A 57,671-nucleotide genomic window follows, 5' to 3' on the forward strand; every position below is an offset into this window, starting at 1 on the left:
GGATATAATGGCAGGGCAGCCGCAAATGCAAAATATCGATCAGGTTTCTAATGGTGAAATTCAGCAACTAATAATAGATATCACCAACTTACCTATTCTCACCTTGATAATCTCATTTCTAGTATATTTTATAGGTGGTTACTTTCTTTATAGTGCAATTTATGCCGCTATTGGTGCAGCAGTAGATTCTGAAACGGATACACAACAATTTATGTTTCCTATTATTTTACCATTAATGTTGGGTATTTATGTAGGCTTTTTCTCTGTAATAGAAAATCCTCATGGTACGGTTTCCACTATATTTTCTATGATTCCGTTAACCTCACCAATTGTTATGCTTATGCGAATTCCCTTTGGAGTGCCGTGGTATGAAATAGCGATTTCTTTAGTTATCTTAATTGTATCCAATGCAGGAGTGGTATGGTTGGCTGCTAAGATCTATAGAGTAGGAATTTTAATGTATGGTAAAAAACCTACTTATAAAGAATTGTACAAATGGATTAAATATTAATGGATGCAAGGGAATGTAGACAAAGTTAAAGAAGTGATAGAACAGGATATTTGGGGATTGATCCAGGATTTCTTGAATATTAGACTATATCCTTTAACAGGCGAAGATACAACTGGAATGCATCTAACTGTTGGAGTTGTTCTATTAGTAATTTTTGCTTTTGTTGTCACTACCATTGCGCTAAGGCTAATTCGGGTTTTCTTAACTAGGAAACTTGAAGAGAATGACAAGCTTAAATTTATTAGTGTATTTAAATTTATAAAATACTTAGTATACCTAATTGTTATTATTGTGACCTTAAGTTCCGCAGGGATCAATATAACAGTGCTGTTAACTGCTTCTGCAGCTTTATTTGTTGGTCTTGGTTTAGCTTTGCAAGAACTGTTTCAAGATATTATTGGAGGCCTGTTTATTATCGTAGATAAATCGCTTTTAGTTGGAGATATTATAGAGATGGATGGAAGAGTAGGAAGAGTGATAAACATTAAATTACGTACTACCCGGGTACTCACCAGAGATGATAAAGTGATGATCATTCCTAACCATAAATTTATAAGTGAGATTCTTTTTAATTATACCCAAAACCACAAATCTACAAGAGAATTTGTAAAGGTTGGTGTGGCTTATGGAAGCGATACAGAGAGAGTAGAAGCTATTTTACTAGAATGTGCTAGAGAGCAAACGGGAATTGTTAAAAAGCCAGAACCTTTTGTTCTTTTTGAAGATTTTGGAGATTCGGCATTGGTTTTTTCCCTACATTTCTTCGTTACAGATAGTTTTGTAGATCCTAAAATTAAGAGTCAGTTGAGGTTTAAAATAGATCATAAATTTAGATTGAATGGTATTTCTATTCCTTTCCCTCAGAGAGACGTACACATGTTTTATCCAAAAAATTCAAGCGCTCCAATAACTCCCCCAAATGAAGAAAATACTTAACGCAGTTTTATTTTTGTGTTTTATTGGAAATTCTGCTTTAATGAATGCTCAGGCGGCCGATTTAGCTAGGGTAGAATACACGTATTTTCCACAGTCTAATTCAGATAATTCATTAAGTCGTTTTAAGTCTTTCCTTAAATTCCCTATTAAACTGAATGATAGCGGGGCTTATCTTATACCTGGAATTCAATATGAAAATGTAAATTTTCAATATAAAGATGTAGCTCCCTTTCCTGTAGATAAGCTTGAACATTTACAATCTTATGCTTTTAGTTTAGGCTACACTTTTAAAATGACTGAAGAATGGCGGTTTGGAGTTGAAGTCGAGGCTAATGCAACTTCTAATTTTGAAACAGAAGAATTACAAGGTGAGGATGTTGAATATACAGGATCTATATATTTTATTAAATCTAAAAAGGACGAGCAATTAATTCATCCTTGGAGATTAATTCTAGGTTTACGATATTCGACATCTACAAGTGTAAATTTTCCGTTGCCAATCGTTAATTATTATAAAAAATTTCATCCGGATTGGACCTATACTTTGGGAGTACCAAAAACTAATATAAGATATTATCTAGGTGAGAATAGTTCTTTCCAAGCATTTGTAACTGTGGATGGATTTTATGCAAATATTCAGGAGAGAATTAATATTAATGTAAAAACATCCTTAGACAATAAACTAGCTCAGAATATATCAATGACCACAGTTTTATCTGGGATTGGTTATGAATTGCAGTTCTCGAAGTATTTTTCTTTTTATATTTACACTGGTCATAGCCTTATTAATAATATTCGGTTGAGAGATGAAAATCAGGATAGGGTTTATACCATAAACGATAAAAATTCTTTATATGGCCGTACAGGTCTTAAATTAAGTATATTATAATGGCAAAGATTTTAGTAATAGAAGATGAAGCATCAATCCGTAGGGTTTTGGTTAAAATTCTTTCTGAAGAAAACAAAACGTATCAGTTAGAGGAAGCTGAGGATGGATTGATAGGGATAGAGAAGATAAAAGATGAGGAATATGATCTTGTTTTGTGTGATATTAAGATGCCAAAAATGGATGGGATCGAGGTTCTTGAAGCCATAAAGAAGATAAAACCAGAAGTTCCAGTGGTTATGATTTCTGGCCACGGAGATCTAGATACAGCCGTAAACACCATGAAAATGGGTGCTTTCGACTATATTTCTAAACCACCAGATCTTAATAGATTATTAAATACTGTTCGCAATGCTTTAGACAGAAAAGAATTGGTAGTAGAAAATACGCTACTCAAGAAGAAAGTAGGTAAGAAATATCAAATGATTGGGGAATCTTCCGCGATCACTTCTATTAAAGAAATTATAGAAAAGGTTGCACAAACCGATGCCAGAGTGCTTATTACTGGACCAAACGGTACTGGTAAAGAACTTGTAGCGCATTGGATTCATGAGAAAAGTGAACGTTCAAGTGGTCCTATGATCGAAGTGAATTGTGCTGCAATCCCTTCAGAACTAATAGAAAGTGAACTTTTTGGGCATGTAAAAGGAGCATTTACTTCAGCAAATAAAGATAGAGCAGGGAAATTTGAAGCTGCAAATGGGGGAACTATTTTTCTAGATGAAGTTGGAGATATGAGCCTTTCTGCGCAGGCCAAAGTATTACGTGCTTTGCAAGAAAATAAGATCTCACGCGTTGGGAGCGATAAGGATATTAAAGTAGATGTAAGAATAGTAGCTGCTACTAATAAGGACCTTAAGAAGGAAATAGAAGACAAAAAATTTAGAGAAGATCTTTATCATAGATTAGCGGTAATCCTTATAAAGGTTCCACCTTTAAATGAACGTCGAGATGATATTCCATTATTAGTTAATTTCTTTTCAGATAAGATTGCAGAAGAACATGGGAGTAATGTAAAGTTGTTCACAGAAAAAGCAGTGAAACAGTTACAGGATTATGATTGGACAGGGAATATTCGTGAACTACGTAATGTTGTAGAACGTCTTATTATTCTAGGAGGATCAGAAGTTACTGAAGAAGACGTTAAGCTTTTTGCAAGTAAATCGTAAAGAACTTAATAAACTTAATAATAACAAATCCGAGGATCCCAACAACTTTAAGAAAAACAATTTTTCGCATAATTAAGTATCCCAAGAGTTATTACTTTGGGAAATTAAACCTTAAAAAAAAGCGTAATTATTTCTTAGATGATTTTGGCAAGTATCTTAAGAAATACATGGTGTCTCCACTTGGATGTTGCCATGTATTAAAAAGTTCGAATCCGAATCTTTGATATACCAATGCATTTTGGCGCATTCTTGTTTCAGCATATAAAGGGATGTTGTAAAGATTTGCCTGACGATAAAATTCATCTTTCATCTCTTTTCCCACTTGCTTGTCTGCCCCGCGAGAATCTTCTAAAATTCCCCAGAACCAGCAGTATAAATATTCACCCTCTTGCGGGCGTTGGCTCTTGATATGTTTTTGTGTCTTTAGAATCTTTAAAGCCTTCTTGATCCCCGTAACATGCCAAACAAGACCTAATTGCTCAGGTAATTCCTTCCAAAAGTTTTCATCCTTTTTGCTTGTTTTAAAAAGTATGGCAAAACCTTTTTGGTTTTCAGAAATAATAAGAGCATCTTTTTCTAGAGCCTTATCCACCATATGAGTTGCTAAATAACGGAATCGTTGATCCCTTTTAGAATCATTCTTTACCACCTCCATAGAACTAGGGATTTCCTTAAGTAAAGTGGCAACATTCTGTATTATTTCTTCTCTCTCCAAGCTGTCGAATTTAATGGCGAAGATAAAAAAAATATGTTTCTTAAAGATTGTATATTTAGCATTCAACGATTTAGAATATGGATAAATTAGATCTTAAACATTTTCGAATAGATTCTGAAATTGAATTAAAGAACAAAGCGACTTCCTATCCTTTGGAAATCAGCGAAAAAAAAGTTAAAAATCTTCTTGAAGAAACCAGAGAAAAACTGGGTAAATGGCAAGATAAATTATATGCGCATGGTAAATATGCGGTGCTTATTTGTATTCAAGGAATGGATACTGCGGGTAAGGACAGTATGATAAGAGAAGTGTTTAAAGATTTTAATTCCAGAGGAGTAGTTGTTCATAGTTTTAAAGTGCCTACACCCTTAGAACTAAAACACGATTTTTTATGGAGACATTATATTGCACTACCGGCTCGCGGAAAGTTTGGAGTTTTTAATAGAACTCACTACGAAAATGTACTGGTAACCAGAGTGCACCCGGAGTATATTTTAGGAGAGAATTTACCTGGGGTTAATAGTCTGGAAGATGTAAATGAAGAATTTTGGGAAGAGAGGTTAAATTCAATCAGAGATTTTGAAAAACATATTGCTGATAATGGTACCTTAATATTTAAATTTTTTCTTCATATTTCTAAAGAGGAGCAAAGGCAACGCTTGTTGCGGAGATTAAATAAATCTGAAAAGAATTGGAAATTTTCACCAGGAGATCTTAAAGAACGCAAACTATGGGATGACTATCAACATGCTTATGAAGGGGCTATTAATTCTACTTCCAAACCTCACGCTCCTTGGTATTTAATCCCTTCAGATGATAAGGACACGGCACGTTATTTGGTTGCCAAAATATTGTATGATGTGCTTACAGAATACAAAGATGTTCAGGAGCCAGAGTTATCTCCAGAGATTAAAAATAATCTCGAAGAATATAAGGAGATCCTAAAAAAAGAAACCTTATAATTACCTTTTTAAATTATTAAAAATAAGTTTCCAATGAGAAAAATTTTTATAGTAGGACTTTCTATTTTGTGTAGTCAGCTATCATTTTCACAACTTAATAATAAACAGGAAGATTCTTTAAATCTTCGAAAGTTATACGACATGTCATTGCTTAATGGCAAATCCTACAAATGGCTAGAGCATTTATCCAACGATATTGGGGGAAGACTTTCTGGATCTTTAGACGCCCAATTGGCGGTAGAATACACTAAGAAGGAATTAGAGACTTTAGGTTTAGATAAGGTTTGGTTGCAACCTGTAATGGTGCCAAAATGGGTGCGAGGAGCAAAGGAATTTGCTTATATAGAAACTGCGCCGGGTAGCACTAGGAATATTAATATTACTGCGTTGGGTGGTTCTGTGTCTACACCTGTAGGCGGTGCAAAATCTCAGATTATAGAGGTACAAGGAATAGAAGATCTTGCAAGATATGGCGAGGAACAAATTAAAGGGAAGATCGTTTTTTATAACAGGCCAATGCGTGCTGACCTTATAAATACCTTTGAAGCTTATGGCGGATGTGTAGATCAGCGATATTCTGGAGCGGCAGAAGCTGCAAAATATGGAGCGATTGGAGTATTGGTAAGATCAATGAATTTGCGATTGGATGATTTTCCTCACACCGGAACCATGAGTTATGGCGAATTAAGACCTTCTCAAAGAATTCCGGCAGCAGCTATAAGCACAAATGACGCAGAATATTTAAGTGGTCTTTTAAAAATTGAAAAGAATACAGAAGTATATTTTAAGCTGAATAGTGAACAACTACCAGATGTGCAAAGTTATAATGTGATTGGAGAGATCACTGGCAGCCAGTTTCCTAATGAGTATATAGTAGTAGGTGGACACTTGGATTCTTGGGATGTTGGAGATGGCTCTCATGATGATGGAGCTGGAGTGGTGCAGTCTATGGAAGTATTAAGATTATTAAAAGAGTCTGGAATTAAACCAAAACGAAGTATTCGTGTGGTTTTATTTATGAATGAAGAAAATGGCTTACGTGGTGGTAATAAATATGCAGAGGTAGCTAAAGAAAAGAATGAGAATCACATTTTTGCTTTAGAAAGTGATTCTGGAGGATTCACTCCCAGAGGATTTTCTTTTGAAGCAAAACAAGATCAATTTGATCAAATAGCTGCATGGGAATCCTTGTTTAAACCTTATTTAATTCACTACTTCGAGTTAGGTCACGGTGGAGCAGATATTGGTCCTTTAAAAAATGGTGAAATTGTACTTGCCGGATTAGTGCCAGATTCTCAACGTTATTTTGATCATCACCATTCAGAAAATGATACTTTCGATCAAATAAATAAAAGGGAGTTGGAGCTAGGTGCTGCAACTATGACCTCTTTAATTTACTTAGTAGATAAATACGGAATTTCAACTAATTCGGGAGTTTCAAAGCTGTAATTTAAATAGTCACTTAATAGAATTCCATTTTAATTTTCAATAGAAAGATCAGTAATGATTTTTAGAAAATTAAAATGGAATTCAATTTTTGCCCAAACAAATCTGGTTATCTTTGCCACTTAATTTTAGAAATTGCAGTTAACAGCCTACACCAAAGAGTTTAAGTATAATTTAAATATAGCCTTTCCTATCATGATGGGACAATTGGGGCATGTTTTAGTAGGTCTGGCAGATAATTTGATGATTGGTCAATTAGGGGCTGCACAACTAGCTGCAGTTTCACTGGGAAATAGTTTGGTTTTTATCGCTCTCTCTTTAGGGATTGGTTTCTCATTTGCAATAACCCCTTTGATTGCCGAGGCAGATGGAGCGGCCAATATAGAAAAGGGTAGAAGTTATTTTCACCATGGTGTGATGTTGTGTACTGTGAACGGGGTGGCACTCTTTTTACTTCTATTATTAGCTAAACCTATTTTATATCATTTAGATCAGCCGCCAGAAGTGGTTGCATTAGCCATTCCATACTTGGAAATAGTTGCGTTTTCTATGATCCCTTTAATGATTTTTCAAGCTTACAAGCAGTTTGCAGATGGGCTGTCACAAACTAAATATGCCATGTATGCTACTTTAATAGCGAATGTGGTAAACGTAATCTTCAACTTTTTATTAATTTATGGATTCTGGATCTTTCCAAGATTAGAATTGGAAGGTGCTGCTATAGGTACCTTGATATCAAGATTTTTTATGCTGTGGTTTTTATGGCAAGTGTTAAGAAAGAAGAAGAAATTCAAACCTTATTTTATCTGGTCTAAGAATGAACTATTCAAGCTTGCAATATTCAAAAGAATATTTGCCTTAGGCTTTCCGACTGCTTTACAGATGTTCTTTGAGGTTGCGATCTTTACTGGAACAATCTTTTTGGCAGGAATGTTAGGTACAAACCCTCAGGCAGCAAATCAAATTGCACTTAATCTGGCATCTATGACCTTTATGATTGCCGTTGGTTTAGGCGTTACTGCCACTATAAGGGTTGGAAATCAAAAAGGATTACATAATTATAAAGAGCTTCGGAGAATTGCATTTTCCACGTTCTTACTGGTTTTTTTAATTGAAGCTGTTTTTGCTATTCTCTTTATTTTAATGAAAGATTGGTTGCCAACTTTCTATATAGATAATGTAGATGTGATAGTTCTAGCCGCTCAACTGTTAGTAGTTGCTGCTTTATTTCAATTAAGTGATGGCCTACAGGTAGTAATTCTTGGAGCACTTAGAGGATTGCAGGATGTGAAAATCCCGACAGTTATCTGTTTTATCGCGTACTGGGTGATAGGGTTTCCGGTTTCTATATATTACGGAAAAGCAGAGAATTTAGGGAGTATGGGAATATGGTTGGGCTTATTAGCAGGTCTATCTGCCTCGGCTATAATGTTGTATTTTAGATTCAATTATTTAAGTAAAAAATTAATTCTGAAGGCAGCTTAATTTTATGCTGAAGAAAATTCAGCAAGGTTAATTATAGCTTTCTTCTGAAAATTATAAAAAGTAAAAAATATGGAATTTCCAAAATTTCTTTTAGGTGACAATACTGATTTTCCGGATGCTATTTTCGTGATCCATACGGAATACCCAAGATTTATAATCAACTTAGAAAATGACGACGTAGAGTGGTTAGAAGATTTTGATAAAAGTGATGAAAAGGAACTAGCTACAGAAGCGGAGATCTTGATCACACAAGCAAACGAATTTTATGATCGGGAAGTTTCCAGATATGATGATTAATATTTGAGAATACTCCCTAATTATCATAATAATTCTCTCGTCACCCTAAATTTACCTGCCCGGACCGTTCGGGCGGGTTTCAGGGTCTTTGCAGTGTCATGAGATTTAGAAACAAGTTCAGAAGGGCGTTACTTATCAGTTTATGATACTTTACGGCAACCAATTAATTTTTAATGATAGACCAACTAATTGCATTCGACAGAGAAGTATTTCTTTATTTAAATAATCTTGGTAGCCTGCCTTGGGATCCGTTTTGGCTTCTCATTACAGATAAATGGACCGCCATTCCTTTGTATGCAGTATTGTTGTTTCTTATCTACAAAAAACTTGGTGTCAAGGGAACATTGATCACTATGGTTCTGGTAGCACTTATGATTACCTGTACAGATCAATTAGCGAATCTTTTTAAACATGGTTTTGAAAGGCCTAGGCCTTGTGGACAAGAAGGAGTGATGGAATATACCCGATTTATCGCAGTGCGTTGTGGTAGTTTTGGCTATTTTTCTGCACATGCAGCTAGCTCTACAGCCTTAGCGATTTTTGTTGGATTAATTCTGAAAAGGTTTTATCCGAAACTAATTTATTTTCTACTTATTTGGGCGGTAGTTGTTACTTACAGTAGAATTTATTTGGGAGTACATTATCCTCTAGATGTAATAACCGGAATGTTCTTTGGGACTATAATAGGACTATTGTTCGTCTTTTTGCATAGAGCATCTCTGGAAAAATTCAAAATCACTTTTTAGTTAAAACGTAGAATTCACGAATCAACCGGCTATTATCTCCCTTAGCCATTGTTGGGTTTAGATCTAAGGTGTCTATAAGTTGGAAATTATAGCTTTGGAAATGTTCTTTCCATTTTTGATTTTCTTCTTGATGCACTAAGATTCCAATTTTTTCAATCTTGGCTTCAGCAGGAAGATCTTCTTCAGAAGTTATCTCTAGCATAGGTTTCCCGTATTCAAAAATAAATTCAGGAATAATTCCAGTTACTTCATAAATCTGAATTTTTTCAGCTTTCTCATATTCTATAAGGCTTGCAATATTAGGGTCATTTCTATGTGGAGAGATAAGCTCTAATAAGGGAAAGCCAAAATTTAAGATCACAAGAATCATTAAGAATTGCAATGCAAAGAGTAATTTTGGTGCCTTTTTAATTAATCCGAAGACAAAACCAAGCCCAATTAAAACAAGAGAGCTACTTACTAATATAAAATACAATGACTTTTCCCAGATTGCAACTCCAAAGAAATAATACAATACAAATGGCGCAGCAACTGCTATAATTGTTAGTACTATAAAATTCAGATATACTGGAAATCGCTCTATTCTTGATAATCTTCTCCCGAAATTCTTAATAATATATTCCACATAAAAACCAGTGGTCATCGCCAAAGGAATTAAAACTGGGAGTAAGTATCTACTTTTCTTTTCAGGAATTATTGATAAGAGTACAACTGAAAATAAAGTCCATAGAATATAGAATTTATAGGCTTTTAAATTTGAAACCTTTGGTCTTAAATACCAGTAAAATAAGCTCATAAATGCCGGAATGGTCCAGATTCCGCTTTGGGTAAAGAAACTCCAATAATACCAGATAGGGCGCACATTATAATTTAGCCATCTACTACTTTCAAGTTCGGCTACCGCAGCAAATGCTTCAGCATCGTAATAATGCACATATAGAGTCCAGCTAATTCCTATGCTTATACCAACAACTAGAAAGAGAAGCATAGGTTTCCAGTTCACTTTTAGATTTTGGAATTTATAAGTGAGCGAGTAGCTTATTAAAAATGGGATAAATAAAGCATATAAAGAAACCGGCCCCTTACTTAATAAAGAAGCCCCAAAGAATAATCCTGCAATAATAGCATAACTGTATTTTTTTATATCAGAGTTAAATGTGAGGATAATAAAGTAAATAGCACCCATCATAAAAGCATGGGTAAAAATATCCCATTGGCCATCTCTCCCCGAAAAGACAATATAAAAAGAGGTCATTAATATTAGACTTGAAACAAAGGCAACATTCTTTTGAATTACTAACAAGAGCTGAAGCTTGTAAAATATTATAAGAAGTAGAATTGAGGTTAGCGCGGCTGGTAAACGATATGCAAATAAACTTTCCATCCCAAAGAGATAGGCAGATATCGCGGTTAACCAAGTAGGAAAAGGGGGTTTTTCATAACGTGCTGCTTCATTCATGGTAGTAAAGATCCAGTTGTTATGGGTAAGCATTTCTCTGGCGCTAATAAAATTACGAGCCTCCATTATATTCACCATCAGCACATCCAAGTGAGTGATAAAAATTAAAACTCCTAGGAGAAGGAGTAATATTACTGGGTAATTTTGATATAATTTTTTTAGAATATTCATGAAGCGAAGGTAAAAGATATTATTTTTTATTGTGTATTCGTTTTAATAGTATTTCGGCTCCCTGATAATTGTCACGTCACCCTGAATTTATTTCAGGGTCTCAATTTATTATTTTCATTAAGAGTAATGATATTCTGAAACTTCCAAAGGATCGGAAATGAGTGAAGTCCTTTACCAGTTTAGGACACTTAAGGGAAAATTAAATTATTTTTTAAATACTTTGCAGTTCAAGCAATAATTTTGCAGCTGCAAAGGGAGTGGTCTCATTATTTTCTATCGCTTTTAATTGTTCTTCTAAAGCTTTTTTGATCTTAGGATCTTGATAGAATCTGCTTTTTAAATGCTCGTTGATGGTTTGTAGCAACCAGAATTTATTTTGATTATGCCGATTGATTTCAAAATAATTGTTCTTATCTACTAAAGATTTATATTCTAAGATCATTTCCCAAACCGCAGTAATACCGGTTTCTTCTATTGCACTACATAAAGAAACTTTTGGCTGCCATTCACTAGCTTTTGGTGGATATAAATGCAAAGCTCTTTTGAATTCCAATCTTGCAGCCTGTGCAGCTTTCAAGTTATCACCATCAGATTTATTTATAACAATAGCATCTGCCATTTCTATAATTCCGCGTTTAATTCCTTGTAATTCATCCCCTGCGCCAGCTAACTTCAGCAATAAGAAAAAATCTGTCATGCTATGAACAGTGGTCTCACTTTGTCCCACGCCAACCGTTTCTATAAGTAAAATATCAAATCCTGCAGCTTCGCAAAGTATTATAGATTCTCGTGTTTTTCTTGCAACTCCCCCAAGGGAATCTCCAGAAGGAGAAGGTCTAATAAATGCATTTTCCTCGGTCACCAAATTTTCCATTCTTGTCTTGTCACCCATAATGCTCCCGTGAGATACAGAGCTACTAGGATCTACTGCTAAAACAGCAACCTTTTTTCCTTGTTGAATTAAGTAACTACCAAAGGCTTCAATAAAAGTACTTTTGCCAACTCCTGGGACGCCTGTGATCCCTATTCTAAGAGATCTATGAGCATGCGGAAGGCATTCTTCTATAAGTTTTTCTGCAATTGCCTGATGCTCTTTCTGGTTGCTTTCAACTAAAGTGATTCCTCTGCTCAAAGCGGTCTTATCTCCTGCCAATAATTTTGTTGCTAAATCTGGATCTTCCAAGATCTTTTTTCTAGAAGTCTTGATCTTATCTTTAGAAGCTGGATTAATATTTGGGGTTGAAGGTATGCTTGCTGATTGTTGCAAAGCAGATTTTTTAGTAGAATTAGACAAAGTAAGAATCGAGATTTATGACAAATTTATGAGCACTTCTTTTGAAGTAAATAGCTAATGTTGGTATCTTCAAATTTAATTAAAATTAATCAAAAATATACAAGATGAAAACATTGTACAAAGCCAAAGTTACAACTTCTGGAGGACGAGAAGGACATGTAAAAAGTGACGATGGTATATTAGATATGAGAGTGAGTATGCCCAAAGGTATGGGCGGGAAAGGAGAAGATTATACGAACCCAGAACAATTGTTCGCGGCGGGATATTCTGCCTGTTTTGGAAGTGCTTTACAAGTAATAGCTAAAAAACATAAAGTAGACCTGGGAGATTTTAATGTTACTGCAACTGTGAAATTAGGAAGTTTAGAAGATGGAAATCTTCAATTGGCAGCTATTTTAGACTGCTACATTCCTGGTGTAGATGTGGAACAAGGGGAGCAGCTGGTAAATGAAGCTCATGAAATTTGTCCTTACTCTAGAGCAACTAGAGATAATATAGATGTTACTTTAAACTTAATGTTGGATGAATAATTGAGAAAAACCTTAATTATTTATCATTGTTAGTTGAATGAGGAGCTGTTCAGAAAAATTATTTTTTTTGAACAGCTTTTTTATTTTTTAATGGGAACCGAAATTTTAATATCATCCCATGCTAAATTAAAAAGTATCAGATCATTTGCCTTTTCAAAATAAATACTGAATTGTTCTAAGGTATCCCGAACTTTTATTGTTGGCATTTCTAAAACTAAAACATCAAAATCTGGATCTCGAGAGGCCTTTTCTTCCATATTAATACCCCAGGGGTACATTTTAGAATTAAAGATCACTTTCCAAGAGTCCTGCATAGGGATGGTCCATAAAGTATAAGTTCCATTTGGAAGCGGGGAGCCATCTACGAAAATATCTTTATTGGTAGAAAATGTAGTTGCTTCATTAGCACCGGTTCGCCAGACTTCTCCGTAAGGTACCAATCCGCCAAAAATCTCTCTTCCTTTTTTGTATGGCCTGTTATAAATAACTTCCATTTTTAAAGATCCTTCAGAAAAAGCGCTGGAATCTTCAGGACTTAAGGCTTTAGTAGAATAACGCCAAAGTAAAATTCCACCAACTATTATAGCTATTGTAGCAATTACGATTTTTATAATATAGCGTTGCGAAATTTTCATAAGTACTAAAACGAGGTGTTTAATATGAAAGGGATAATATGATAAGCATTCTAGAGTTTATAGATTTTAAAATACTTTTCTAAAATTATACCAATTATCTTAAATTATAGAAAATTGTCAGTCTAAATATGGCATTCGGTTTAAACCAAGCAAATAGATATTATCTGCGATGTTCAATTCATATAAAACATACCTATTTATTTTTTCAGAATAAAATAGTGAATATTGCAACAAGGTAATTTCTAGATCGTCTTTAAAGTACTAACTAACTAAGTATTATTAAATTTTGTTAAAGCATCAACTCATAGAAGATTGTCGTGCCAACAACAGAAAAGCACAATTAAAACTTTATAACAGTTATTGTGATGGAATGTTCATTGTGGCTAGCAGATTCCTGCGCGATACAGCAGAGGCTGAAGATGCCATGCAAGAAGCGTTTGTAAAAGCCTTTGCGAAGCTCCATCAATATTCCGGAGAAGTTACTTTTGGAGCATGGTTAAAACGAATCGTGATTAACAAATGTCTTGATCATTTGAAAGCTAAGAAACTGGAATATGTTGCGCTAAATGAACAATTGATAGAGAAAGTAGCAGATGATGAGGCTCAAGATTGGCAGGTGGATGATGGAATTGGGATAGGGGAGGTAAAAGCTGAAATTCAGGAGCTTCCAGAAAAGTATAAATATCCCCTGATGCTTTACTTAATTGAAGGATATGATCATGAGGAGATCTCAGAAATATTGAAAATCTCGCAGGTTGCTTCAAGGACTTTGGTGCATAGAGGAAGAAAAAAATTACAAGAAAAATTAAAAGCATTTAGAAATGGCACAGGATATTAGAAAAATGTTTAAGGATGATCAATCCAGGACCAAGGAAAAGTTAAGTAAAGGTCATCAAAACCGTTTTGAGGCCAAGCTAGATGCTGCCTTACCAACAAAAAAGAATAGCAATAAGTTTAGCTTCATGAAAATCGCGGCAATATTTATTATTGCAGTTGGAATTGGAGCGTTCTTTTTGAACAAAGAAAAATCAATTACAACAGAAACGCCAATAGTTTTAACGCCAGAAATACAGGATGATAAAATTGAAACTTCAGGTAAAGAGTTTCAGTTAAGTGAAGTTTCTCCCGATTTTAAAAAGATTGAAAACTATTATTTAGCTGGGATCAATATGGAGTTGGCAAAGCTGGAAGTTAATCCTAAAAATAAAGCTTTGATAGATTCATTTATGGGAAAAATGTCTGAATTGAATAATGAATATAAACGCTTAAATACCGAGTTTAATGAAACGGGTCCAAATGAGCAAACGATTGAAGCTATGGTTGAAAATCTTCAATTTCGTTTGGACTTGTTATATAAACTCAAGAATAAATTAAAAGAAGTAAAACAAACTAAAAACGCACGTAATGAAAACAATAAAGTTTAATTATACCCTTCTATTTTGCTTATTATTTTCTACAGGGATCTTTGCTCAAATTAAAAAACTTGAGAAAACTTATAAAACGAAACAGGATGTTTCTGTAGTTGTAGACGCAAAATACACCAATATTATAGTAGAAAATTGGGATAAGAATGAAGTGGCTATAGAAGCCTATTTAGAATCAGGGAATTTGAAAAGCGAAGAAGCTAAAAAAGCAATGGAGAGCTGGAAATTAGAAACTTCAGGAAGTTCAGATAGAATTGAGATCACTTCTGGCGGTGGTACAGGTTTGAATTTAAACATAGATATGGATTTGTCCTCTTTATCTGAATCTATGGGAGATCTTCAAGATATCTTAGGACCAATGATGACTGATATGATGGCTCCAATGTTAGAGAACATCAGTAAAAATCCTTTACCCCCAGAGTTCCATGAAAAAATAGGGAATATGGACTTTGATTATGATGCCTATAAAAAGGATGGAGATAAGTATATGGAGAAGTGGGAGAAAAAAATGGAGAAGAATTTCGGAAAGGATTTTGAAAAATCAATGGAAGCTTGGGGTAAGCAATTTGAAAAAAACTCCGAGGGTTGGGAGAAAGATTTTGAAAAGAAAATGGAAGCTTGGGGAGAAGATTTCGAGAAGAGTTTTGGAAAAGATATGGAAAAATGGGGTGAAGATTTTGGAAAGAAAATGGAAATATGGGGAGAGAATTTCGGTAAAGAGATGGAAGGAAAACAAAACTTTAAAGGTGGAGAAAGGGAAACAACTAGATCTTCTTCTCAAGGTAAACGCATTATTAAAATTAAAATCCCCAGAAATGCTAGATTGGAGTTAGATGTAAGATATGGTGAATTAAAATTGGGCGAAAAAACTACCAATATAAAAGCAAATTTATCTCATAGTAAATTATCTGCTAATGTCATTGAAGGTGAGAAAACAGAAATTAAAGTATCCTACAGTCCAATAAATGTGAATGTTTGGAATTATGGAGTGCTTAAAACGAATTATGTTGAAAACTGTGAAATAGGTAAAGTAAAAAGCATCAAACTTATCTCCAACTCCAGTGATGTAAATATTAGAGAAATCACAGAGACTGGTATACTTTCTGGAACCTTTGGAGAACTTGCTGTGGGAAAATTGGGATCGGGATTTAAAAATTTAGACATCACTTTAGAAAATAGTGACCTAAGACTTTCCTTGCCTAGCGCTGCCTTGAATTTTAATTATAACGGGACTCAAAGTAATATTGAATATCCAAAAGCAGCTTCTATAAAATCAACTAAATCTTATGATAATGAGATCCTTAATGGATACTATAAAGACAAGGGTGGAAATGGAAGTGTTAACATAAATGCAAGTTTTAGCGACGTGTATATAAAATAAGTTATTTTTGAAAAAAATAGCTCATGTACAAATCAAATTTCTCTGAATTTATAAAGGAATGCACTAGTGAATTTACACCGGTCTTGGATAAAACCTTTGAAAAAGAAGATTTTGTTCACATAGATCTTTCAGAAACTAATAAAGATATTAGAGAGATGCCTATTCCGTCTGCAACAGCAGTGAAAACTTTTATTGATGGATATGTTGCTTCCAAGAAGGCTAAAGTTGCCTATGGAGGTTATAATGAGAAGCGTAGCTTATATCAACGAAGCGTGATTTTTAATGGAGAAACGACTCCTTCTTCCAGAAATATACATATAGGTTTGGATCTTTGGTGTGATGCAGGAACTTCGGTATTAGCAGCCTTAGAAGGAACAGTACATAGCTTTAATGATAATGAAGGTTTTGGTAATTATGGGCCCACAATTATTCTTGAACATATTGTAGGTGATAAAACTTTTTATACGCTTTATGGACATTTAAGCAAGGATTCAATTAAAAAATTAAGCTTCGGGCAGATCGTGGAAGCGGGAGATAAAATTGGCACTCTTGGTTCCAGAAAGGTAAATGGGGATTATGCTCCACATTTACATTTTCAAGTGATTAGAGACATGCAAGGATTCACTGGAGATTATCCAGGTGTTGCCTCTGGAGACAAATTAGAATTCTATTTAGAGAACTGCCCAGATCCTAATTTATTACTGAAGATTGATTAAATCGATGTGATTTTCAGTATTCTTGAATGTTTTGTCATCTCGAACGTAGTGAGAGATCTCAATTGAATGATATGTGTAAAATAAAGACGAGATTTCTCAGTTGCGAAATGCTCCTTCGAAATGACAGCAATTTTTTTGCTGAATAGCTTATTCTTTTTTAGTCTTTAGAAACCATGCAACTGCAGCAGCAGTTACTACTCCCATTACCAAAGCACCAAAAGTAGCTTGAATTATATAAGATTTCAAGTTGAAATAGGCTTCTGCCTGTTCCTGATTCATCACTTTTGTTTCTACACTATAAGCGATCACATTATTAAAATAATCGGGAGTAATATAGGTGCTGGTTACGAATTGTGATAAGGGAGCAAGAACTGTAACTACAATGGTTATTATTATTCCGGCCACAAAGCCCTGGCGCCAAGTCATTTGTCCATTATAAAAATTTCTTTTTTTATCCCTAATCGCAAAGAAATAAACTAATACAGCAAAGATCCCGAAGAAGTTAGTGTAAATAGCCTGCTTGGCAATAAGTACATTATGCCACCCCATTGTTTTTTCAAAAACCATCCAGAGTAATGCAACAAGGGTAAAGATGACACCCCATTTAATTTCAATTGTAATTTTATTCATAATAGCTCTTGGTTAAATAGCTAAAGGTATCAAAAACTTAGATTTATTTTTTTTGTAATAATTAACCCATTTGAGTCAAGCTATTCCGACCGATCGGAAGTTTTAGTATCTAAACATTGAGAGCTTGAGACCAGTGATAATAAAAAACACATCTCGACTCCGCTCGATGAGACAAACTTAAAGAAGAAATTGCTTTATTCTGATTATCAAATAATAGGGATCCTGAAATAAATTCAGGATGACCTCAAGATCATTTCATTTATTTCTACAAACAACAAACCCAGCAATTTGCCGGGTTTGTTGTTTGCGAAAGAAATTTTATTCTAGCTTTCGTGATCGGTAATTACCCAATCTCCTTTATCTAAAAGAGGGATCGCTTGCTTGTATTTCATAGTCTTATTTTCTCCACTCATTACATTTTTAACTGTAACCTTATCGTTTCTATTGATCTTTGGCTGATCCCGAACTATGGTCTCTGTTATTTGTGGACGAGGCTGAGTTTGTCCGGCAGCTTTGCTTTGTGCAGAACGTTCCTCTATATTCGGAATTTCTTCTTTAGTGGTTTCAATTTTTTCACGACGTCTAGGCTGACGTGCTTCTTGAATATTCGCAGTATTTCCTTCTGGAATTTCTCCTTTAAATAAGAAGGAGATCACATCTTTATTTACCTGCTCTATCATAGCCTTAAACAATTCAAATGCTTCAAACTTATAGATCAATAAAGGATCTTTTTGTTCGTGAACCGCTAATTGTACACTTTGCTTCAATTCATCCATCTTACGCAAATGCGTTTTCCAAGATTCATCTATAATTGCAAGTGTAATATTCTTTTCAAAATCTTTGGTGAGTTGTTTTCCTTCAGTTTCGTAGGCTTTTTCTAGATTGGTAACAACCTGTAAACTTTTTACTCCATCTGTAAAAGGAACTGCGATACGCTCAAAGTTATTAGCTGGATCTTCGTAAACATTTTTAATAATTGGAAAAGCTAAAACAGCTGTACGATCCATTTTATTATGATAATGCTCGAATGCTGCTTTATAAACAACACCAGCTATTTTCTGAACATCCATCTTTCCAAAATCCTCTTCAGAAACAGGAGAGCTCATAGAGAAATAACGAATAAGTTCGAATTCAAAATTCTTATAATCTGAGGCTGCTTTGTTATTTTCAGTAATAACTTCAGAAGTATCAAAGATCATATTGGCGATATCCACCTTTAATCTATCTCCAAAAAGTGCATGATATCTACGTTTGTAAATCACCTCTCTTTGAGCATTCATTACATCATCGTACTCGAGTAAACGCTTACGAACACCAAAGTTATTTTCTTCAACCTTTTTCTGTGCACGTTCAATAGATTTAGAGATCATGGAATGCTGAATTACTTCTCCATCTTCCAAGCCCATTCTATCCATTAATTTCGCGATCCTTTCAGATCCAAATAAACGCATTAAGTTATCTTCTAAAGAAACATAGAATTGTGAGCTTCCCGGATCTCCTTGACGACCAGCACGACCTCTTAACTGTCTGTCTACACGTCTAGAATCATGACGCTCTGTACCAATAATGGCCAATCCGCCTGCTTCTTTAACTTCTTTGCTCAATTTAATATCTGTACCACGACCTGCCATGTTGGTAGCAATAGTTACAATTCCAGAATTACCAGCTTCAGCAACAATATCTGCTTCTTTCTTATGTAATTTCGCATTCAAAACGTTGTGAGGAACGCTTCTTAACTTCAGCATTCTGCTCAATAATTCAGAAATCTCTACTGAAGTAGTTCCTATAAGTACCGGTCTACCTGAATTAGAAAGTTTGGTAACTTCATCTATTACTGCATTAAATTTTTCTCGTTTTGTTTTATAAACAAGATCTTCACGGTCATGTCTCGCAATTGGTCTGTTAGTAGGAATTTCCACCACATCCAATTTGTAGATCTCCCATAATTCACCAGCTTCAGTTACCGCAGTTCCCGTCATTCCAGAAAGCTTACGATACATTCTAAAGAAATTCTGAAGAGTTACTGTTGCAAATGTCTGAGTAGCATCCTCAATCTTTACATTTTCTTTAGCTTCAATAGCCTGGTGTAACCCATCACTATATCTTCTACCGTCCATGATACGACCAGTTTGCTCATCAACGATCTTCACTTTATTCTCCATAACCACATATTCTGTGTCTTTTTCGAATAAAGTATAAGCCTTTAACAACTGACGCATGGTATGGATACGATCACTCTTCACGCTATATTCACGGAAAAGCTCTTCTTTTTTCTCTACTTCTTCTTCTTTACTAAGTCCTTCATTATCGATCTTAGAGATTTCCATACCAATTTCCGGCATTACGAAAAAGTCTGGATCGTCTTCCCCAGATAGAAATTCTACACCTTTATCGGTAAGATCTATCTGATTGTTTTTTTCTTCAATAACAAAATAAAGCTCCTCATCTACTTTTGGCATCTCACGATTGTTGTCTGCCATGTATTGATTTTCAGTTTTCTGAAGTAGTTGTTTAATTCCTTCTTCACTCAAAAACTTAATAAGTGCTTTATTTTTAGGTAAACCTCTAAAAACTCTTAGAAGTTGAAGTCCACCTTCTTTAGTATCACCCGCAGCAATTAATTTCTTTGCTTCAGATAAAACCTTGGTTAAATGATTTCTTTGAACTTCAACAATATTATGAATTGCAGGTTTTAAAGCATCAAATTCGTGAATATCTCCTTTCGGAATAGGTCCTGAAATGATCAATGGGGTTCTTGCATCATCTACTAATACAGAATCCACCTCATCTACAATTGCAAAGTTTGGTGAGCGTTGTACTAGATCGTCTGGAGCATGAGACATATTATCTCTTAAATAATCGAAACCAAATTCGTTATTTGTTCCATAGGTAATATCTGCATTATAAGCTTTACGTCTCGCAGCAGAGTTAGGACGGTGATAATCTATACAGTCAATACTAATTCCGTGGAACTGAAAAATTGGGGCCATCCAGGCGCTATCCCTTTTTGCCAAATAATCATTCACAGTTACCAAGTGCACCCCTCGTCCACTTAAAGCGTTTAGGTACATAGGAAGAGTTGCAACTAGCGTTTTTCCTTCCCCAGTTTGCATCTCTGCAATCTTACCTTGGTGCATTGCAACACCACCAATTAGCTGAACATCGTAATGTACCATGTCCCAAGTAATAGGCTTTCCTGCAGCATCCCAAGAGTTGCTCCAAATTGCATGATCTCCCTCTAATTCCACATAGTCTTTTTCTGCAGAGATCTCTCTGTCAAAAGCAGTGGCGGTAACTTTTAGTTTTGAATTATGTACAAATCGCTTGGCTGTTTCTTTTACTGTAGCAAAAGCTTCAGGAAGAATATCGTTAAGAACAGACTCAGTGATGTTATACATTTCATCTTTCAAGGCATCAACTTCCGCATAGATATCCTCATTTCTAGTAATATCTTCTGAAGTATCTGCTTCAGTATTTAAAGCTTCAATTTTCGATCGAATATCTGTGGTAGCATCGTCAATTTTCTTTCGGAAAGTAACCGTTTTCTCACGTAGTTCGTCTATAGAAAGCGCTTCGAACTCCTTCTCCAAAGCTTTGATCTTCTCTACTATAGGTTGTATTTCTTTAACGTCTTTCTTGGATTTGTCTCCAACAAACACTTTTAATACAGAATCTAAAAAACTCATAGTTTTTTGTGTTTAATATGTTTCAAATGTACGTAAAAAAAAAAGCCTCTTTTAGGAGACTTTTTAGTATTTACGTGTTATGTTTTTCTAATATTCATCCTCATTCCAAAGGTAATCTTCGTCTGTAGGATAGTCGGGCCAGATCTCTTCAATAGAGTCATATGAATCTCCTTCATCTTCTATGGATTGAAGGTTTTCTACTACTTCTAATGGAGCTCCAGTTCGAATAGCGTAGTCAATTAATTCATCTTTTGTTGCCGGCCAAGGTGCATCGCTTAAATAAGATGCCAATTCTAATGTCCAATACATTGATTTATCGGTGTTTATTTTTTGCAAAAATAATTTTTTTGTTGTAATAGGCAAGTAAAAAATCTATTATTTCGTCAATAATTTTAAGAACATGGTCTAAAATCTTAATTTTTATATAAAATTAAGCTCTTAGCTTAATAAATTTCAATTTGTTTAACTACTCTTTTCAGGAATCCATTTTACCTCATTTGCATGTAAGTCTTTGGACAATTTTCGTGCCAGCACAAATAGGTAGTCAGAGAGTCTATTTAGGTAATGTAAAACCAATTCGTTAAATGGGCTTATCTCATAAAGTGCTGTAGCCATGCGTTCTGCACGACGGCAGACACATCGGGCAATGTGACAAACTGACACAGAAGGATGTCCTCCAGGAAGCACAAAATGCGTCATTTCTGGAAGATTCTCGTTCATAGAATCCATTTCTTTTTCAAGAAGAACGATGTCTTCTTCGGTTATAGTCGGAATATTTAAGCGCTCTTTTCCACTTTTAAGGATTGCTTTTTCTGGATCTGTAGCTAAAATGGCTCCTAAGGTAAAGAGTCTATCTTGAACTCTATTTAGAACTTCACGAGTGTGATCTCCAACTTTTTGATCTTTAACTAGTCCAATATGAGAATTTAATTCATCTACGCTTCCATAACTCTCTATTCTTATATGATGTTTAGGAACTCTGGTTCCCCCAAAGAGAGAGGTAGTTCCTTTATCTCCGGTCTTGGTGTATATTTTCATGTCAATTTTATTTTGAACAATTCAAAGATACAAACATTCAAAGAAGGTGATTAGAGAATTGTTGGTCTGTTTTTATTCATAAAATAGAATTTTTTTAAAAAAGTCAAGCCTAACTTATTTCAGCATTTAATATGAGTAGAATTAATCCATAGCTTAGACCCTGAAACTAGTTCAGGGTGACGTCCAAGGTGAATTATATTTAATAAGGAATTTTTAAACCTTGCTAACTGACTTGCTTTTCTTTTTGCGTTCCAAATAACGCATTCTAAATATTTTGTTTTTCTTATGCTTGCGAAGTTTCGTTGCGCTGCCTTTATTCCAAAGAAAATAGGTAATAACAGCTGCAATTATCAGTAAATAAATCCAGGTTTCCCTGTCAAAATCGATCATTTGTAGATGAATTTAATACAAGGTAATAAAATGAATTTTAAATGCCAAGTAGAACGATGTCATTCCGAAGCTTTTGTCATCCCCACGGTAGGAGGGATCTCTTGTGGTAGAGAATCTTGCTTCATTGAAATTCTTCACTCCGCTGCTCTTCGTTCAGAATGACACTTTTTATGCTTTGTCATTCCGACAGCTGGAGGAATCTCTTATAAGGAAGAATGTAACTTCATTGAGCTCCTTCTCAGGCTTAGGAATACAATTATACAAAATGTCAGGCAGAGCTTGTAGAAGCCTTGTTCTAAACATAAGAAACCTCTTCACTAAGGTTAGTAAGATATTTATCTGTCATTCCGATTTCTTTTTGGGAGAGGAATCTCGTAGGGAATTATAAAGATTCTTCGAAAATTTCAATAGTTATTTGGGAAGGAGGACATCAGAGGATTCTGTGATCACGATCCAAATTAAATTTAGGAGAGAGGGATCTCTTATAAAAATGCTTGTTGATTAATTGAGATTCTTCACTTCGCTGCTCTTCGTTCAGAATGACACTTTTTATGCTTTGTCATTCCGACAGCTGGAGGAATCTCTTATAAAGGGGGGATGTAACTTCATTGAGATCCTTCTTCAGGCTCAGGAAGACAGTTATACAAAATGTACGGCAGAGCTGGTCGAAGCTTTTTTTAAAAATAAGAAATCTCTTCACTAAGGTTAGTAAGATATTTATCTGTCATTCCGATCCCTTTTGGGAGAGGAATCTCGTAGGTAATTATAAAGATTCTTCATAAATCTTAATAGTTATTTAGGAAGGAGGACATCAGAGGTTTTTGTAATCACGATCCAAATTAAATTTAGGAGAGAGGGATCTTTTATAAAAACGCTTGTTGATTAATTGAGATTCTTCACTTCGCTGCTCTTCGTTCAGAATGACACTTTTTATGCTTTGTCATTCCGACAGCTGGAGGAATCTCTTATAAGGAAGAATGTAACTTCATTGAGATCCTTCGACAAGCTCAGGATGACATTCTAATTCTTTGTTCCTTCGAGCGGAGTCGAGAAGTCAGTTTAATGTCTATTCAGGTGTAACAACTTGCTCCTTTCTAACATCGCTCTCCACAATCCCATCTCTAAGTCTAATAATTCTATGGGCATGCATGGCAACATCTTCTTCGTGAGTAACTAAAATAACGGTGTTTCCGGCTGCATGTATTTCATCAAATAAAGTCATGATCTCCAAAGAGGTAATAGAATCCAGGTTCCCTGTTGGCTCATCTGCAAGTATAATAGAAGGTTTATTAACTAAAGCTCGTCCTACTGCAACACGCTGACGTTGACCTCCAGAAAGTTGATTGGGTTTGTGATCCATTCTATCGGCTAGCCCAACATTAGTTAAAACTTCCTCAGCACGAACTTTACGCTCGGCTTTAGAGAAACCAGCATATACCATTGGTAAGGCAACATTTTCTAGTGCGGTTGTACGTGGTAATAAGTTAAAGGTCTGGAATACAAAGCCAATTTCTTTATTACGAATTTCAGCAAGCTCATCATCACTCATTTTGCTTACATCGTTCCCATTAAGAATATAAGTCCCTGAAGTTGGTGTGTCTAAACATCCTAGAAGATTCATTAGAGTAGATTTTCCAGATCCAGAAGGCCCCATAAATGCTACATATTCCCCTCTGTCTATATCGAGATCTATTCCTTTTAAAACCTTAATGATCTCTTGCCCTAAAGGGAAGTCTCGAGTAATGCTGCGTATCTCAATAACTTTGCTCATAGTGTGATTCCAATAAATTTATTGCTTCAATAGGACGCCCAATTTCGATATTTGTTACAAGCGAATTGTAAAATGCTCTTTTTCTTGTTCTTTTCTGAAAAAAACCAGTCCCCAGTAAAAGCTATCTATAGTTACACGGACAGAAGGATCAGCTTTGATCTCTTCCCATGCTTCTTCCATTTCTGCCGACCAGTGAATATCATCAAAGATAAAAACTGAATTGTTCTGAGCGAAAGGAAGTAGCTTTTTAAAGTATTTTAGAGTAGGTTCTTTTTGATGATTTCCATCGAAATAAACAAGATCAAATCTTGAATCTTTGTTTGTGTTTTCTTTTTCTAATATGGAGTCTAATAATACGTCGAATTCGCCAATTTGGACAGATATATTTTTTAAATTGAATTCATCAAAATACATCTGAGCGACATTAGCCGTTTCTGAACAACCTTCTAGACTTGTTAGTGAAATAGGATTATCCATTGCAATTGCTGCAGAGGATATTCCTACAGAAGTTCCTAATTCCAGTCCAGATTTAAACTGAAAATAAGAGCCTAGTTTATTTAGAAGAATCGCTCTTTTTAAAGGAATACCTGCATTTTTTGCGATAGCTGAAATCTTGCGATTATTGGATTTGAAGACCTTACTTCCAGCACCAAAGTCGGTTACTTTAATACTTTTTTTATCTCTATGCACAGCATTCCAATAGACTCTTATTTTCTGAAATGCGGGTGTATCATTTTTCAGATACAAACATTTTGTAAGCAGATCATATACAAATGGAGAATGCACTCCATGTTGGTTGGAAGATCTGAACAGGAATTTTATATAAGCAAAAATTTGATGCAATAATTTAAATTTATTTTCAAAATTCAAAATTCAAAATTCAAAATTTCAATTTTAGTGAATTTTAAACCCGAAACCCGAAACCCGAAACCCGAAACCCGAAACCCGAAACCCGAAACCCGAAACCCGAAACCCGAAACCCGAAACCCGAAACCTCAAATCCGAAACCTCAAACCCGAAACCTCAAACCTCAAACCCGAAATTTAAGAATCTTTCGCCCCTAGCTCAAAATAACGTTCTGTCTTGTTTTCTATGGAATCCTCAACTTCCTTAAGCTCTATAGACTTCTTTGCAATCTTATCTGAATCCAAAATTTCTAAAAATTCCTGCTGAATCTTTTCTTTCTTCTTTTCAAGATTAGCGATCTCCTTTTCAAGCTTATTGAATTCTTTCTTTTCGTTATAGGTAAGTCCGCTTTCAGATTTTGCTTCAGATTTAGAAGCAACCTCTTTTACATTATTATTTTTAGATTTTCCGTTGGATTCAGCAATCTGACTGTCCTCATATTCGCGATAATCAGAATAATTTCCTGGGAAATCTTCAACTTCAGCATTTCCTTGAAATACAAAAAGGTGATCCACAATCTTATCCATGAAATACCTGTCGTGAGAAACTACCACTAGGCAACCAGGGAAATCCAATAAGAAATTCTCCAAAACATTCAGGGTAACTATATCCAGATCGTTTGTAGGTTCATCTAAGATCAAGAAGTTAGGATTCTGAATAAGAACAGTACATAAATACAATCTCTTTCTTTCTCCACCACTTAATTTTTCTACAAAGTCATACTGCTTTTTACGATCAAAAAGGAAACGCTCTAATAGTTGCTGTGCAGAGATCTGTCTCCCTTTTTGAAGAGGAATATAATCGCCATATTCACGAATAACATCAATTACTTTCTGTCCTGGTTTCGCTTGGATTCCACCTTGGGTATAATATCCAAATTTAATAGTTTCACCAATGGTTACTTTTCCCGAATCTGGTTTAATAGCTCCTGTCAAGATATTTAAGAAAGTAGATTTCCCGGTTCCATTTTTTCCAATGATCCCAATACGTTCTCCCTTTTGGAAGTTATATTCAAATTTATCTAGCAATTGCTTGCCTTCATAACTTTTAGAAATTTTATGGATCTCCACGATCTTGCTTCCTAAGCGTTCCATATTGATCTCCAATTGAACCTGATGATCTTTTCTTCTTTTAGAAGCGCGATCCTTGATCTCATGAAAATCATCTATTCTAGATTTAGATTTTGTGGTTCTTGCCTTTGGCTGTCTTCGCATCCAATCTAATTCCTTCTTAAAAAGCTGCTTTGCTTTATCGGTATTAGTTTGGTCCAATTCTATTCTGGCATCTTTTTTATCTAGGTAATAAGAGTAGTTTCCTTTATATGTATAAAGATTTCCATCTTCCAACTCTACGATCTCATTACACACATTTTCTAAGAAATACCTGTCGTGGGTAACCATAAAGATGGTGAAATTCTCTTTTTTAAAGAATTCTTCCAACCATTCTATCATATCCAGATCTAAATGGTTGGTAGGCTCATCCAGAATAATAAAATCTGGTTTGCTTAAAAGCATCACGGTTAACGCAAGACGTTTCTTTTGTCCTCCGGAAAGATCACCTACTTTTTTATCTAGTTGATCCAGTTTCATCTTGAAAAGGATCTGAGTATATTGAGTTTCAAAATCCCATGCCTGATGCATTTCCATAAGCTCGAAAGCTTTTTGATATGCATCTGCATCCTCTGGATTCTCTAATGCTTTTTCATATTGTGCGATCACTCGCATGATCTCGTTATCCGATGCAAAAATAGTTTCCTCTACCGTTAGCTTTGGATCAAGATCTGGCTCCTGAGCAAGGAAGGCCGAAGTAATACCTTTTCTGTATACAACTCTTCCATCATCTGGAGTTTCTGTACCGGCAAGTATATGTAATAAAGTGGTTTTCCCACTTCCGTTTTTTGCTACAAAGCCTACTTTTTGTCCTTCATTGATTCCGAAGGAAATATTAGAGAATAATCCAACTTCGCCAAAAGATTTAGCAATATTTTCAACCGATAAGTAATTCACAGAATAAATTTTTTGCAAAAATAGCTAGAATTTACGGAGTTAAAAGAAGATTAGTTTTATTATTAGCCCACAACCGCTATATTTGTTTTACAGGCTATGCTTTCAAGGTTTATATTATTTGATTGAAAAGCATATTCTTACCCAATATCTAGCTATTTTGAATTTATTTACATCGATCTCCGCTTATGAATTATAAATTATTGGTATTTATTGGAATTGTTGTTTTAAGTTTCACCTCATGCATTTCTACAAAAAAGATCACCTATTTGCAGCAGGATGAAACAGCGGTAGACAGCATTATTCAAATCCAACGTCTTCAAAAACCATATAGAATTCAGATCAATGATCTTTTAAGTATTAGGGTAAAAGCACTCGACCAGGAATTAGTTGGGATGTTCAATCCTATTAACGATGCGAATGTTGCAGCTACAGGGGAAGAAAGATTGTATTACGATGGGTTTTTAGTGGATCCTCACGGTAATATTAGAATTCCTTCTTTGGGGGAAATTAATGTGATGGGTTTTACGGTGGATGAGGTGAGAGAGCGAATAGAAAAAGAATTATTAGATCAATACTTTAAAGATGAAGCAAATATTTTCGTAACCGTTAAATTAGCAGGAATAAGATATACGACCTTAGGAGAAATAGGTTCGGGGAGTCAGGTGGTTTATAAAGAACAGGTGACAATTATGGAAGCAGTGGCAAATGCTGGAGGTGTAACTGAGTATGGGGATCTAACTAATATTAAAATTATAAGGCAATACCCTGGTGGTGAGAAAATACATAATATAGATCTCACCAGTATTAATGCAACTAAAAGTCCCTATTATTATATTCAACCCAACGACCTTATTTTAGTAGATCCATTACCTCAAAAAGCATTAGGCTTTGGAACTACGGGATTAGCTACTGCAAGGGATATTGTAGGCGTAGTAACTTTACTTACTTCTGTAATCTTAATCTTTACAAGATAATGGCAAATGAAGATGATCATATTTCCGATGTAGGTTCTACTTTCGATTTTAAAGGCTTTCTTCTTAAAATTCTAAGTTACTGGCAACTTATTCTTGTTTCTGTTGCAATCAGTATGGCGGTAGCTTATTATAATAATGTTAGGAAATTACCAGTTTACCAGTTAGGAAATTCCATTTCCATTAAAGATGATCAAAATCCTTTTTTTAGTGCAAATACCAGTCTTACTTTTAATTGGGGGGGGACATCAGATAAGGTAACAACCGCTACTACCATTTTAAGATCCCGATCTCATAATGAGGAGGTTGTTTCTAAACTTCAATATTATCTCGAATATTTAAAGGAAGGCGAATATCAAAGAGTGGATGCTTATGGAAGTACTCCCTTTATAATCACAGTAGATACAACTCGTTTCCAAGCTGTAGGTTTACCAATTACAATTACTTTTAAATCTGAAGACAGTTTTAATTTAAAAGCAAATCTTCCATCTTCCTTTGCTACACAGAATTTCGGGACTAAAGAAAAGGGATCTTTGAGTTTAGATACTCAGGAATTCAGTCGAGATTTTAAGGTTGGGGAAGCTATTCAATTACCATTTTTTAGTGGTTTAGTAACTAGGAGTAATCAAGCCCTTCAGGTAGGAACACCATTTTATATCAGTTTCATGAATTTCGATTCAGCTGTAGGACGATATCGCGGTTTGGGAATTGGAAATGATAATTTTAATGGATCTATGATCAATTTGTCTATGACGGGCGGTAATAAAGCCCGGATCGTAGAATATTTAAATGGAACAGTGGCCGTGTTGAGCCAGAATATGCTAGAACGTAAGAATTTGTTTGCCACAAAAACTATTAGATTTATAGATAGTAGCCTAGCGGTGAAATCAAGGGAATTGAAAGTAGTGGAAGATGAACTTAATGATTTCAGAAATGAAAATGCAATATTAGACATCTCAGCAGAAAGTTCTCAAATTTCAACTAAACTTGCAGGATTTGATGTGCGCAAAGAAGATATTAGGAGGCAACTCGCATATTTTGGCACGTTGGAAAGTTATCTCCAAACTAAGACAGATTATTCTAATGTACCAGCCCCATCTGTAGCAGGTATTAATGAAGGAAGTATTACTTCCGGGGTGGGCAAGATCTTGGAATTATCTCAGGAACGAAGTAAATATCAATATTCACTTAAAGAAAATTCCCCAGTTTTTGCAGATATAGATAGGCAGATCAATTCGGTAAAGACGGTATTATTAGAGAATATAAGCTCTTCTACAGGGCTTTTACAAGGAGAATTAAGATCCATCAACGGGCAAATAGCACAATCTGAAGCTGCAATTAAAAAGTTGCCGCAGGAGGAACAAGATCTTCTTAAGATCCAGAGAAAATATAGCATTAGTGAAAAAACTTATAGTCTCTTTCTGGAGAAAAGGAGTGAGGCAAGTTTAATTAAAGCGGCGAATGTGAGCGATGTAATGATCATTGATGGCGCTAAGGATACAGGCGGAGGGAAAATTGGACCAAATACTCAATTGAATTATGTAATGGCTTTGTTGGTGGGCGCTGTTATTCCTTTGGTTTTTGTGTTTCTTATCGTTTTTTTAAATACAAATGTGTTAAATGCTCAGGAAGTATCTAGATTATCACCGATACCAATTTTGGGATTAATAGGTAAAAATAAGGCAGAAGCGAATTTAGTAGTATTTGAAAAACCAAAATCTGCTATTTCTGAGAGCTTTAGAGGAATCCGGAGTAGTTTGCAGTTTATGTATAAGAAATTAAGCCTTACAGGTTCCAAAACTGTGATGATTACCTCTTCTGTATCTGGGGAGGGTAAAACTTTTTGCGCAATGAATTTAGCCACTGTTTTTGCGCTAAGTGAAAAGAAAACCGTTTTACTTGGATTGGATTTACGTAAGCCAAAGATCTTTGATGATTTTGAATTAAATAATGATCTGGGAGTTGTGAATTATTTAATAGGTGATAATAACGTAGATGAAATAATTCAACCAAGTAAAATTCCGTTTCTAGATGTAATTACCGCAGGGCCAATTCCCCCGAACCCATCTGAATTATTAATGGGTGACCAAATGGAAGTACTGATGGTTGAATTAAAGGAGAAGTATGATTACATCATTATGGATACACCTCCAATAGGAATTGTTGCAGATGCTATGAATTTGGTAAAATATGCAGATGCTACCTTATACTTAATTAGACAGGATTACACCAAAAGGGGAATGTTGGAATCTATAAATGAAAAATATGATAAAGGAGAAATTAAGAACATCAGTTTTGTTCTAAATTATTTCCAACATAGAGCAAAATATGGCTATGGTTACGGTTATGGTTACGGCTATGGATACGGTTATGGCTATTCTTACAATAAATACAATGCTTATGGAGAAGCGCCATCCAAATTAGGTCAGCTTAAGAAAACTTGGAAGAAAGTGATGCGAAATTTTGAATAAGATTGAAGTTGTGAGTTGTGAGTTTCCTGTTGTCAGTTATCAGTTGTGGGTTCTCAGTTGTCGTTTTGATTTTAATTTAATTTATTAATAAAAAAAGGTTTGAAGAGTTATAAGGATCTGGATATATATAATTTAGCATTTTCGTACGCAGTTGAAGTGCATAAAATTTCTATGAAACTGCCTAAATTTGAACTTTATGAGCAGGGAAGTCAAATAAGAAGATCTTCCAAAAGTATAAAAGATAATATTGTTGAAGGTTATGGAAGACGGACTTATAAACAGGATTTTATTAAATTTTTAATTTATGCACATGCCTCCTTATTAGAATGTTATTCTCAATTAGAAATGATTGATGAATTATATGATTTTCCTGAAATAAAAGAACTGAAACATAATTATGACAAATTAGGAGGCAAGATATATTCGTTTATTCAATATGTGGAAAATAATTGGAAAACCTAACCCACAACCTACAACCTACAACCGATACCTTTCACAATTATGAGCGAAGCGAATAAAGACTGGCTTTACGAAATAACACCCAAACGTAAACTAATAGATCTCAACTTCCAAGAAATTTGGAGATATCGAGATCTGTTAATATTATTCGTGAAGCGAGATATTGTAACTGTTTACAAACAAACCATTTTAGGGCCGCTATGGTTTTTAATTCAGCCATTGTTTACCTCAGTGATTTTTACCTTGGTTTTTAATAATATAGCCAGTATCCCAACTGGGAATATCCCTCCATTTTTATTCAATTTAACGGGAATTACTGCTTGGAATTACTTTAGCCAATGCTTATCTGGAACATCAAATACCTTTTCTGCAAATGCAGGAATATTTGGTAAGGTTTATTTCCCCCGGGTTATCATGCCTTTAAAAACGGTGATTTCCAATCTCTTTAAATTTGGAATACAATTAATTATATTGATAGTATTTTATATTTATTATCTATTTCAAGATTTTGATATATCACCTAATTTGAACCTAGTTTTATTCCCTATCTATGTTTTAATGATGGCCTTTTTGGGACTGGGAGCTGGAATGACAATTTCTGCATTAACTACAAAATATAGAGATTTATCGGTGCTAATGGGTTTTGCTACTACATTATTAATGTATATTTCGGCGGTACCATACCCATTAAGCCAAGTGGAATCTAAAATGCCAGACTGGGTTTGGTTAGTAAAATATAATCCATTAACTCAAATTATTGAAGGCTTTAGATATATGATTTTAGACACCGGAACCTTTACTTTTACTGGGTTTATCTATACTTTATCACTATCTTTTTTATTGTTTTTATTTGGCTTAATAGTCTTTAATAAGACGGAGAAGAATTTTATTGACACGGTTTAGAAGTTTGTTTTAATTTTTTTAAGAAATTTTAATAGATTCTGTAATTGATCCATAAGTTGATTAGAGATAATTACAATTTGAGAATATGATAGGCAAGTGTAATACTAACTTTGATGAGTTTGAATTTTGCTCAATTGGGTTAAGATTATTATTGTACAAATCAATTACTTTTTTCAGTTATTATAATCTTTCTTTAAAAAACTGGTTTATAGAATTTTAAATTAATTATAATGTGATTGTGAATTTTTTTAAATATGGTAATTACTCTTAATTCTGACCTACGTTTACTTCAAGAAATACGGTTAATTCAAGCTTTATCTGAAAGTGCATTCAAAGTAAGTGTAAAGGAAAGTGATCTTTATAAGTTATCACCTATCATAAATAAATTCAATATTTGTTTTGTTACAAATCAAGATATAGCCTTGGATTTTAAAAAGATAACAAGCATCGATCATTCAATACCTATAAGTTCAATTGGAAATATTAATCGTAACTTAATTTTTCCTCATAATATTTGTACTCATTTAAAAGATAATTGGAATACAAAGAGAAAATTGCAATTTAGCTTCTCAGGTTTTGTATCGGTTGAGCGAAAAAAAGAAATTTTTAAATGGATAGATCTCAATAGGAATAGAAATCTTTTTATTCTAATAAATCGAATATTACTAATGAGATTTCTATCACTTGGCATGTGGAGAATAAAAAATTTAATTGGTTCTTCAAAATCTTTATTGGTGGAGATTAACTTTTCTTCTAAGGGTAGAAAATTTCCTGGAAAAACATGGGATCGTCAATATTATAATACGCTCTTGAATTCGGAATTTGTACTCTGTCCATCTGGTGATTATATCTGGACTTATCGTTTTTTTGAAAGTATATTAGCAGGAGCAATACCTGTAATTGAAGCAGAATGTGATGCCTATAAAGGATTTAGATATAGATTTATGCATGAAGATATTAAAGACTTTGTCTGGACTAAAGAAGATGCAGATTATAATTATGAATTGTGTCTTTCTAAAATCACCATTCCTTTAGCTATATTAAATGAAGAACTTAATAAATTAAAGAAAGATTCAGAAAATTATACTAACAAAGTTTCTATCTAAATTAGATTATTTATATAAATTTTAGTTCCCCTAAATGAGCGTAATACTTAAAGCAGAAAATATCTCCAAACAATACCGATTGGGAACAGTTGGTACAGGTACTATTTCAGATGATCTGAAACGTTGGTGGTATAATATCAGAGGTTTAGAAGATCCATTTTTGAAAGTGGGTGCTATTAATGATCGCAGTATTATGGCGGTTGAAGATTATGTATGGGCTTTACGCGATATTAATTTTGAGGTTAAACAAGGAGAGGTATTAGGAATTATCGGTAAAAATGGTGCAGGGAAGTCTACGCTGCTCAAAATTTTATCTAGGGTAACTTCGCCAACCACTGGAAGTATTAAAACTAGAGGGCGAATTGCATCTTTATTAGAAGTGGGAACTGGGTTTCATGGAGAACTTACTGGAAGAGAAAATATTTTTATGAATGGTGCCATTCTGGGGATGACTAAAAATGAAATAAGATCTAAATTAGATGAAATAATAGATTTTTCTGGATGCGAAATGTACATAGATACTCCAGTGAAAAGGTATAGTAGTGGAATGACCGTACGTCTTGGTTTTGCGGTTGCTGCTCATTTAGAACCAGAAATATTGGTAGTAGATGAGGTATTGGCTGTTGGTGATGTAGATTTCCAGAAAAAGGCTATTGGAAAAATGCATAACTTATCTCATGGAGAAGGAAGAACAGTACTTTTTGTAAGTCATAATATGGCAAGTGTAAAAACCTTGTGTAATCGTGGTTTGGTATTAGAAAATGGATGTTCTGCTTTTGTAGGGAATACTGAAAATGCAATTTCCTATTATCTCAAGGGCGAAAATATCAAAGGAAATCTTAAAGAATTTGGTGAAGAATTTAATAGGGATTCATTTCACATAATAAGAATGTACCTCCAAAACACTTCCAATACTTATCAAGATGTACTTCTGGAGGATAAAGATATTGAGTTGGTCACAGAATTAAATATCAAGATCACGGATGCATCAAGATATCATATAACCTATCATTTACATAATGAAATGGGAGAAGCTATGTTTTCATTTTCTAATTCCAAATCTGGAGAAATTCTTAGAGAAGGTAAAAATAAAGTAACATGTTTTTTTCCTGAATCATATTTTCAAGCTGGGCAATATTTTTTAAGCTTTTTTATAATAAAAGACAGAAGGGATGCGGTTTTTATGGAAAAGGATATCTTAAGCTTCACAATTGTGAACGCATCCAGAGAAATAGGAGTTTATATGGGTACGGAACCTGGCTATATTAAACCCACATTCAATTGGGAAATTCAATAAAAATATGATACCTGTAACTAAAACATTTTTACCCTCCCAAGCAGAATATCAGGCTATTTTAAGTAAAGCTTGGGATGCAGGTTGGATCACGAATAGAGGTGGGTTGGTTAAAGAGTTAGAAGAAAAATTAAAATCTTATTTAAATGTTTCTAATATAATTGCTACTACCAACGGTACCCTTCCACTTCAAATTGCTATTAAAGCTTTAGGTTTAGAAGGAGAAATTATTACCACCCCATTTTCTTATGTAGCAACTACCGCCAGTATTGTATGGGAAGGTTGTACGCCTGTTTTTGTTGATATTCATCCCGAATATTTAACCATCGATGAATCTAAAATTGAAGCTGTTATTACAAATAAAACTACAGGAATTTTAGCAACCCATGTCTTTGGTAACCCCTGTGCAGTGGAGAAAATAGATTTAATTGCAAAAAAGTATGGTTTAAAAGTTATTTATGATGCAGCACATTGTTTTGGGGTGCAGTATAAAGGAAAATCTATTTTTGAATATGGCGACATAAGTACCTGTAGTTTTCATGCAACTAAACTTTTTCATACTGGCGAGGGCGGAGCAATTTTTGCCAATACCCCTGAGCTGCATCAAATATGTTTTCAGCTTCATAATTTTGGGCATAAAGGACAAGAAGATTTTAGTGGTTTGGGAATTAATGCAAAAATGAGCGAACTGCAAGCAGCAATGGGATTAGCAGTTTTACCATATCTGAAATCTATTTTAGAGCAGAGAAAAAGAATTACAGATTTCTATGATAAAAATCTAAATTTTTTAAATCTTCAAAAAATTAAATTAAGGGAAGAAACCGTTTGGAATTACAGTTATTATCCAGTGCTATTTAAAACTGAAGAACAGCTGATAGTAGTTAAAGACTTGTTGAATAAAAATGATGTTTTCCCTAGGCGTTATTTCTATCCTAGTTTAAATAGTCTTCCATATCTGGATAGAGTTACAATGAACATTTCTGACTCGATATCAAAACGGATATTATGCTTGCCGCTATATAATGGGTTAAATGAAAAAGATCTTTTCACCTTTCTAAATGCCATCTGATAATTATTTTTAATTTTATAAAAAAGACTATGTCATTATCAAATAATATTAAACATGATAATTTTACAACTGGAAAATTTTCCATTATAGATCCAAAAGCAATTATTGGAGTCAATGTAATTATTGGAAATTTTTGTGTTATTAAAGAAGGTGTTCAAATTGGAGACAATACTATAATTATGGATTATGTGGAGTTAAGAAAAGGTACTATTATAGGTGATAATTGTTATATTGATTCCAGGGTATCTTCTTCAGGCAATTGTATCATTGGGGATCATGTAACAATTCGTTATGATACAATACTCGCTCGAGGTTTAAAATTAGGTAATAACACTTACGTTAGTCCAAGAGTTATGACAAATAATTTAGATAGTCATAAGAACACGATAGGTGGTGCCCAAGTGGGGGAGAATTGTTTTATTGGAACAAATGCTGTTTTACAACATGGTATTCATATTGGAGATTCTGTAATTATAGGTGCTATGAGTTTTGTCAATAAAGATTGCCAATCAAATTCTACCTATTTGGGTATACCGGCAGTCAAAATAAAGTAATGGAAAAAACTAAAGTTATTATAATTGGAGGTAAAGGAACTGCTATAAACATTGCAGAAGGGATTTTAGACGCTGAAAAAAGATTCGGTAAAAATATTGAATGTATAGGGTTTGCTTTTGATGATGAATCATTTGGTAGCGTGATAAATGGATTTCCTGTTCTTTGTAAAACTAAGGAAATACTTGCTAAGTTTGGTAAATATCAAGATGTTAAATTCATTTTTCAAATGAATCATCAGGATAAAATGGTAGAACGAGCACTACTCGTAGATTCCTATAATATTCCGAAAGAAAAGTGGTATACATTTATACATCCATCAGCATTTGTTGCAAATAGTGCTAAAATAGGTTATGGATCTGTTGTTTTTGCGAATTGCGCAATACATTCTAATTCAGTAATAGGAAATCATTGCACTATAAGTGCACTTTCTTCAATTGGACATGATACTGTTTTAGGAAATCATGTTTTTATGGCAACCCATGTATGTATTGGAAGTTCAGTAAACATTCATAATAATGTTTTTTTTGGTCAGAACTCAACTGTAACTGGATCTGTTAATATTAGTGAAAATAATATCATTGGTTTATGTGCGGGAGTAACCAATAACCTAATGGAGTCTGATAAAATATATATTGGAACTCCTGCAAAAGTTTTAAAATCGATCAACTAAAATTATTACAATGAAAATAGGGATAATGCAGCCTTATTTATTTTCATATCTAGGTTACTTTCAATTAATAAAATCCGTGGATAAATTTATTGTCCTTGATGATGTTAATTATATCAAGGGAGGATGGATTAATAGAAACTCATTATTGATTGATAAACGAAAAGGACGTTTTACAGTTCCATTAAAAAAATCAAGCTCTTTTAAACCTATTAATGAAATAAAAATATCTGATAATTCGAAATGGAAAATTAAATTACTAAAAACTATCAACCAGAATTATAAAGATGCTCCATATTACAATACAGTTATTCCAGTCTTGAGCAATATTATTAATAGTGAACATCAAAATATTTCTGAATTAATTTATTTTTCTTTAACTCAACTTAATGATTACCTCTGTATAGACACATTAATTATAAAGTCTTCTATAATCTATGATAATAAACATCTTATAGGGCAAGAAAGAGTTATAGATATTTGTAAACAAGAGATGGCAAGTCACTATATTAATGCAATCGGCGGCCAAGATTTGTACGATCCTAAATTTTTTCTTAAAAATAATATCAAGCTCAATTTTATACAAAGTTCAATTCCTGAATATGTCCAGTTTCAAAATGATTTTGTCCCTGGTCTTTCGATAATTGATGTATTGATGTTTAATTCTAAGGAAGAGGTTGGCGTCATGTTGAAAGATTATAATCTTGTTTAACTATTATCAGTGTTCAGATTAGAAAAGTATGGATAATAAGGCAGAAGAAAATATTGTTGTTAGTATATGTTGTCTTGCATACAATCATGAAGCTTTTATAAGTAAATGTCTAGATGGGTTTCTTGTGCAAAAAACGCTATTTGCATTTGAAGTTTTAATTAATGATGATGCTTCTACAGATCGAACATCAACTATAATTAAAGAGTACGAAAATAAATACCCTAAAATAATTAAGCCAATCTATCAGTCTGTGAATAGGTTTTCCGTTGAAGGCGGGGGAATGAATATTAGATATAATTTTTCAAGAGCAAAAGGTAAATATATAGCTATGTGCGAAGGGGATGATTATTGGACAAATCCTTTTAAACTACAAAATCAAGTAGATTTTTTGGAAGCCAATTCAAATTATGTAATACATAGTGGGAAAGCCAAGGTGTTGATGCAAAATGAACTAAATGAAATTATTGGCAATCCCCTTTCAAAAAACACCTATGATATTACTGATTTTCTAACAAAGAATAATTTAATCACCTGTACCGTTCTTTTTAGAAACACAACTGTATTAGAAGCTGCTTTTAAAAATTTAATGTTTGGAGATTGGATGCTATATGTTCAATTATTATCAAAAAAATCCGGTAATTTGGCCTATGTATCTAATGATCTCTATTCAGTCTACAGAATGCATGAAGGGGGAGTTACCCAAAGTTTAATTGCCCCATATAAGAATGATAAAGTACATTTGCGCCAGATTATTGCAATTAAAAGATTTTTAAAGGTTAACTACCAGAAGGAAGATATAATTCAGATCAACTATTATTGTTTGAATTTATTTAAATATTACTTTATTAACAGAGATTATAAAAATTGTTTTAAAATTTTTCTACATAATTTCTGGTTAACAAAACCTAGATTGCAAATTCGGAAATATTTAAGTTTTATTAAGCATAATTAATTTTTTATTAAGCATGCAAAAAGGTTTAATCTCTATTATAGTTCCTTGTTTTAAACAAGCCCAATTTTTAGATGATTGCTTACAATCCGTATTAGAGCAGACCTACCAAAATTGGGAATGTATAATTGTTGATGACGGTAGTCCTGACAATACCGAAGAAATAGCTAAGAAATGGATAAAAAAAGATAAAAGGTTTAAATATGTATACCAGGAAAATAAAGGATTAAGTAGTGCTAGGAATTTTGGAATTCAAAATTCTAAAGGAGTATTTATTCTTCCTTTAGATCCAGATGATAAAATTTCAAAAGATTATATTTCTTATGCATTAAATATTTTTAAGAAAGATCAGGATATAAAACTTGTGTATTGCAGGGCAGAAAAATTTGGAGAGGAAATTGGAGTTTTAGACCTTAAGCCATTTTCCCTTTATGAATTAGCTTTGAATAATATGATATTTTGTTCGGCAATTTTCAGAAAGAGAGATTGGAAAGAAATTGGAGGTTACGATGAAAATATGATACATGGATGGGAAGATTGGGAGTTTTGGATAGCCTTATTAAAAAAAGGGGGTAAAGTAAATCTCTTAAATCATACAGGATTCTTTTATAGAATAAAAAGTGAATCTATGTTAAAGAGTATGACAAAACGTAGGCAAAATAAAGCATTAGAATATTTAAGCCTTAAACACCCTGATTTTTTTATTGCACAATTAGGAACCTTTATAGATTTAGAAAAAAAAATAAAAGAACTACAATCAAAGAATGAGATATTCCAAAATAGGATAAAAAGCAAAAAATATATTATTGATCTTTTTTTTAAAACCTTTTTTGGATTTACAATTTTTAGAAGATCTCATTCCAAAATATAAATTGTCATAACATGAGAATTTCTGTCGCTCTATGTACTTTTAATGGTTCACAATTCTTAAATGATCAATTAAATAGTATTCTTAACCAATCTACTGCAGTAAATGAAATTATAATATGCGACGATCATTCCAGCGACAACACACTGGAAATTTTAAATGAATATAAGGATAAGTACCCTGAGATAATTAAGATTTTCAAAAATGAAGAATCTTTAGGGACTATAAAAAATTTTGAAAAAGCTTTAACTTTATGTACGGGAGAGATAATTTTTCTGGCAGATCAGGATGATGTTTGGTTTAAGATTAAGGTTCAGAAAATTTTATTTTATTTTAAAAATAATTCGGAATGTGAATTAGTTTTTTCAGACGGATGTTTGATTGATTCCTATGGGAGCAAACTAAATACTAACTTGTGGGATAAATGGGATTTTAATTTGGATCAACGTAATAAATGGAAAAATAATTTTTTAGCTTTTAAAGATCTTCTTAGAAATCAAAACAAGATTACTGGAGCGACTGTAAGTATGCGATCTTCTCTGAAAACTGCCATTTTGCCAATTAATATTCCTCTTGGTTATTGGCATGATGGGTGGATTGGCCTGCATGCTTCAGGAAGAAATAGTTTAGGGTTTATAGAGGAACCCTTAATCTATTACCGAATCCATGATAAACAGCAAGTAGGTGTGAATAAAATTGTAAACCAAGAAATTGTTAGAAATTCAAATCAAAGCAATATTGAAAAGCACTTTTTTTTTCAGAATATTTATAAAAGATATCCTTTGAAATTTATGAGGTTGAAGGTAGAATGTTTTATTTATAGGCAATTAAGTGCTTTAAGTAAAATAAAAAATAGAATACAATAGTATGTCAGGAAATATTAAATTTTTAGCCTATTATCTGCCTCAATTCCATCCAATTCCCGAAAATGATGAGTGGTGGGGGAAGGGCTTTACAGAATGGACGAACGTAGCAAAGGCAAAACCTCTTTTTAATGGTCATTACCAGCCTAAACTACCTGCAGATTTGGGGTTTTATGACCTTAGAATACCCCAAGTTCAAATTGATCAAGCAAATCTGGCAAGAGAACATGGAATAGATGGTTTTATTTATTATCAATATTGGTTTGGAGATGGAAAAATGCTTTTGGAGAAACCTGCTGAGGCTATGTTAAAAAATGATAAAATAGATCTGCCGTTTTGTTTTTGCTGGGCCAATGAAACTTGGAAAGGTATTTGGCATGGATTGGATAGTTCAAAAGTCCTTATAGAACAGAAATATTTTGGAAATGAGGACTATATAAGATATTTTGAATATTTGTTGCCGTTTTTTAGAGATGATCGGTATATTAAAATTGACAACAAGCCGATGTTCCATATTTATAAAATTCAGGACATACCAGATTTGCTTGAATTTTTTAGAATTTTCAATAAACTTTCAATAGAAAATGGCTTTGCAGGTATTTACTTCGTTTCCTCAGTAGTTTCTCATTCCAATGTTTCTCTTGATTATAATGAGATAGAAGGACAAGTTGGGTTAGATATTTTTCAAAAATTAAGATATGAACAAGATTTTTTATTTTCTAATGGTACACTAAAAAGAATAGAAAATAGAGTAAAAAGAATTTTAAGATCTAAGAATAGTACGAATGTCCAAGTGAAACCTATAATTTGTGACTATAAAGTTGGTACAGCTCGATTAGAAGTAAAAATACCCCATTCAAAATATATACCTTGTGTCTTTCCTAATTGGGATAATTCTGCCAGAAGCGGTAAAAAATCATTGATATTCAAAAATTCCAATCCAGAGACATGGAAAAGGCATCTCACTAATAATGTGGTAGAGCTTTTGGATAACCCCGAGAACCCACCATTTATTTTTATTAAGTCTTGGAATGAGTGGGCAGAAGGAAATTATTTAGAACCTGACGTTAGATTTGGATATGGGTGGTTAGAGGCTGTGAAAAAAGTTAAAGAAAATTTAGAACAATTAATTAAAACTCAAAAATGCATTTAGTATCTATAATTGTAACATGTTACAATCAAGAAAAATATATTTTTGAAGCCTTAAGGTCTATTAAAGATCAAACATATATTAATTGGGAGTGCATAGTTATTGATGATGGTTCTACAGACGATTCTGCAAAAATTATAAAAGAATACCTTGCTAAAGACGACCGTTTTCGATATGTTCATAAAAATAACGGAGGTGTATCCACCACTAGAAATGTAGGATTAAATCTTATAACGGGAACTTATATTCAGTTTTTGGATGGAGACGATTATTTAGAGGAAAGAAAGATTGAATTATCTTTATTAGCCTTAGAGCATAATCATAAAATAAAACCTCAATTGGTTATTACTAATTTTGTACTTTATAAAGAATCTTCAAAAAAGATTCATCCTCCTTATTGCACATTAAATAAAGATTTATTTAGTTTGAATGAGGTTTTATATAATTGGGATGATACATTTTCTATCCCCATACATTGTGGCCTTTTTGATGCTATATTGTTTTTAGATTTTAAATTTCCAAAGCACATAAAAGCGAAAGAAGATTGGCTAATGTGGGTGCTGATTTTCATGAAACAACCACCAATTTATTTTTTAGATAAGCCCTTAGCAGTTTATAGAGTACATCCAAAAAGTATTACAATGACAAGTAGTATGTTTGAAGATCATATGCTCGTATTATCCGATTTAAAGCTGCAACTCTCAGATTCTCAATATGAAAAACTTTTATTTACATTCATGAGACGTTATTATTTGAGGAGCATTCGTTTTAAAGGAGAATTATTGAAAATTAAAAGGACCAAATTCTATATCGTTGACACTCTAATTAAAAAGGTATTACTAAAAATTGGAATATCGCCTAAGTGCTAGACATATGATGCTAGCTATAGTGATACCTTACTTTAAACTGGAGTTTTTTGAAGAATGTCTTTCTTCTTTGGCAGCACAAACCAATAAAAATTTTAAAGTTTATATTGGTAATGATGCAAGTCCAGATAATCCAAAACCATTATTAGAAAATTTTAATAACAGATTTGTTTTTGAATACAAGGAGTTTTCTGAAAACTTAGGTAACACATCTCTCGTATCGCAATGGCATCGTTGTATAGAAATGGTTGCAGATGAAAATTGGATTTTGATTTTAGGTGATGATGATGTTTTGGGTAAAAATGTTGTTGAAAGTTTCTACAAGAATTTAGAGGAGGTTGAAGGCAAATGTATTCAAGTAATTAGATATTCATCACAGGTAATAGATGCGAATAGTAAAAATATTTCAGGGGTTCACAAGCATCCCGAAATTGAAAGTTCTCAAGAGTTTTTAAAACGCAAATTAAAGGGGAGTACTCGAAGCTCCCTTAGTGAATATTGCTTCAAGAAAAATTCAATATTAGAAATTAAATTTAAGGAGTTCCCTTTAGCGTGGTATTCAGATTTATTAGCTGTGCTCGAGGTTAGTAATTTCCAGCGAATTTTTAGTATTAATCAAGCTATTGTTTATTTTAGATTGAGCGGAAATAATATAACATCAAGAACAGATAATCTTACATCAAAAAATAATGCTACATTCGATTTTTACTACTATATTCTAGAGAAATATGATTTTCGTTTAGATCCTGAATTGAATAATTTATTATTAGATCATTTGGAAAAAACATTTTTAGACAATAAGAAAAGAATGTTTAGATGGATTGTTTTTACTAGGTTTTATTTTAAAAATAAATATTTCAAGCGTTATATTAATTTTATTGGTAAGTGTGGAATTTACATTTCATAACATCTACTTTATAATTAAAAAATGATAAAATTTTTAATAATAACACAGGATTTAAGGGTTTCCGGGACAAGTGCAGGTGTTATCGAAAGATCTTTTTTAACAAAATTGCGAAAAATCTATCCAGATTCACTAATTGATGTACTATATCTGTCTAACTCTAATTTAGATGATGACCTAAAGATATTACCTGTAAATTCAATTACAAAAAAGGTTATAAATCATAACATTCCAATTCATGTTAAATGGATTAATAGGTTTACGACAAGGTTTATGAACATTTTATACGCGGAAAATTATATTTCTAAAAAATATGCCAAGCATATTAATAATATCAATCATTTACCATATAATCATATATTTATTAGAAGTGCTGGACTAAAACATGAAACAATTTTGGCATTGCATAATCTTCCTGTTCTACACAAATCAATAATTTATTTTCATGATCCTTATCCAAATTCTTGGTATCAAGGAAAGTCCTCCAAAATTCATAAAAATGAGATTTTAAGGTTAAGGAGAATTATTCAAATAACCCAGCAGGCTAAAACATGTTGTGCTTCAGCTTATTACATGGCAAAGGATTTACAGTTTTTATACGCTTCGGATAAAAATTTTTATACGCTTCCTCACTACTTTGATGTTAGTGCCTTTAATTTGAATTATAGAGATAAAATAAGGAAAAAAGAAAAAAAAATTCAAATATCCTATCATGGAGCTTTAATGCTTGGAAGAAATATCTTTAATGTTTTAAAAGCATATAAACTACTTATTCAACAAAATCAAGATATTAAAATCCATACAGAATTCATTTTAAGAGTTAAAGGTGATAATATTGATAAGTTAAAACGAGAATTTGGAAATATCAGTAATATCAAAATACTTAAGCCATTAGATTTTTCTAATTCGGCTTTTGAACAGATGCATGAAAGTGATATTAATATAATACTGGAAAATGGCCCTTATTATTGTAATATCTTACCGGGAAAAGTTCCTTTTTTAGCATCTACAGGAAAATCTGTTTTAGTTGTATCTCCTAAAAGAAGTGAGTTAAGAAGAATTATGAACAATAATAGCAGGTATATTGCTGATATGAATAATGTTGAAGAAATTAAAATAAATTTAGAAAATCTAATATGGGATAAAATGGAAAACAGAGAGACAATTAATCCGTTTGGAGATTATTTTAGTGATGAAAATTTTAAAAAATGTCTAACTAATATTATAGAAGCTACAGATGAATAACCCATTAGGGATACATTTATATTCTTTTTCTTTAAATAGGACAGATGATAAAGATAATTTTGGTGATCTTATTGGTAAATATTTGATAGATAAGATTACCAAAAGGAAAATAGTTGAAGTAATGCACCCATCAATGAGGCGTTATAAATATTTTATTAAACATTATTTAACGGTAGGTAGTATTTTAGAAGTTGCCAATAACAATTCCATAATCTGGGGAAGTGGAATTATCAGACAAAATGATCATATTGAAAAAGCTAAATTTCTATTAGTAAGAGGACCTTACACAAGAAACAGGTTGTTGCAACTTAAATATGACGTACCAGAGCGCTTTGGAGATCCCGCTTTGATACTTTCTGATTTATATCCGAAAAAAAATAATCCTTATTATAAAATTGGAATTGCTCCACATTATATTGATTATGACCTTGTATTTAATTCTGTTGCTGATACAGATTTAAACGTTATAGATTTACTAACTGTTAATATTGAAACAGTTATAGACTCTTTGGTTGATTGTTCTATTATCTTTTCTTCTTCTTTACATGGAATTATTGTTGCACATTCTTATGGTATACCTGCTATTTGGATTCAGCTTTCTAATAATCTTGGTGGAGATAATGTTAAATTTTACGATTACTTTGAATCCGTTGGCATATTTAACTATCCAACAATTCAGGTATTCAATGAGAATTTAAACTTTGATTATTTACTGAAAATTTTTCAAAATAATCGTGATATTTCTTTACCTACTCAAGATATGATTACTTTAAGGAAAAGTGACATTTATGAAACTTGTCCATTTTAAATTTACTCTTTAAGATGCGTATTGGAAATAATCCACAGAAAGAAGCTATTTTAGAAAATGATGGATATGTATTCCAAATAGTCATCCCTGTCTATATTCCAAACTTGAGGGGTTACTATACTGAAAGTTTTAAAGTTTTAAAGAACTGTATTCTCTCACTGCAAAAAACGGTGAGTTATAAAACATTTATTTGCATCGTTAATAATGGAAGTTGCGGTGAAATCTTACAATATTTGAATGAACAATTAAGTGCAGGCAGCATAAATGAAATTGTTCATACCCATAATATAGGAAAGCTCAATGCTATAATAAAAGGCATGGCTGGTCATAATATACCTTTAGTTACGATTGCAGATGCTGACATTCTATTTAAGCAAGATTGGCAGACTGAAACCATTACAGTTTTTAATAACTTTCCCAAAGCAGGGGTTGTAGGTCTTATCCCTCAATTTAAGATGTTTACCTCCCATAGCAGTAATTTAATTTTTGATTCATTATGGAATTCGCAATTAAAATTTTCAAAAGTCAAAGATAAAGAGGCTTTGGTTAGGTTTTATGATAGTATAGGTTGGGACGATAATTATAACAAAGATTATTTAAGTCAGCAATTAACTATTTCTTCAAATTGTCATAAATCAATAGTTGGCTCAGGTCATGCAGTTGCAACTTATAAAAGGGAAATATTTACTAAATTATTAAGTAAAACTTCAAAATATAAACTTGGTGGTGATTCGGAAACACAGTTTCTGGATATTTCAGTTTTGAAATTAGATGGGTGGAGATTAACTACTGAAAAAAATTATGCTTTTCACATGGGCAATACTTGGGAAACTTGGATGCAAGCAGAAATAGATAGTTTATCTCAAAATAATAAAATTAAAATACCGAACCTTCAATCAAACGTTTTAACCTCACAGAAATTCTGTTTTATTATTAAATCAAGATTTTTTAAAAAGTTTTTAAAATGGAAACCATTTTATCTTTTTTTTCTAAAGAGACAACAATTACCAAACTCAATGATTAAAACCTATTGATATGCAAAAACCTGTATTTTCAATATTGATAACAACAAAGAATCGCATCTTAGACCTTAAACTAACACTTATTAAGATTGATCATTTAATCATTAGCAAACAAGTGGAGTGTATTATTTGTGATGATGGTTCTGTAGATGGAACCCATTCAATTATTACAAAGGAATTCCCGAACATAATATTGCTTAGAAACTCAAAAAGTATTGGTTTAATTGCGAGCAGAAATAGGCTTTTAAAAGAGACTTCATCAAAATATGCAATTTCTTTAGACGATGATTCAAACTTTTTAACTCTCAATCCATTAAACATTATTGAAAATTATTTTAATGCTAATCCAAATTGTGGCGTTGTTGCCTTTAGGATACTTTGGGGTAAGGAGCTACCACAAAAATTAAAAAGCGAGGATGTACCATGTCGGGTAAAAAGTTTTGTTGGATGTGGGCATGCATGGCGTATGGATGCATGGAGGGATATTCCAAATTATCCAGAATGGTATATTTTTTATGGTGAAGAGGAGTTTGCATCTTATCAGTTATTTAAAAAAGACTGGCAGGTGCATTATGTTCCCCAAGTTCTGGTACATCATCGGGTAGAGGTTAGTAATAGAAAATCTCAAGAGGATTATAAAATACGTTTAAGAAGATCCTTACGATCTGGGTGGTATAATTACGTTCTATTTTTACCATGGTTACAAATTCCCAAAAGATTTTTATATACCTTCTACATGCAATTAAAACTTAAAGTTTTTAAAGGTGACTTTAAGGCCACGTTAGCCATTTTTCAAGCTCTTTTAGATCTAATATATCATTTTCCCAAATTGATTTTAAATAATAACCGCCTTACTAAAATTGAATATAAAGAATTTGAAAATTTATCAAATACAAAGATTTACTGGAAACCCAAATATAAAATAGATGTTTGATAATTTGAAGAAACAATTTACGGTTCAAAAGCGACTTAAAATAAAGTATCATTTAAGGCATTTAAAAGCTTTAGCTTTTCCATATAATCTATCAAAAATGGCATTGACACATAAAACTGATAAATATGGATATCATTTTTATACACCCCATTATCAGAAGCATTTTAAAAAATTCAAATTTAAGAAGATTAAACTTTTGGAAATAGGTGTTGGAGGCTATGAAAATCCATATCTGGGAGGAAATTCTCTAAGAATGTGGAAATCATATTTTCCTTTTGCTAAGATATTTTCGTTTGATATCTATGATAAATCATTTTTGCAAGAAAATAGAATCAAGATACTACAGGGAAGTCAGGTTGACGAAATATTTTTGGAGGAATTAATCCAAGAGGTTAGAGAGCCAACAATTATAATAGATGATGGCAGCCATATGAACGATCATGTTATAAAAACATTTGAAATCTTATTCCCAAAACTTAAATTGGGCGGAATTTATGTAATTGAGGATACTCAAACTTCATATTGGGAAAATAAGGGAGGTTCTAGTATAGAATTTAATAAGAGTGTTACTATAATGGGGTACTTCAAAAGTTTAGTTGATGGTTTAAATCATCAAGAATTTGAAAACCCAGGATATCAACCTACTTATTTTAATTTAAATATTACCTCGATCCATTTTTATCATAATTTAATTGTAGTATGTAAAGGATTAAATAATGAAGTCTCAAATTATATGGTTAATAACCAGAAACCAAATAAAACTTAGAAATAATAGAAGATAAAATAGCCATCCTTACTACAGTTGCTAATTTTGAGCTATATCAGCAGACCTCAAAATTATATCCTAAGAATCTACAGGTTTACGTTATTGATGGTAGAAATGGAATGCACGGCTTGGACAGTATTTTTTTTATGTTTAAAAAGCTCAAAAAACTTGATATTAAATGGCTAGTACTGGCAGATGAGGATGTAATATTTCAAAAGCCGGAGGGAATATTCAGTCTAATAGCCTACATGGAAAATCATAATTATTCGGTAGCTGGGATTCGAGATGGAGGGGTAATAAATCATAGGAATAAAAATCCATATTCAATTAATACATTTTTTTCAATTCTTAACTTTGATGAGGTGTTAAAGCTATATAATAAAAAGAAGATTTTAAGTAGCCAATATATTCAAGAAAATGAGTTTAATGATGAGCTAGATCTTTTGCCCTTTAAATTTGATCAGTCTAGTTTATACGAACCTTATTATTGTTTCTATTTTTGGTTGAGAAGAAAGGGAATGAAAATCCTATTTCTAAATTCTAAAATGCGAGATGACATTGATGATAAAATAAGCAATGAAGTTTTTCTTCCTGATGGATCTTTATTTTTAATTCATACATGGTATGCTCGAGCCTATGGTAATAATAAAAAACATACAGAGAGAATAGATCTGATTTTAGACAAAATAGATTTCGGAGAAAATATTGTGGAACCTATAATTTTTAAAGATAGATTGTTTCGAATAAATAAGGAAGTGCGAAAAGTATTCAAAAAAATTATAATAAAACTTGAAAAACTATAGCGAATTATGACAGCCAGCATAATTCATAAAACGATAGCCATCATACCTGCTAGAGGAGGTTCTAAAAGATTTCCGGGTAAAAACATCAGATTATTGGATGGATTACCTCTTATTGAGCATAGTATTAATTATGCTAAAGTAAACAGCGATATTATTGACAATATATATGTTTCAACAGATGACGCCGAGATAAAGCGCATAGCAATGGATGAGGGAGTTGAAGTGATAGACCGACCTTTAGGAATTTCTGGAGATGAGGCTACTACGCTTTCGGCTTTAAAACATGTCCTTGAAAATGTTGAATATAATATAGAAAACGTTATTTTACTGCAGCCTACAAATCCTCTAAGGCCCAAGTCGCTTTTGGTAGATGCTTTTCAGGTTTTTGAGATAGGTGGTTATGAGAGTTTGATGACGGTGAGTGAAAGTCATAAAAAATTAGGCAGAATTGAAGATAAAAAGTTTGTGCCTTACAATTACAAAATGGGCCAACGCAGTCAGGATTTGGAACCGCTTTATTATGAAAATGGCTTGCTTTATATAATAAAGGCTTCTCTAATTCTTGAAGGAAGTTTACTTGGAAAGAAGAATTTTCCTTTTATTGTAGATCATCCATTTGCAGCTGTAGACATAGACTATGAAGATGACTTGGATTATGCCGAATTTTTGATAAAGAAGAATTCTACTAAATAAGAACCAGATTTAATGAAACCATATATACAAATAGCAGGAAGAAAGATAGGTGAAGATTTTCCCCCATTAGTGGTAGCAGAAATAGGAATTAATCATGAAGGTTCTTTACAAACTGCAAAAGAAATGGTGGATGCTGCACATAGAGCGGGTGTAGAAATGATAAAACATCAAACTCATATAGTGGAGGATGAAATGAGTTCTGAAGCTAAAAATGTGATCCCGGGAAATGCTGATATTTCTATTTATGAAATAATGGAACGCTGTTCACTGAATGAAGCGGATGAAAAAAGTTTAAAAAATTATATAGAAAGGAAAGGAATAATTTTTATTTCTACCCCATTTTCCAGAGCGGCTGCAAATAGGTTAGAGAATTTTGATGTTCCCGCTTACAAAATAGGGAGTGGGGAATGTAATAATTATCCGCTATTGGAACATATTGCTGGTTTTGGTAAGCCTGTAATTCTAAGTACCGGGATGAATAATATTGAAAGTGTGAAAAAAGCAGTTGCTATATTTGATAAATTCAAAACACCTATAGCTCTTTTACATACCACAAATCTGTATCCAACTCCAATTCATTTAGTTCGTTTAGGAGCTATGCAAGAGCTGCATGAAGCTTTTCCAGATAAAGTCTTCGGACTTTCAGATCACACCTTAAATAATAACGCCTGCTTGGGTGCAGTAGCTTTGGGTGCCTCGATCTTAGAAAGACATTTTACAGATCATATGAAGCGTACAGGTCCAGATATTATTTGTAGTATGGATGAACAATCCTGTAAAGAGCTCATTATTTCAAGCACAGAGATCGCTTTAATGAGAGGAGGTAAAAAAGAAGCTGCCTTAGAAGAAAAGGTGACAATAGATTTTGCGTTCGCCACCGTTTGTTCTATAAAAGAAATTAAGAAAGGTGAAATTTTTTCTAACGAAAATATATGGGTGAAACGCCCTGGTACAGGGGAGATCTTAGCAGATAAATATGAAAGCATCATTGGGAAAAAGGCCACAGCTGATATTAAGGTTGATAGACAACTGAAATTGACTGATGTGGAAAATTAAAATATAGAAAGCGAATTATATAAATGACTCAAAAAAAGATCCTTTTTTTAACCGGGACGAGAGCCGATTTTGGAAAAATTAAGTCACTAATTCAGATTTTAGAATCTCATAAAAATTTCGAAGTATTTGTATTTGTAACAGGAATGCACTTGCAACAAGAGTATGGTTACACCTTGCTTGAAATAGAACGTTGTAATTTTTCCAATGTTTATACTTTTGAAAATTTTACTCATGAGACAACCATGGATCTTACACTGGCAAAAACCATAGAAGGATTGTCTGGATATATTAAAGAAATTAAGCCAGATATGATTGTAGTTCATGGAGATCGTGTGGAAACTTTAGCTGGAGCAATTGTTGGATCTTTAAATAATATTTTAGTTGCACATATTGAAGGAGGAGAAATATCTGGAACTGTAGATGAATTAATTAGACATAGTGTTAGTAAGCTTAGTCATATTCATTACGTCTCTAATAAGCTAGCAAGAAAAAGGTTGATGCAAATGGGAGAGATTGCAGAATCAATTAGAATTATTGGTTCTCCAGATGTTGATGTAATGTTCTCTGAAAACTTGCCAGATCTTCAAAAAGTGAAAACCTATTACGAAATAGAGTTTGACACCTATGCAATTGCTATGTTTCACCCGGTAACTACTGAATTTTCGCAAATGCGTAATTATGCACAACAGTTCGTTAAAGCAATATTAAATAATGACCGTAATTATATCATTGTATATCCTAATAATGACCTAGGTAGCAATATAATTTTGGAAGAAATATTTTCTTTAAAAGGCAATTCAAGATTTAGATTAATCCCTTCCTTAAGATTTGAATACTTCCTAACACTATTAAAAAATGCAAGCTTTATAATTGGAAACAGCAGTGCTGGAATTAGAGAAGCTCCATATTATGGAGTTCCTGTAATAAATATTGGTACCCGTCAAAATAATAGAGCTGAAGATTCTAAAATATTAAATGTAGATTATAGTTATCAAGAAATTACTCAAGCACTACAAGAAACTCAATTTATATCTAAGGGAAATGCTGTTAGAGAATTCGGAGATGGGAATAGTGCTAATAAGTTTTTAGAGTCTTTAGAAAAGCTTGATATTTGGAAGCTAGATAAACAAAAACAGTTTAGAGATTTAGTTTGAATAAAAAAGAAGAGATATTAGGCTTAGTAATTACCGATGGAGTTGGATACAGAAACTTTTGCTTGAGTTCTTTTCTTGAGAAAGCCACTGATGACTTCAATAAAATTATAATATATTCTGGATTACCTAAAGAGATATATGATCTAAGTGATTATAATAATGTTGAAGTTGTTGAACTACCGGTATTTGTTGAGCCTTTTAAAACTTGGTTTTGGCGTAAGTTTAAGGAAGTAGCTCATTTGCAAAATCATAAAGAGAATTTTGGTATCAATGACAACTTAAATGCCAACAGATCTTTAGCGAATTCTAATAGAGGTCGCGCTACCAGACTCATTTATACGATAACTTCTATTTTTCATTCCGAGAAGAATAATCTCTTCTTTGAAAAGAAACAAAAACAGACATTACACACTCATAGTGTAACTAAGTTTTGTGAAGATAAGCTAATAGAACAAAAGCCGGATCTTCTTTTCTTTACACATCAACGTCCGCCTTATGTGGTGCCATTAGTAGATGCTGCAGAGAAATTAAATATTAAAACTGGAAGCTTTATTTTTAGTTGGGATAATTTGGCTTCTAAAGGTAGAATGGCTGCTACATTTGATTTCTATTTTGTTTGGAGTGATTTGATGAAAGAAGAATTAATGCATTTCTATCCTAACACTGATATTAACAGGGTTAAAGTAGTTGGCACTCCTCAATTTGAACCTTATGTTCTAAAAAGATATCAAAGAGATAAAGTTGAGTTTTTTAATAAATTCAATCTAGATCCAAATTTAAAAACACTTTGTTTTAGCTGTGGAGATGTTTCTACCAGTAAAAATGATCCTCTTTATATCGAGGTTATTGCAGAGGCAATTTTAAATAAATCTATTTCAAGCAATGTTAATTTTTTGGTGAGAACATCACCGGCAGAAGACCCAGATAGATTTAAGTACCTTCAGGAAAAATTTCCGTTTATAATATGGAATTTTCCAAAATGGGAATTGGCAAGAATGGATCACCCTGAGCCTTGGTCACAAAGAATACCCACTATGGATGATTTAGCAGATCTTAGAATGATCCTCGAAAATTCTGATTTGGGAATTAATATGTGTTCTACTATGAGCCTTGATTTTATGCAATTTGACAAACCTGTTATAAATCCTGTTTTTGGCAATAGTGAAAATGGACTTTATAATGATCAGCGATTTTTAAAATATGCTCATTATAAGAGGGTGGTTGAAAGTAATTCTGTTTCGATTGCGAAGAACAAGGAAGAACTAATAAACTCTATAAACCATCAGCTTAAAAATCCAGATGAAAGAAAATTAGAGAGACAAAAATTACTAAACCTACAAATCGGCAAACCTTTGTTAGATACCGGAAAAAGAATTACTGAGCAGCTATTAGATGAAATTAAATAAAAACATTGCTGTTATATGTAACTATAATCTCAATCCAAATCGTATTGGCGGTATGGATCGTTTTTTTGTGGCTTATGATGGAGAATGTAAAAAGTTAGGTTATAAAATATCTTGGTTCTTTGCGGGTGGTAGAAAATATGATTTCTATGATGATTTAGAGGTGCATATTTGTTCAAAAGATCTGTACTTAGAATTTCTTGATTTTCATCAAACGAATAAATATAATATTGTTATCACTCATTTTGTTGAATTGTGTACACCATTCTTTAAAACAATTAAAACCATAAATGAGCCTTACATAATCTCGGTAGACCATAATCCTAGGCCTATAGGTGGCTTTCGCATTAAAAAAAGAGCGAAGAATAAATTGAAAGGAATTCTATATTCAAAATATATAGATCTTCTTATTGGAGTTTCTCAATATACTACGAATTGTATTTTAAATGATTTTGGAATGCATTTACAAGCTAAAACCAAGGTGGTGTATAATGGAATAGCTACAGATGTCTATTTAAAAAGAAAAGCAGAGAATTTCGGAAAATTTATAGTGGCATCACATTTAAGAAGTTCTAAAGGAATTCAAGATCTAATTAAGGCAGTTTCATTATTAAATTCAGCAGCCAAGGATAAAATGATAATTGATATTTATGGTGAAGGTCCGATTGAAAATGAACTTAAAGAATTGGTGAGAAGTTTAGAATTAGATACTGTTTTCACATTTAAGGGAAGCACGCCGGAACTGCCGAATTTATATAAGAACTACTCTTTTCTGCTTCAGCCCACTTATATGGAATGTTTTAGCTTATCAATCTTGGAAAGTTTAGCTTCTAACGTACCCGTGGTTACAACCCTGGTAGGCGGAAATGAGGAAATTGTAATAAATGGAGTTAACGGTTTTATTTTTCCTGCAAAAGATGTTGTTAAATTAAGTGGCTTATTAGATGAAATCTTAAATAGGTCTAAGAAAATTCAAAAGAATACCTTCACAGAGATCGAAGAAAATTTTAATTTATCTCGAATGGTAAATGAACATATAAAACTTTTACCATGCATATAGGCTTTATAACTCCGGAATATCCGCATAAAGCGCTCCCCGGTGCCGGTGGTTTAGGAACTAGTATCAAAAACTTAGCTCATGAATTAGTACAACAAGGGGTTGAGGTTTCGGTATTTGTTATCGGTTTAGATCGTTCAGAATCTTTTGTTGAAGATCAGATCCAATTTCATTTTATACAAAAGTTCAAAGTTCCCGGAATTACCTGGTTTGTTACCAGAAAATATTATCAGAATCGTATAAATAAAATTGTTGGATCAAATAGTATAGACCTGTTGGAAGCACCAGATTGGACTGGTATTACCGCTTTTATGAAATTTAAAGTTCCTTTAATAATTAGATGTAATGGCAGTGATGCTTATTTCTGTAAATTGGAGGGCAGAAAACAGAAATGGAAAAACTTTTGGTTCGAAAAAAATGCATTGAAAAACGCAGATGAAGTTATTGCTGCTAGTAGTTTTACAGGAAGGCTTACAAAAGAAATTTTTGAACTAAAAAAAGAGATTATTACTTTATACAATGGAGTGGATATTAGTAAATTCAAGCCAGCTACACCTTCTTTTGAAAGCAAAGAAAATAGTATACTGTATTTTGGCACTGTGATCAGAAAAAAGGGAGTTTTAGAACTGGCGAAAGCATATAGTATTTTTAAAGAAAATAATCCTGATGCTATTTTAAAGATCATAGGAAAGGATACTGTAGATATTTTTGAAAACAGATCGACTTTAGAACTATTTTATTCTCTCGTTACGCCTGCCAATCATAAAAGTATTGAATATTTAGATCACATAAGTTATAGCGAAATCTCAAAGGAAATATCTAAGGCAAAAGTTATAGTACTTCCAAGTTTTGCTGAAGCATTTCCAATGACATGGTTAGAGGCTATGGCTATGGAAAAAGCTTTGGTGACTTCTAATATTGGATGGGCAAACGAAATGATGATTGACGGTGAAACTGGATTTATGATAGATCCAAAAGATCATCAGGATTTTGCTAAAAAAATGACCTTCTTATTTAAAGATGATGATTTGAGAAATAATTTTGGTGAAAATGCAAGAAAGAGAGTGGTCAGTAATTTTTCTTCCGAAATTACTACTTCAAAGAATATTGAATATTATCAAAGTTTAATTTCAAAGTGATGCAGTTAAAAGAATTTGTCACTCAGTCGGGAGAAACTTTATTATATAACGGAACTCCAAATCTTGAAAGTTTAGAACAAATAGCTAATGGGCCTGGCGATATTTGGCATAGTTCTCTTGATCAAAGCTTAGATAATGTTTTTCCGGAATTAGTATATCAAACCGCGGTTTTTTGGTGGTTTCTTAATGATCTGCCACATCTTGATAAATCGATTAACTGGAGAATAAATCCTGATGCTTTTGTTATAAGAAAAAATGTTTGGTTACTGTTTTCTGGCTTCCCGAAAGACTATGATTCTGATATTTTAAGCGCCTTCGATTTAGGCTACCGAATGTTAAGACACGGAGGAGCAATTCCAATGTATGTTAAAGGTTTATTTCCAGAAGAAATTAAGATATCTAAAATTTCGGTTCAAGATAGATATAGATTCTTTAAAAAGAATTTTAAACCTCAACATGCTGTTTATATGCTTTTAAAGGAATTAAATAAAAATCCATTATTGGAATTATCCCACTTCCAAAAAGCTAAGAAGGAAAATTTAGAGCAAAACATTTTTCCGGTTTTACCGGCAAGAGAATTGAATTCATTGGTGTCTAAACCAAGTGTGAGCGTAGTAATTCCAACTATGTTTAGGCAAGAATATACATTGCAATTACTCAAGGATTATGCAGATCAAACCTTAACAGTAACTCAAATAGTTGTTGTAGATGCAACCCCTCTTGAAAATAGAGTTGAAGGCATCTATAATCAGGATCAATTTGATTTTGAATTGATTATAAAATGGCAGGAGTCTAAAGGGAGCTGCAGGGCAAGAAATGAAGCGATAGCCTTATGTACTGGAGATTATATAATTTTTGCTGATGATGATACGAGAATATTATCAAGTTTTGTAGAAAATCATATTAGATTTCTTCAAACCTATAATGTAGAGGCCTCTAATGGGCTTGATATATCTGCTCCATCGCATGAAGATGGTTTGGATAAACTGCAAGAATTATATAGTAAAGCGAGTAAATCTCAATTGAAAGCCGGGGCAGCTATGTCCTTTAGCAATGCTAATTCTTGCGTTAGCTCGGCATTAGTTAAAACTTTAATAGGAAATGATATAAATTTTGATGGAGGTTATGGAGAAGATACCGATTTTGGTTTAAGATTACTAAAAGCCGGTGCTATTCTAATGCAAAATCCGTATTCGCCAATTTTGCACCTAAAACCACCAACAGGTGGATATAGGCATTGGGGTTTACAAGCATCTTTATTAGGTAAAAAAAGAAAGAAGCAAGCCTGGGAATTAGATCATCCGGTTAAATTTATAAGACCAATACCTAGCCCCACAATTGTTTATGGAATAATTAAACATTATTCACCTAAACAGGTTAGGGAGTATAAGTCTAAATACTTCTTTCTATATTTATTTAAAGGTAGTAAGAGAGGGATATTATTAAGAATTTTAAAATTTCCTTATAGAGCGCTTCAGTTTAATAAGTCTTTGTTCTATGCACGAAATCTTGTAAAAAGAGGAGTAAGATATTAAACCTTAGAAATCTATGAAGTTCAGTCTAATAATTTGCACCTATAATCGTCCTAAGGCTCTTCTTCAACTATTGGAGTCAGTAGGGAAGCAAACCATGAGTCCTAATGAAATTCTAATTATCGATGGTTCTCAAGGCGAGAAGACTAAAGTGGCTGTCGAAAATATTTCTTTCTCCAGCTTATCTTATTTTCAAGTTGATGATCAAAATAGAGGCCTTACCAAACAACGAAATTTTGGAATTTCTAAGGTGGGAGCTAATATAGAGGTGGTATGTTTTTTAGACGATGATGTTGTTTTAGAACAAGATTATTTTGAATTGCTATTGAATACGTATCAAAACTATCCTGAGGCGATAGGAATTGGAGGTTATATTAAAGATGTGGTGGAATGGGTTCCTTCTAATGAATCTTATTCTGTTCAATATGATGATTATATAAAAGATGGCTATGTTCGGAAATTAGGGAGCAGGAATGTGCTAAGGAAAAAATTTAATTTATTAAGTCAAGAAGCTCCAGGGTATATGCCAAAATTTTCTAATGGATTATCTACTTCATTTCTACCTCCTTCTAATAAAACCTATAGGGTTGAATTCTTTATGGGAGGAGTTTCATCCTTTAAGAAGGAACTACTTCACAAATTAAAATTCTCTGAATATTTTGAAGGTTATGGTTTATATGAAGATATGGATTTCTGTTTGCGAGCATCCAAAATTGGTCAACTATATGTTAATACTGCTGCCAAATTAGATCATTATCACGAACCAGATGGCAGACCAAACCAGTTTGATTATGGTAAAATGGTAATTAGAAATGGTTGGTATGTATGGAGAGTAAAATATCCGAAGCCAAATTTTGTTTCGAGATTAAAGTGGCATGTAATTGCACTTTTACTAACTTTAGTCAGATTGAGTAATAGCTTAAATTCTTCTCAAAAAAAGGCCGCTTTTACAGAAAGTATCGGTAGAATTTATGGCTGGTGGAGTTTGATGTTCTCTGCACCACAAATCGGGAAAAATGAGAAATAAATTTTATTTATTCATTTCTCTAAGCATCTCACTTG

At 33.0% G+C, this 57,671-nt stretch carries 56 protein-coding genes (1 of these 56 running past the window's edge); 45 read left to right on the forward strand and 11 right to left on the reverse strand.

Annotated elements, in window-relative coordinates; translation table 11 throughout:
* The 4 genes from I130_RS10360 to I130_RS10375 all read left to right on the forward strand — a co-directional run.
* Window positions 1-511: ABC transporter permease (locus I130_RS10360; protein WP_034922681.1), on the forward strand; the 511-nt coding region annotated here is incomplete at its 5' end.
* Window positions 512-514: 3 nt separating this feature from the next.
* Window positions 515-1,447 carry a mechanosensitive ion channel family protein gene (locus tag I130_RS10365; protein ID WP_034922684.1) on the forward strand — a complete coding sequence of 311 codons (933 nt, stop codon included), beginning with the start codon at window positions 515-517 and terminating at the stop codon, window positions 1,445-1,447.
* On the forward strand, window positions 1,431-2,336 hold the full coding sequence (locus I130_RS10370; protein ID WP_034922687.1) for a DUF6268 family outer membrane beta-barrel protein: 906 nt from the start codon (window positions 1,431-1,433) through the stop codon (window positions 2,334-2,336). The genes I130_RS10365 and I130_RS10370 overlap by 17 nt, the downstream gene beginning before the upstream one ends.
* Window positions 2,336-3,502, forward strand: a complete 1,167-nt coding sequence (locus tag I130_RS10375; RefSeq protein ID WP_034922689.1) for a sigma-54-dependent transcriptional regulator — start codon at window positions 2,336-2,338, stop codon at window positions 3,500-3,502. Before I130_RS10370 ends, I130_RS10375 begins: the two co-directional genes overlap by 1 nt.
* Before the next feature lie 127 nt (window positions 3,503-3,629).
* Here I130_RS10375 and I130_RS10380 read toward each other — a convergent pair whose 3' ends face one another.
* A complete protein-coding gene (locus I130_RS10380) occupies window positions 3,630-4,217 on the reverse strand; it encodes a hypothetical protein (protein WP_051119683.1) in 588 nt (195 codons plus the stop codon).
* Between the two features lie 77 nt (window positions 4,218-4,294).
* Between I130_RS10380 and I130_RS10385 the strand changes: the two genes are divergently transcribed.
* The 5 genes from I130_RS10385 to I130_RS10405 all read left to right on the forward strand — a co-directional run bounded on the left by I130_RS10385 (window position 4,295) and on the right by I130_RS10405 (window position 9,153).
* The gene (locus I130_RS10385) at window positions 4,295-5,179 is read left to right on the forward strand and encodes a PPK2 family polyphosphate kinase (protein ID WP_034922692.1); all 885 of its coding nucleotides are present in this window, start codon (window positions 4,295-4,297) and stop codon (window positions 5,177-5,179) included.
* A 33-nt stretch (window positions 5,180-5,212) separates the two neighbouring features.
* Window positions 5,213-6,628 (forward strand): M20/M25/M40 family metallo-hydrolase, encoded by a 1,416-nt coding sequence (locus I130_RS10390; RefSeq protein WP_034922694.1) that lies wholly within the window; start codon window positions 5,213-5,215, stop codon window positions 6,626-6,628.
* A gap of 132 nt (window positions 6,629-6,760) precedes the next feature.
* Window positions 6,761-8,110, forward strand: coding sequence for an MATE family efflux transporter (locus tag I130_RS10395; protein ID WP_034922696.1), 1,350 nt, complete (start codon window positions 6,761-6,763; stop codon window positions 8,108-8,110).
* 69 nt (window positions 8,111-8,179) lie between these two features.
* On the forward strand, window positions 8,180-8,407 hold the full coding sequence (locus tag I130_RS10400; RefSeq protein WP_010228798.1) for a hypothetical protein: 228 nt from the start codon (window positions 8,180-8,182) through the stop codon (window positions 8,405-8,407).
* A gap of 173 nt (window positions 8,408-8,580) precedes the next feature.
* Entirely contained in the window at window positions 8,581-9,153 is a 573-nt protein-coding gene (locus I130_RS10405; protein WP_034922701.1) for a phosphatase PAP2 family protein, read from the forward strand.
* Here I130_RS10405 and I130_RS10410 read toward each other — a convergent pair.
* Together I130_RS10410 and meaB are read right to left on the reverse strand one after the other, a co-directional pair.
* Entirely contained in the window at window positions 9,143-10,783 is a 1,641-nt protein-coding gene (locus I130_RS10410; protein ID WP_034922704.1) for an ArnT family glycosyltransferase, read from the reverse strand. The genes I130_RS10405 and I130_RS10410 overlap by 11 nt on opposite strands.
* A gap of 211 nt (window positions 10,784-10,994) precedes the next feature.
* Window positions 10,995-12,077, reverse strand: a complete 1,083-nt coding sequence (gene meaB, locus I130_RS10415; RefSeq protein ID WP_034922706.1) for a methylmalonyl Co-A mutase-associated GTPase MeaB — start codon at window positions 12,075-12,077, stop codon at window positions 10,995-10,997.
* Window positions 12,078-12,181: 104 nt separating this feature from the next.
* Between meaB and I130_RS10420 the strand changes: the two genes are divergently transcribed.
* A complete protein-coding gene (locus I130_RS10420) occupies window positions 12,182-12,607 on the forward strand; it encodes an organic hydroperoxide resistance protein (protein ID WP_034922707.1) in 426 nt (141 codons plus the stop codon).
* A gap of 80 nt (window positions 12,608-12,687) precedes the next feature.
* On the opposite strand, the gene I130_RS10425 is transcribed toward I130_RS10420, so the two are convergent.
* The gene (locus I130_RS10425) at window positions 12,688-13,242 is read right to left on the reverse strand and encodes a DUF2911 domain-containing protein (RefSeq protein ID WP_034922709.1); all 555 of its coding nucleotides are present in this window, start codon (window positions 13,240-13,242) and stop codon (window positions 12,688-12,690) included.
* Window positions 13,243-13,528: 286 nt separating this feature from the next.
* Here I130_RS10425 and I130_RS10430 point away from each other — a divergent pair, with 286 nt between their 5' ends.
* From I130_RS10430 to I130_RS10445, 4 genes are read left to right on the forward strand one after another with little or no spacing between them, the layout of a single operon-like run.
* On the forward strand, window positions 13,529-14,080 hold the full coding sequence (locus I130_RS10430) for an RNA polymerase sigma factor (protein WP_034922711.1): 552 nt from the start codon (window positions 13,529-13,531) through the stop codon (window positions 14,078-14,080).
* Window positions 14,064-14,666: a hypothetical protein gene (locus tag I130_RS10435; protein WP_034922713.1), complete on the forward strand. Its 603-nt coding sequence runs from the start codon at window positions 14,064-14,066 to the stop codon at window positions 14,664-14,666. Before I130_RS10430 ends, I130_RS10435 begins: the two co-directional genes overlap by 17 nt.
* The gene (locus I130_RS10440) at window positions 14,647-16,047 is read left to right on the forward strand and encodes a hypothetical protein (RefSeq protein ID WP_034922714.1); all 1,401 of its coding nucleotides are present in this window, start codon (window positions 14,647-14,649) and stop codon (window positions 16,045-16,047) included. The genes I130_RS10435 and I130_RS10440 overlap by 20 nt, the downstream gene beginning before the upstream one ends.
* Before the next feature lie 23 nt (window positions 16,048-16,070).
* On the forward strand, window positions 16,071-16,763 hold the full coding sequence (locus I130_RS10445) for a peptidoglycan DD-metalloendopeptidase family protein (RefSeq protein ID WP_034922715.1): 693 nt from the start codon (window positions 16,071-16,073) through the stop codon (window positions 16,761-16,763).
* 147 nt (window positions 16,764-16,910) lie between these two features.
* Here the strand turns inward: I130_RS10445 and I130_RS10450 are convergent, their stop codons facing one another.
* The 7 genes from I130_RS10450 to I130_RS10480 form a co-directional block, all read right to left on the reverse strand.
* Window positions 16,911-17,393, reverse strand: coding sequence for a DUF4199 domain-containing protein (locus I130_RS10450; protein ID WP_034922717.1), 483 nt, complete (start codon window positions 17,391-17,393; stop codon window positions 16,911-16,913).
* 323 nt (window positions 17,394-17,716) lie between these two features.
* Window positions 17,717-21,079, reverse strand: coding sequence for a preprotein translocase subunit SecA (gene secA, locus I130_RS10455; protein WP_034922720.1), 3,363 nt, complete (start codon window positions 21,077-21,079; stop codon window positions 17,717-17,719).
* A gap of 87 nt (window positions 21,080-21,166) precedes the next feature.
* Window positions 21,167-21,388, reverse strand: a complete 222-nt coding sequence (locus tag I130_RS10460; RefSeq protein ID WP_006989959.1) for a DUF2795 domain-containing protein — start codon at window positions 21,386-21,388, stop codon at window positions 21,167-21,169.
* Between the two features lie 153 nt (window positions 21,389-21,541).
* Window positions 21,542-22,117, reverse strand: a complete 576-nt coding sequence (locus I130_RS10465; RefSeq protein WP_034922722.1) for a cob(I)yrinic acid a,c-diamide adenosyltransferase — start codon at window positions 22,115-22,117, stop codon at window positions 21,542-21,544.
* A 1,456-nt stretch (window positions 22,118-23,573) separates the two neighbouring features.
* Window positions 23,574-24,278 carry an ABC transporter ATP-binding protein gene (locus I130_RS10470; RefSeq protein ID WP_034922725.1) on the reverse strand — a complete coding sequence of 235 codons (705 nt, stop codon included), beginning with the start codon at window positions 24,276-24,278 and terminating at the stop codon, window positions 23,574-23,576.
* A 54-nt stretch (window positions 24,279-24,332) separates the two neighbouring features.
* Complete coding sequence (locus I130_RS10475; protein WP_034922835.1) at window positions 24,333-25,121, reverse strand: O-methyltransferase; 789 nt, start codon at window positions 25,119-25,121, stop codon at window positions 24,333-24,335.
* Window positions 25,122-25,321: 200 nt separating this feature from the next.
* The gene (locus I130_RS10480) at window positions 25,322-27,190 is read right to left on the reverse strand and encodes an ABC-F family ATP-binding cassette domain-containing protein (protein WP_034922837.1); all 1,869 of its coding nucleotides are present in this window, start codon (window positions 27,188-27,190) and stop codon (window positions 25,322-25,324) included.
* Window positions 27,191-27,375: 185 nt separating this feature from the next.
* On the opposite strand from I130_RS10480, the gene I130_RS10485 reads away from it, so the two are divergent.
* The 31 genes from I130_RS10485 to I130_RS16260 form a co-directional block, all read left to right on the forward strand.
* The gene (locus tag I130_RS10485; protein ID WP_034922727.1) at window positions 27,376-28,164 is read left to right on the forward strand and encodes a polysaccharide biosynthesis/export family protein; all 789 of its coding nucleotides are present in this window, start codon (window positions 27,376-27,378) and stop codon (window positions 28,162-28,164) included.
* Window positions 28,164-30,632, forward strand: coding sequence for a polysaccharide biosynthesis tyrosine autokinase (locus tag I130_RS10490; RefSeq protein WP_034922729.1), 2,469 nt, complete (start codon window positions 28,164-28,166; stop codon window positions 30,630-30,632). Before I130_RS10485 ends, I130_RS10490 begins: the two co-directional genes overlap by 1 nt.
* A gap of 99 nt (window positions 30,633-30,731) precedes the next feature.
* The gene (locus I130_RS10495) at window positions 30,732-31,094 is read left to right on the forward strand and encodes a four helix bundle protein (protein ID WP_034922732.1); all 363 of its coding nucleotides are present in this window, start codon (window positions 30,732-30,734) and stop codon (window positions 31,092-31,094) included.
* Window positions 31,095-31,133: 39 nt separating this feature from the next.
* Complete coding sequence (locus I130_RS10500) at window positions 31,134-31,994, forward strand: ABC transporter permease (protein WP_034922734.1); 861 nt, start codon at window positions 31,134-31,136, stop codon at window positions 31,992-31,994.
* Between the two features lie 254 nt (window positions 31,995-32,248).
* Window positions 32,249-33,100, forward strand: coding sequence for an exostosin family protein (locus I130_RS10505; RefSeq protein WP_034922737.1), 852 nt, complete (start codon window positions 32,249-32,251; stop codon window positions 33,098-33,100).
* A 34-nt stretch (window positions 33,101-33,134) separates the two neighbouring features.
* On the forward strand, window positions 33,135-34,397 hold the full coding sequence (locus I130_RS10510; RefSeq protein WP_034922740.1) for an ABC transporter ATP-binding protein: 1,263 nt from the start codon (window positions 33,135-33,137) through the stop codon (window positions 34,395-34,397).
* Between the two features lie 4 nt (window positions 34,398-34,401).
* On the forward strand, window positions 34,402-35,463 hold the full coding sequence (locus tag I130_RS10515; protein WP_034922742.1) for a DegT/DnrJ/EryC1/StrS family aminotransferase: 1,062 nt from the start codon (window positions 34,402-34,404) through the stop codon (window positions 35,461-35,463).
* Between the two features lie 29 nt (window positions 35,464-35,492).
* The gene (locus I130_RS10520) at window positions 35,493-36,017 is read left to right on the forward strand and encodes a DapH/DapD/GlmU-related protein (RefSeq protein ID WP_051119677.1); all 525 of its coding nucleotides are present in this window, start codon (window positions 35,493-35,495) and stop codon (window positions 36,015-36,017) included.
* Window positions 36,017-36,688, forward strand: coding sequence for a hypothetical protein (locus tag I130_RS10525; protein WP_034922745.1), 672 nt, complete (start codon window positions 36,017-36,019; stop codon window positions 36,686-36,688). The genes I130_RS10520 and I130_RS10525 overlap by 1 nt, the downstream gene beginning before the upstream one ends.
* Window positions 36,689-36,698: 10 nt before the next feature.
* Window positions 36,699-37,397 carry a WbqC family protein gene (locus I130_RS10530; protein WP_034922749.1) on the forward strand — a complete coding sequence of 233 codons (699 nt, stop codon included), beginning with the start codon at window positions 36,699-36,701 and terminating at the stop codon, window positions 37,395-37,397.
* Between the two features lie 28 nt (window positions 37,398-37,425).
* Complete coding sequence (locus I130_RS10535; RefSeq protein WP_051119678.1) at window positions 37,426-38,349, forward strand: glycosyltransferase family 2 protein; 924 nt, start codon at window positions 37,426-37,428, stop codon at window positions 38,347-38,349.
* Between the two features lie 13 nt (window positions 38,350-38,362).
* Complete coding sequence (locus I130_RS10540) at window positions 38,363-39,217, forward strand: glycosyltransferase family 2 protein (RefSeq protein ID WP_034922752.1); 855 nt, start codon at window positions 38,363-38,365, stop codon at window positions 39,215-39,217.
* An 11-nt stretch (window positions 39,218-39,228) separates the two neighbouring features.
* A complete protein-coding gene (locus tag I130_RS10545; RefSeq protein ID WP_051119679.1) occupies window positions 39,229-40,080 on the forward strand; it encodes a glycosyltransferase family 2 protein in 852 nt (283 codons plus the stop codon).
* 1 nt (window position 40,081) lies between these two features.
* On the forward strand, window positions 40,082-41,230 hold the full coding sequence (locus I130_RS10550) for a glycoside hydrolase family 99-like domain-containing protein (RefSeq protein WP_034922755.1): 1,149 nt from the start codon (window positions 40,082-40,084) through the stop codon (window positions 41,228-41,230).
* Window positions 41,221-42,096, forward strand: coding sequence for a glycosyltransferase family 2 protein (locus tag I130_RS10555; RefSeq protein ID WP_051119680.1), 876 nt, complete (start codon window positions 41,221-41,223; stop codon window positions 42,094-42,096). The genes I130_RS10550 and I130_RS10555 overlap by 10 nt, the downstream gene beginning before the upstream one ends.
* 4 nt (window positions 42,097-42,100) lie before the next feature.
* Window positions 42,101-43,000, forward strand: coding sequence for a glycosyltransferase family 2 protein (locus I130_RS10560; protein ID WP_083932905.1), 900 nt, complete (start codon window positions 42,101-42,103; stop codon window positions 42,998-43,000).
* A 21-nt stretch (window positions 43,001-43,021) separates the two neighbouring features.
* Window positions 43,022-44,242 carry a hypothetical protein gene (locus I130_RS10565; protein WP_034922761.1) on the forward strand — a complete coding sequence of 407 codons (1,221 nt, stop codon included), beginning with the start codon at window positions 43,022-43,024 and terminating at the stop codon, window positions 44,240-44,242.
* Window positions 44,235-45,050 carry a polysaccharide pyruvyl transferase family protein gene (locus I130_RS10570; protein ID WP_034922764.1) on the forward strand — a complete coding sequence of 272 codons (816 nt, stop codon included), beginning with the start codon at window positions 44,235-44,237 and terminating at the stop codon, window positions 45,048-45,050. Before I130_RS10565 ends, I130_RS10570 begins: the two co-directional genes overlap by 8 nt.
* A gap of 14 nt (window positions 45,051-45,064) precedes the next feature.
* Window positions 45,065-46,084, forward strand: a complete 1,020-nt coding sequence (locus tag I130_RS10575) for a glycosyltransferase (RefSeq protein WP_034922767.1) — start codon at window positions 45,065-45,067, stop codon at window positions 46,082-46,084.
* 1 nt (window position 46,085) lies between these two features.
* Window positions 46,086-47,006, forward strand: coding sequence for a glycosyltransferase family 2 protein (locus I130_RS10580; RefSeq protein ID WP_034922770.1), 921 nt, complete (start codon window positions 46,086-46,088; stop codon window positions 47,004-47,006).
* Window positions 46,999-47,772, forward strand: coding sequence for a methyltransferase (locus tag I130_RS10585; RefSeq protein ID WP_034922773.1), 774 nt, complete (start codon window positions 46,999-47,001; stop codon window positions 47,770-47,772). The genes I130_RS10580 and I130_RS10585 overlap by 8 nt, the downstream gene beginning before the upstream one ends.
* A 248-nt stretch (window positions 47,773-48,020) precedes the next feature.
* Window positions 48,021-48,575, forward strand: a complete 555-nt coding sequence (locus I130_RS10590) for a hypothetical protein (RefSeq protein ID WP_232224053.1) — start codon at window positions 48,021-48,023, stop codon at window positions 48,573-48,575.
* Between the two features lie 6 nt (window positions 48,576-48,581).
* Entirely contained in the window at window positions 48,582-49,268 is a 687-nt protein-coding gene (locus I130_RS10595) for a cytidylyltransferase domain-containing protein (RefSeq protein WP_034922780.1), read from the forward strand.
* A 12-nt stretch (window positions 49,269-49,280) separates the two neighbouring features.
* Window positions 49,281-50,324 (forward strand): N-acetylneuraminate synthase family protein, encoded by a 1,044-nt coding sequence (locus tag I130_RS10600; protein ID WP_034922782.1) that lies wholly within the window; start codon window positions 49,281-49,283, stop codon window positions 50,322-50,324.
* 23 nt (window positions 50,325-50,347) lie between these two features.
* Window positions 50,348-51,478: a UDP-N-acetylglucosamine 2-epimerase gene (gene neuC, locus I130_RS10605; RefSeq protein WP_034922784.1), complete on the forward strand. Its 1,131-nt coding sequence runs from the start codon at window positions 50,348-50,350 to the stop codon at window positions 51,476-51,478.
* Window positions 51,475-52,884: a hypothetical protein gene (locus tag I130_RS10610; RefSeq protein WP_034922785.1), complete on the forward strand. Its 1,410-nt coding sequence runs from the start codon at window positions 51,475-51,477 to the stop codon at window positions 52,882-52,884. The genes neuC and I130_RS10610 overlap by 4 nt, the downstream gene beginning before the upstream one ends.
* A complete protein-coding gene (locus tag I130_RS10615; protein ID WP_034922787.1) occupies window positions 52,871-53,941 on the forward strand; it encodes a glycosyltransferase family 4 protein in 1,071 nt (356 codons plus the stop codon). Before I130_RS10610 ends, I130_RS10615 begins: the two co-directional genes overlap by 14 nt.
* On the forward strand, window positions 53,932-55,077 hold the full coding sequence (locus I130_RS10620; protein WP_034922790.1) for a glycosyltransferase family 4 protein: 1,146 nt from the start codon (window positions 53,932-53,934) through the stop codon (window positions 55,075-55,077). The genes I130_RS10615 and I130_RS10620 overlap by 10 nt, the downstream gene beginning before the upstream one ends.
* A complete protein-coding gene (locus I130_RS10625; protein WP_034922792.1) occupies window positions 55,077-56,612 on the forward strand; it encodes a glycosyltransferase family 2 protein in 1,536 nt (511 codons plus the stop codon). Before I130_RS10620 ends, I130_RS10625 begins: the two co-directional genes overlap by 1 nt.
* A 13-nt stretch (window positions 56,613-56,625) precedes the next feature.
* Window positions 56,626-57,636, forward strand: coding sequence for a glycosyltransferase family 2 protein (locus tag I130_RS10630; protein ID WP_034922794.1), 1,011 nt, complete (start codon window positions 56,626-56,628; stop codon window positions 57,634-57,636).
* Window positions 57,626-57,671: the 5' end (the start) of a hypothetical protein gene (locus I130_RS16260; RefSeq protein ID WP_051119681.1), read on the forward strand. 956 nt of this gene lie beyond the right edge of the window; only the first 46 of its 1,002 coding nucleotides appear in the window; the start codon lies at window positions 57,626-57,628; its stop codon lies off the right edge, out of view. Before I130_RS10630 ends, I130_RS16260 begins: the two co-directional genes overlap by 11 nt.

Origin of the sequence: Gillisia sp. CAL575 (assembly GCF_000403785.1) — a bacterium.
GTDB lineage: Bacteria > Bacteroidota > Bacteroidia > Flavobacteriales > Flavobacteriaceae > Gillisia.

Coding starts and splice junctions, on each gene's coding strand:
- I130_RS10365 (WP_034922684.1), top strand. CDS start 515: ATGCAAGGGAATGTAGACAAAGTTAAAGAAGTGATAGAACAGGATATT.
- I130_RS10370 (WP_034922687.1), top strand. CDS start 1,431: ATGAAGAAAATACTTAACGCAGTTTTATTTTTGTGTTTTATTGGAAAT.
- I130_RS10375 (WP_034922689.1), top strand. CDS start 2,336: ATGGCAAAGATTTTAGTAATAGAAGATGAAGCATCAATCCGTAGGGTT.
- I130_RS10385 (WP_034922692.1), top strand. CDS start 4,295: ATGGATAAATTAGATCTTAAACATTTTCGAATAGATTCTGAAATTGAA.
- I130_RS10390 (WP_034922694.1), top strand. CDS start 5,213: ATGAGAAAAATTTTTATAGTAGGACTTTCTATTTTGTGTAGTCAGCTA.
- I130_RS10400 (WP_010228798.1), top strand. CDS start 8,180: ATGGAATTTCCAAAATTTCTTTTAGGTGACAATACTGATTTTCCGGAT.
- I130_RS10405 (WP_034922701.1), top strand. CDS start 8,581: ATGATAGACCAACTAATTGCATTCGACAGAGAAGTATTTCTTTATTTA.
- I130_RS10410 (WP_034922704.1), bottom strand. CDS start 10,783: ATGAATATTCTAAAAAAATTATATCAAAATTACCCAGTAATATTACTC.
- I130_RS10420 (WP_034922707.1), top strand. CDS start 12,182: ATGAAAACATTGTACAAAGCCAAAGTTACAACTTCTGGAGGACGAGAA.
- I130_RS10425 (WP_034922709.1), bottom strand. CDS start 13,242: ATGAAAATTTCGCAACGCTATATTATAAAAATCGTAATTGCTACAATA.
- I130_RS10435 (WP_034922713.1), top strand. CDS start 14,064: ATGGCACAGGATATTAGAAAAATGTTTAAGGATGATCAATCCAGGACC.
- I130_RS10440 (WP_034922714.1), top strand. CDS start 14,647: ATGAAAACAATAAAGTTTAATTATACCCTTCTATTTTGCTTATTATTT.
- I130_RS10445 (WP_034922715.1), top strand. CDS start 16,071: ATGTACAAATCAAATTTCTCTGAATTTATAAAGGAATGCACTAGTGAA.
- I130_RS10450 (WP_034922717.1), bottom strand. CDS start 17,393: ATGAATAAAATTACAATTGAAATTAAATGGGGTGTCATCTTTACCCTT.
- secA (WP_034922720.1), bottom strand. CDS start 21,079: ATGAGTTTTTTAGATTCTGTATTAAAAGTGTTTGTTGGAGACAAATCC.
- I130_RS10460 (WP_006989959.1), bottom strand. CDS start 21,388: ATGTATTGGACATTAGAATTGGCATCTTATTTAAGCGATGCACCTTGG.
- I130_RS10465 (WP_034922722.1), bottom strand. CDS start 22,117: ATGAAAATATACACCAAGACCGGAGATAAAGGAACTACCTCTCTCTTT.
- I130_RS10470 (WP_034922725.1), bottom strand. CDS start 24,278: ATGAGCAAAGTTATTGAGATACGCAGCATTACTCGAGACTTCCCTTTA.
- I130_RS10485 (WP_034922727.1), top strand. CDS start 27,376: ATGAATTATAAATTATTGGTATTTATTGGAATTGTTGTTTTAAGTTTC.
- I130_RS10490 (WP_034922729.1), top strand. CDS start 28,164: ATGGCAAATGAAGATGATCATATTTCCGATGTAGGTTCTACTTTCGAT.
- I130_RS10500 (WP_034922734.1), top strand. CDS start 31,134: ATGAGCGAAGCGAATAAAGACTGGCTTTACGAAATAACACCCAAACGT.
- I130_RS10505 (WP_034922737.1), top strand. CDS start 32,249: ATGGTAATTACTCTTAATTCTGACCTACGTTTACTTCAAGAAATACGG.
- I130_RS10510 (WP_034922740.1), top strand. CDS start 33,135: ATGAGCGTAATACTTAAAGCAGAAAATATCTCCAAACAATACCGATTG.
- I130_RS10515 (WP_034922742.1), top strand. CDS start 34,402: ATGATACCTGTAACTAAAACATTTTTACCCTCCCAAGCAGAATATCAG.
- I130_RS10520 (WP_051119677.1), top strand. CDS start 35,493: ATGTCATTATCAAATAATATTAAACATGATAATTTTACAACTGGAAAA.
- I130_RS10525 (WP_034922745.1), top strand. CDS start 36,017: ATGGAAAAAACTAAAGTTATTATAATTGGAGGTAAAGGAACTGCTATA.
- I130_RS10530 (WP_034922749.1), top strand. CDS start 36,699: ATGAAAATAGGGATAATGCAGCCTTATTTATTTTCATATCTAGGTTAC.
- I130_RS10535 (WP_051119678.1), top strand. CDS start 37,426: ATGGATAATAAGGCAGAAGAAAATATTGTTGTTAGTATATGTTGTCTT.
- I130_RS10540 (WP_034922752.1), top strand. CDS start 38,363: ATGCAAAAAGGTTTAATCTCTATTATAGTTCCTTGTTTTAAACAAGCC.
- I130_RS10545 (WP_051119679.1), top strand. CDS start 39,229: ATGAGAATTTCTGTCGCTCTATGTACTTTTAATGGTTCACAATTCTTA.
- I130_RS10550 (WP_034922755.1), top strand. CDS start 40,082: ATGTCAGGAAATATTAAATTTTTAGCCTATTATCTGCCTCAATTCCAT.
- I130_RS10555 (WP_051119680.1), top strand. CDS start 41,221: ATGCATTTAGTATCTATAATTGTAACATGTTACAATCAAGAAAAATAT.
- I130_RS10560 (WP_083932905.1), top strand. CDS start 42,101: ATGATGCTAGCTATAGTGATACCTTACTTTAAACTGGAGTTTTTTGAA.
- I130_RS10565 (WP_034922761.1), top strand. CDS start 43,022: ATGATAAAATTTTTAATAATAACACAGGATTTAAGGGTTTCCGGGACA.
- I130_RS10570 (WP_034922764.1), top strand. CDS start 44,235: ATGAATAACCCATTAGGGATACATTTATATTCTTTTTCTTTAAATAGG.
- I130_RS10575 (WP_034922767.1), top strand. CDS start 45,065: ATGCGTATTGGAAATAATCCACAGAAAGAAGCTATTTTAGAAAATGAT.
- I130_RS10580 (WP_034922770.1), top strand. CDS start 46,086: ATGCAAAAACCTGTATTTTCAATATTGATAACAACAAAGAATCGCATC.
- I130_RS10585 (WP_034922773.1), top strand. CDS start 46,999: ATGTTTGATAATTTGAAGAAACAATTTACGGTTCAAAAGCGACTTAAA.
- I130_RS10590 (WP_232224053.1), top strand. CDS start 48,021: ATGGAAAATCATAATTATTCGGTAGCTGGGATTCGAGATGGAGGGGTA.
- I130_RS10595 (WP_034922780.1), top strand. CDS start 48,582: ATGACAGCCAGCATAATTCATAAAACGATAGCCATCATACCTGCTAGA.
- I130_RS10600 (WP_034922782.1), top strand. CDS start 49,281: ATGAAACCATATATACAAATAGCAGGAAGAAAGATAGGTGAAGATTTT.
- neuC (WP_034922784.1), top strand. CDS start 50,348: ATGACTCAAAAAAAGATCCTTTTTTTAACCGGGACGAGAGCCGATTTT.
- I130_RS10615 (WP_034922787.1), top strand. CDS start 52,871: ATGAAATTAAATAAAAACATTGCTGTTATATGTAACTATAATCTCAAT.
- I130_RS10620 (WP_034922790.1), top strand. CDS start 53,932: ATGCATATAGGCTTTATAACTCCGGAATATCCGCATAAAGCGCTCCCC.
- I130_RS10625 (WP_034922792.1), top strand. CDS start 55,077: ATGCAGTTAAAAGAATTTGTCACTCAGTCGGGAGAAACTTTATTATAT.
- I130_RS10630 (WP_034922794.1), top strand. CDS start 56,626: ATGAAGTTCAGTCTAATAATTTGCACCTATAATCGTCCTAAGGCTCTT.